Origin of the sequence: Corallococcus exercitus (genome assembly GCF_042231735.1) — a bacterium.
Classification (GTDB): Bacteria; Myxococcota; Myxococcia; order Myxococcales; family Myxococcaceae; genus Corallococcus; species Corallococcus exercitus_B.
Window position 1 is genome coordinate 5,378,910 of record NZ_CP102577.1, and the last position, 56,233, is coordinate 5,435,142.

The window sequence follows — 56,233 nt, forward strand, 5'->3', positions numbered from 1 at the left end:
AGGTGCTGGTGTTCGACCTCGCGGCGCTGGACACGCTGGACGCGCTGGGGGTGGAGGTGCAGGGCGTGGCGGGTGAGTACTTCCCCGGCCCGCTGGCGAAGTACGCGGACGTGAAGAAGTACCCGCGCTTCGGGACGCTCTTCGAGCCCGACTACGAGGCCGTCCACGCCGCGCGGCCCGACCTCATCATCACCGGCGGCCGGACCAGCGCCCGGTACGCGAAGCTCGCCGCCATGGCGCCCACCATCGACCAGACGACGGACGACGCGCACTTCCTGGACACCGTGGTGGGCAACACCGAGCGGCTGGCGACCGTCTTCGGCAAGGAGGACCAGGCGCGCGCCCTGATTGGAGGGCTGCGCCAGTCCATCGAGACGCTGAAGGGCACCACCACCACCCGGGGCAGGGGGCTCATCATCCTGACGTCCGGCGGGCGGATGAGCGCCTACGGCCCGGGCTCGCGCTTCGGCGTGCTGCACGAGTCCTTCGGCATCCCGCCCGCGGCCCCGTCGCTCAAGGCGTCGCTGCACGGGGAGGCCGTCGGCTCGGAGTTCATCCTGGAGACCAACCCGGACTGGCTGTTCGTCATCGACCGGGACGCGGCCATTGGCGAGGGCGGCGGCGCGCAGCGGCTCTTGGACAACGAACTGGTGCGCCAGACGACGGCCTGGAAGCAGGGCCAGGTCGTGTACCTGGACCCCGCCAACACCTACCTCATCGGCGGCGGCATCCAGTCCATGCGGCGCCTGCTGGAGCAGATCTCCGATGCCTACGCGAAGCCCCGACAGCCCCCTGCTCCCTGAGCCGGCCTTTGCCCGCCGTGAGCCCGTGGCCTCCCCGCTGCCCGCGCCACGGCCCGCGAGCGACGTGAAGGGCGGCCCGCTGCCCCTGCTCGCCCTGGCCGGCCTGGGGGTGCTGGGGCTCGCGGGCGTCAGCCTGTTGATTGGCGTGAGCCACGTGTCGTGGGACGCGCTCCTGGCGCCCGCGGAGAACCAGCGCGCCGTGCAGGTGCTGGTCATCAGCCGCGTGCCGCGCACGCTGGCCCTGGTGCTGGCGGGCATGTCCCTGGGCGTGGCGGGCCTCATCATGCAGATGCTCGCGCGCAACCGCTTCGTGGAGCCCTTCACCGCGGGCACGGCGGAGTCCGCGAGCCTGGGGCTGCTGGTCGTCACCCTGCTCGCCCCCGGCATCCCCATCCTCGCGAGGACCGCCGTCGCCGCGGGCTTCTCCATGGCGGGCACGGCGCTGTTCCTGCTCATCCTCCGGCGGATTCCGCTGCGCTCGGCGCTCGTGGTGCCCGTCGTGGGGCTGGTGCTGGGCGCCATCTTCGACGCGGCGACGACGTTCTTCGCCTACCGCTTCTCCCTGCTGCAATCGCTGATGGCCTGGACCACGGGTGACTTCTCCAGCGTGCTGCGCGGCCGGTATGAGCTGCTCTGGGGCGCCTTCGTCCTGACGGTCCTCGCCTACGTCGTCGCGGACCGCTTCACCGTCGCCGGCATGGGCGAGGCCTTCACCACCAACCTGGGCTTGAGCCACCCGCGCATCGTGGCGCTGGGGCTGGCCATCGTCGCCATGGTCACCGCGGTGGTGGTGGCCACCGTGGGGATGATTCCCTTCATCGGGCTCGTGGTGCCCAACGTGGTCAGCCTCATCGTGGGCGACAACGCGCGCCGCTCCATCCCGTGGGTGGCCGTGCTGGGCGCGGGCTTCGTGCTCCTGTGCGACCTCGTCGGGCGGGTGGTGCGCCAGCCCTATGAGATTCCCGTGGGTACGGTGGCGGGCGTGGTGGGCAGCCTCGTCTTCCTCCACCTGCTCTTCCGGAGGGACGGCCGTGTCGGCTAGCGCCTTGCGCCTGGAGGGCCACGAGCGGCGGCTGCTCCTCTTGGGGGGCCTGGCCGCCTTCTGCGTCCTGGTGTTCATGACCGTGGACGCGGGGGGCCGGTGGGACTTCGTGCTGCCGTTCCGCGCGCGCAAGGTCGCCACCGTGCTGCTGGTGGGCTACGCCATCGCCGTCTCCACGGTGCTGTTCCAGACCGTGACGGAGAACCGCGTGCTGACGCCCGCCATCATGGGCTTCGACACGCTCTACGTGCTGCTCCAGACGTGCCTGCTCTTCTTCCTGGGCTCGCGCACGGTGGCGGCCCTGGACATCCGGCTGCTGTTCGCGGTGGAGGTCACCGTCATGGTGCTCTTCTCCGCCGTGCTGCACCGCTGGCTGTTCGAGGGAGGCGGGCGGAGCATCCACCTGCTGCTGCTCACGGGCGTGGTGCTGGGTGTGCTGTTCCGCAGCCTGTCCACCTTCCTCCAGCGCGTCATCGCGCCGGGCGAGTTCGCCTTCCTGGAGGACCGCTTCTTCGCCAGCTTCAACAACCCGGACCCGGACCTGCTCGTGGTCTCCGCGCTGATGACCGCGGGCGCGTCCGTCCTGGGCCTGCGCCTGCTGCACGCCTGCGACGTGCTGGGCCTGGGCCGCGACGTGGCCATCAACCTGGGCGTGGACCACCGCCGCACGGTGTCGCTGCTGCTGGCGGTGGTGGCGGTGCTGGTGTCGGTGTCCACGGCGCTGGTGGGGCCGGTGACCTTCTTCGGCCTGCTGGTGGCGAACCTGGCGCACGGCCTGGTGCGCTCGCACCGGCACGTCCACGTGCTGCCCGCCGCCGTGTTCCTCGCGGTGATTGGCCTCCTGGGAGGTCAGCTCGTGCTGGAGCGCCTCTTCTCCTTTGGCGCCAACCTGCGCGTCATCATCGAGTTCCTGGGCGGCCTCATGTTCATCACCCTGCTCATGCGAGGCGCGCTGCGATGATTGAAGCCCGGAACGTCTCCCGCCGCTACGGCGACACCCTGGTGGTGGACGACGTCACGCTGAAGCTCCCGGAAAGCGGCGTGACGTCCATCATCGGGCCCAACGGCGCGGGCAAGTCCACCCTGCTGTCCATGGTGAGCCGCCTGCTGCCGCTCTCCTCCGGCACGGTGCTGGTGGACGGCATGGACGTGGCCCACACGCCCGGCGACGCGCTGGCGCGCAGGCTCGCCATCCTGCGGCAGGACAACGCGGTCACCTCGCGGCTCACCGTGCGCGACCTGGTGACGTTCGGCCGCTACCCGCACTCCAAGGGCCGCCCGACGGTGGAGGACCGCGCCTTCGTGGAGGGCGCCCTCCACCACCTGGGCCTGGAGCCCATCGCCCACCGCTTCCTGGATGAGCTGTCCGGCGGCCAGCGCCAGCGCGCCTTCGTGGCCATGGTGCTCTGCCAGGACACGCACTACGTCCTGCTGGACGAGCCCCTCAACAGCCTGGACATGAAGCACGCCGTGTCCATGATGAAGGAGCTGCGGCGCGCGGCGGACACGCTGGGCAAGTGCGTGGTGCTGGTGCTGCACGACCTCAACTACGCCTCCTGCTACTCCGACCACGTCATCGCCATGCGCGGCGGGAAGGTGGCCTTCCAGGGGACGCCGGAGGAGCTCATGCGCCCGGACGTGCTGCGCGACATCTATGACATGGACATCGACATCCATGTGCTCGAGGGCAAGCGCATCGCGGTCCACTACCGCTGACCCATGGGGCCGTGACACACGTGTCGCGGTTGGAGTTGACGGCGGGTGCGTCCCGCGAGTGTCTCCCTCTGTGAAGTCGTGGCATCGGGATTGCTCAGTCCGCGGCCACCATGCCCCACCACCGTGAAACCGCTCCCCACTCCCGCCTGCGTCACTGGGCCTCCCGTCTGGCCCTCCTCGTCGCCAGTGTCAGCGTCGTCGCGACGTCACAGGCCATCTCCGACGACGTGTTCTCGGAGCCCTACACGGGCAAGCCGGTGTCCCTCACGACCGAGGCGCCCAAGGCCTCGATTCCGCTCGTCATGGTCGCCACGGCCTCGAAGTCACCGGACAAACTCGTCGAGGCGGAGATGAAGGCGCTGGTGACGGCCCGGTGGACGCCCGCGGACCCCAGCCAGACGGTGAGCCCCGTGTTCCGCGCCGTCCTGCGCGAAGGCGGGAATGACTTCTCCGGGCCGGAAGGCTCCAGCCCCCTGGTGGCGGGAGACTCGGTGACGATGGAGATCCACACGTACCTCTCCCGCGACTGCACGATGGGGACGAGCTGTCAGTGGACCACGAACCTGGACCTCGAGCTGCAGCCCAACGGCGCCGCCGGGACGGTGGAGGTCGTGTGGACGGCGACGGGCTCCGCGCACGTGGTGGACACCTCCAGCACGCCCAAGGGCTTCACCGTCATCGTCTCGGAGCCGTGAGCCCCTGGCGTCCCGGCTGTCTGGGGTTGCTCCCCGGTCACGGAGAGTGGAAGCCTGGAGCCTCCTCATTGCCTGAAGGGCAGACAGCCGATGCGCGAGAAGAACCTGGAGTACATGTTGGATTGGATTGCCGTGCAGGAGCTGGTGGCCGAGTACGGGCAGGCCATCGACCACGGCAAGGACACGGGCGACTGGACCCGCTGGGAGCGGGTCTTCGCCCCCGAGGTGACGTCGGACTACTCCCGCTTCATGGGGGTGCCGCCCTCCACCGCGCCGCGCGCCGTGCTGGCGCAGTTCGGCAACAAGGCGCTGGAGTGCTTCACCCGTGTGCAGCACTCCACGGCGAACACGGTGCGCACGGAGTTCTCCAGCCCCACGCACGCCACGGTGCACGCCTACGCGGAGGTCTCCCACTTCTTCACCATGGACGGCTTCCCCCAGGAGTGGACCCTGGTGGGGCGCTATACCCATGAGGTGGTGAAGACCGCCGCGGAGGGCTGGCGCATCCAGAAGGTCACGTTGGATCCCATCCACCACCGGGGCAACCTGCTGGGCCTGGAGTACGCCCGGGGCAAGCGGCTCGGCACGCCGTGAGTCCGCGGCGCGCGCACCCGCACGTTGTGGGCCAGGTCCTTGCCCAGGACAAGCCCTTCGACTTCGCGCCTGCCCAGGCGAAGTGACGCTTCAGCGCGAGTCGCGGCGCTTCTGCTGCCGGGCGAACTCCGCCCGCAGCGCCCCGCCGATGCGCTTGCCCGTCACCTTGGTGGACTTGCGGATCTTCTCGTAGTCCTTCGTCTGCTGGATGTAGCCACCCCGGTGCTTCTTCGAGGTGGTGTCCTTCGGCGGCTGGAACATCGGCAGGACTCCTGGCCGGGTGGGCTCACGGGTGTCTCCTGAAGATGCATCACGTCCCGGAGGGTTGCCATCCCTCCAGGACGGAGCACGGCCGGGCAGGCAGGCGCGTCAGACCTGGATGCCCACCACCAGGCTGGCTGCGTAGCCGTCCGTGGTGTTGCCCGTCACGGTCGCCAGCTGGGTGGACGCGCCGTCGCGGAACACGTTGTCGCTGGAGAGGGAGACCTGCCCGAGGTTGCGGACGCTCTGCGAATAGCCGGACGTCGCGTAGACCGCGTCGCAGACGTCCTCCGGCAGGGCCAGCTGGGACGTGGCCACCTTGTTGCGGGAGGAGGCGGTCGCCTCCAGCGAGGGATAGATTTCGAAGTGGATGTGCGGCCAGCGTCCGCTGTAGCAGGCGGGGAAGATGCTGGTGAAGGTCACCTTGCCCTCTTCATCCGTCACCTGCACCCCGCGCAGGTAGTTCTCGCTGGTGACGCCCGACGAGTACATGGAGTACCGCCCCACCTGGTCGCAGTGCCACAGGTAGATGGCGTAGCCGCGCAGCGGCGTGCAGCTGTCGTCGCTGGCGACCAGCGTGAGGGTGACGGTGAGCGGGATGCCCTCCGCGACGCCGCTCGCGCCCGCGATGCTGGAGCGGATGTCGCCGCGGACGATGCCCGACAGCACCAGGGCATTGGCCCCGTTGGAGCCGTCACCGGGATAGGGGCCGGCCGTCTCCTCCGGAATCCTCGCGCAGCCGGACGTGTCACCGCCGCCGCTGCTGGAGTCCGGGCCCCCGCAGCCGATGATGGGAATGAGGCTGGTGAAGGCCATCCAGCGCAGCAGCTCCCGCCGGTCCGTGCGCTTCGCCAGGACCCGCAGGTCCTGCTGGAGTCCGTGGTGGTGATTGCGTTCGTCGTCGCTCATGCGCATGCCCCCTTTGGAGTGAGCACGACGGTAGGGCAAAGGTCTTAAGCGAGTCCTAAGGCCCCGGGGCTGACGCGTTTTTGCAATCCAGGGGCGGTCTCCTGGCGTATGTGTCCGCCCATCCAGCAAGGGAGCAGGCACCCATGACGAAGCGCGCGAATGGCCCTTTCGACGTCAAGCTCACCCCCATGGCCCCGGAGGCGGGAGCGGTGGAGGCAGCCCCGGGAAGGATGGCGCTCGACAAGCGCTATCACGGCGCGCTGGAGGCCACGAGCCAGGGACAGATGCTCGCGGTGCGGACGGCCGTGGAGGGGTCCGCGGGGTACGTCGCGATGGAGCGCGTCAGCGGGACGCTGGACGGCCATAGCGGCACCTTCGCGCTCCAGCACTTCGGGGTGATGACGCGCGGCGCGCCCCACCTCGTCATCTCCGTGGTGCCGGACTCCGGAACCGGCGAGCTGACAGGGCTCGCCGGCTCCATGACCATCGACATCGCCCCGGGCGGGAAGCACTCCTACGACTTCCAGTACACCCTGCCCGACAGGCCGTGACGCAGGGAGCGAGGCTCGCAAGTCATGCGCCGCCCTTCACCCGGAGCCATGACAGGGCTTGAAGGGCCGCGAACCACGCCCCCGCCGCGAGCGCATGGCGCAGGTGGTTCATCCGCGCCCACCGCATCGCGGTCTCCACGGCCGCCGGGGAGTCCGCGGACTGCATCAGCCGGACCATCGTGGGGATGAAGTACGCGAAGGTCAGGAGCCGGTCCGCGAGCGCCACCAGCGCGGCCCCCAGCCACCAGGCGCGCAGCGGCCCCGTGGCCCGCGTGGCGAAATAGAGGCTCGCCAGGGTGAGCAGCGTCAGCGGTCCCGTATTCACGAGCCCCCAGAAGCGCCGCCCCACGTCATCCTGCCGCGCCGCCTCCGCGGACCAGTGCGCGCCCGTGGCGTCGAGCCAGCGGGGAAGCGAGACGCGGTGCTCATAGAGCCCCGCGCCGAACGCGATGCCCAGGTTGAGCACGAAGAGCCACAACAGGATTTCCGCCGCGGAGGGCTTCAGGTTCATCATGGGGACAGCATGCGTTCCCAAGCGCGTGAGCGTCTTTCGTGCCCTTGTGCTGTTTTTCTCGTTCCTGCGGTGTTTCCCCATGACTCCCCGGCACGCCCTCCTCGCCCAGATTGGCGCCGACATCGTCCGCTTCCAGGATGCCTCCGCGGAGTTCGACGCGGCCGTGGGAGCGGTGCTCGCGCTCGGCCGCGCGGAGCTGACGTGCCTGACGCAGCTGCACTTCGGAGGCCCCGCGCCCCTGAGCGCGGTCGCGCGAGGCGCCGACGTGGCGCGGCTGGAGCTCGCCGGCTACGTCCAGCGGGAAGGCGCCGGGAATGGCAGACGGCTCGCGCTCACCGGGCATGCGCGGGAATGGATTGAAACCCTCTGGGGCCCCCTCCAGACGGATGGCCTCCAGCTGATGTCGCCCCTGCCGGACGCGGAGCTGAAGGTCATCGCCCGCTTCCTGGGCGAGGCGCGGGCGGTGCAGGACCGCCACGCCGCCCGCATGGCGAAGCTGCTCCAGGAGCCAGGAGGCCCCCGGGCCGCGCGGCGGCGAGGTGGCCTCTCCGCCGCCGCGCTCCATCGCGTGCGGCTCTTCATCGAAGCGCACCTCGCGCGGAGGATCCGCGTGGGGGAGCTGGCCCAGCGCTCGGGCCTGAGCGTGTTCTACTTCACCCGCGCCTTCCGCCAGTCCATGGGCATGACGCCGCATGCCTACGTGCAACAGCGAAGGGTGGAGCGGGCGCGCGGCCTGTTGAGCCACACGACCCGCTCCCTCGGAGACATCGCGCTGGAGGTCGGCTTCAGCTCACAGAGTCACTTCACCACGGTGTTCCGCCGGGTGACGGGCCTCACGCCCGCCGTCGTGCGGCGCGCGGGACGCTGACGCCCATCCTGCCCGCAAGTCTTTGCAACAGCGGCTGAATCAAGTGGCGCTTCTGTAAATCCTGACATGCATCCCCTGTCATGAAGCACCGCACCCCAGGCTTTCGACATGACCTGGGTTGACAGGGATTACAACGTCCGGCCAACTTCGCTCCGGGTGAACACAAACGGGAGGGAGGGCCCGTGCCGTTTCGCTCCAAATCCATTGCACTCGTGTGCCTGGGAGGCGCCTGCCTCGCGGTGTTCTTCATGCTCGGGAACCGCGCCCCGGAGCCCCCGGCCCGGGCGCCGTCACCGGTGCGCGCCGCGCCCGTCACGGCCCGGCCCGAGCCGGCGAGCGCCCCGGAAGCCAGCGCGTCCGTCACGCCCGCGCCACCGCCAGACGCGCCTGTGACAGCGGCGCAGGCCGAGGCGGAGGCCGCGCTGCGCCGCAGGCTGGAGGCCGCCCAGCAGGTCGTGGCCGTTCCCCCCGCGGGTCAGGCGCCCCCGGCGATGGGGACGCAACCCCTGCCACCCCAGGTCGAGGCCCAGCGGCAGGTGGCGCTCCAGGACTGGAAGCACGCCGCGCAGCAGTTGATGGACACCTGCGCGGCACGCCCGAAGGAGTCCCGTCAGCCGGTGGCGCTGGAGGTGGGCTTCGCCCCGAGGCCCAGGGGCACGGGGGCCTCCACCTGGACGTTCACGCCGGACTGGATCTCCGTCCCGCCGCCGGAGCTCCAGCGGCTGTGGAAGGACACGGACCCCGAAAAGCTCCAGGCCTGCCTGGACCGCGCACGGAACCTGCCCCTGGAGGTGCCTGTCCCTGGCGGCACCCCTGCCCATGACGCCCCGCTCTTCGCGGAGAGCGTGCTCGTCCAGCTCTGACGGGCGCGAGTTCAGCAAGCCGTACGAAAGGAGAGGAATGAAGTGATGCGGATTCCAAGCCGAAGGCTCTCGTTGTGTCTTGCCGCGCTCGTGGCGGTGGTGTCGGGGCTGGCCGTCGCGGACGTGGTCATCCTCAACCCCGCGGAGATGAAGGGCCAGGTCTCGTTCGGAAGCGAGACGCTCACCCAGTTCAAGGTGCGCGCCTACTCCCAGGACGGCTTCCAGGCGGAGAAGCTGTTCACGGCGAATCCGTACTCGCTGACCGTGGAGAGCGGCCACGCCTATCGGCCCACCGTCCAGGCCTTCTTCAGCAACGCGACCGCGGCGGAGACCTACCTGGAGGTGACCCAGAACAACGCCGTCATGGTGGACAACCAGAGCGGCCCGACCACGGTGAACTTCAACCATGCCAACGCGAGCCGCGTGAACTTCTCGCTCAACGTGGTCGGAGGAACCGTCTCCTACTACTACGTCTACGCGTCCGCGGGCACTCCCACGGAGAGCACCTACGCCAGGACCTACAAGAGCTTCAGCACCCCGCAGCCCGCGTCCGCGTCCAGCTGGGTGTCCGCGCTCCCCGACGACGCGGTGACGGTGTACGGCAATGTCTATCTGACCACCCCGGGCGGAACCCAGGTGCAGCGCTCCCTCACCCAACAGACGGTCAACCTGCTCCAGGGCCCCGCGAGCGTGAGCTGGCAGATTGACCTCACCAACACGGGGCAGCTCTCCGGACAGGTGGGCATCAGCCCCGGGACCGCGGTCACCTACCACTACGTCTACTTCCAGGGCGTGAGCAGCACGCCCACCAGCGGCATCAGCGGCAGCAAGTACATCACCGCCAACTCGCCCTACTCCATCGACCTGCCACCGGGCACGTACGACGTCTTCCTGCGCACGTACTTCCAGCAGGGAACCCAGTACACCGTCACGAAGTCCTCTCGCGTCACCATTGCCGCGGGCGCCACGAGCACCCTGGACTTCATCGAGACCCAGGGCGCCGGGCAGGTCCCGTTGACCGTGAGCGGCTTCTACTCCAACGCGGACATCAGCTCCTTCCAGCTGGGGGTCATGCGGAAGGACCCCAGCCCGGGGCTCACGAACTACGGCTATGACTACCGCCTGCAGAACGGGCGGTTCGAGCCCCTGCTCTCACCGGGCACCTGGCAGCGCTCCAACCTCTACCTGAGCCTCTACAATGCCTCCAACCCGGCGGTCCCGCTCAATGCCTCGGTCCAGCGCACCTACTACGCCGACAGCAGCGTTCCGGTGGTCGCGGTCGCTCCGGGCGCGACGGTGAGCCTGGGCGCGGAGAACGTGACGCTCGTCAAGACCACGGCCTACTTCGACGTGCAGGAGTCCTCGCCGGAGGCCGCGGAAATCCCTCTCAGCAGCCCCTACGCCCGGCTGAGCCGGTTCGCGTTCAACAGCGACAATTCCTACAAGTCCTACCACTACGCCTACGGCGCGGGTTCCAACGAGAGCCGGGCCCTGTCCGCCCTCACCCTGGTCGCCGAGCCGGGCACGTACAGCATGCAGGCGTTCGCCACCGTCAACGGCAGCGTCACGCAGTTCTCCAACCAGAACATCACCTTCGCGGCCCCGGCCCAGACGCCGGAAGGGGTGGACGTGACCGTCACGCCCGTGGAGACCGAAGAGCTCAAGGTGAACGTGACGTTCCCGCTGGTGACCGACCCGGGCGTCACCACGGTGGTCGAAACGCCGCTCGCGCCCGAGCCGCCCAAGGGCATCCAGCTGTTCTGCGCGGACGGCGCGAGCGCGGAGGGCATCGAGTGCAGCCCGCTCTACTACGACATCGAGACCACCGCGGAGTTCGAGAGCGCGACGGTGTGCGTGCGCAGGAAGTTCAAGGGCGCGAACGGGCTGGCGTTCTTCCTGCGCCTCTTCCACTTCAACAAGAACACCCCGCCCACCGGCGCGTGGGAGGAGTTGCCCGCGCCCCCGGACATGGAGCCGGCCATCGACTGTGCGGACAACCTGGCCGCCTGTGGCTGCACGAGCCTGGAGGACTGCGGCATCGACTACAGCTCGGATCCGCCGGTGAGCGTCATCCAGGTCTGCGGCGTGACGACCGGCTTCTCCCCCTTCGCGGTGGGCGCGGTGAAGGAGGAGTTCACGAACACGGTGAACGGCGTGGAATACACCGGGCCCACCGGGCCGCCGTCGCTCCAGACCTGGACCGTGCCCGAGACGGGCACGTACAAGCTCACCGCCATCGGCGCGAGCGGTGCGAGCGCCACGCAGGCCCAGGCGCAGCAGATCCAGCCCGGCTGCGGGGCGGAACTCCGCGGCACCTTCGACCTCCAGCAGGGTGACACGCTGCAGATCCTGGTGGGCCAAAAGGGAACCGCGGCCACGTACAGCGGTGGCGGCGGTGGCGGAACCTTCGTGCTCCGCAATGGCTCGCCGCTGCTCATCGCGGGCGGCGGCGGCGGCGTCCGCGCGGGCGCGACGGTGCCGGGGCGCCATGGCAGCACGGGCGCGGATGGTGTGGCGGGCTCTGTGAGCGCCAACTACACCTCCGGGTTCGTCGCGGGCGGAACGGGAGGCCTGGGGGGCTCGCGGTCGGCGTCCTACGGCGCGGGCGGCGGTGGCTGGACCGGCAACGGCGCGGTGGACGGCGCCTACGGCGAGGGCGGCACCGCGCTGCGTGACGGTGGCAAGGGCGGCACCGCGAAGACCTGCGGCGGTCTGGCGCACGGTGGGTACGGCGGTGGCGGCGCGGGCAACGGCTGCTACGGCGGTGGCGGCGGCGGTGGCTACTCCGGCGGTGGCGGAGGCCGCGTCGGCGGTGGCGGCGGCTCGCTGAACACCAGCCTGAAGCCCGAGTCCCTTGAAGGCACGTGCACGCCGAACGGCCACGGACGCGTCACCGTCTCCATCGTGACCGGGTAGTGCCCCCAGGGCGGCCGTCCCCGCGAACCCCGGGGATGGCCGCCCTGTCTTTTGAAGAGGCGTGGGTGCGGTGACACCTCCGGGAAGCACCGGTGTTCCATCCCGCGGCCGGCGGCGCCGGTCCTTCCCTCACAGGAGATGGAACATGGCTGTCCTGCACCGCGGACTGCGGGTTGGTATGGCATTGCTCGCGAGCGTCATGACTCCCGCCTGCGGGCCGGAGACACCGCTCGGCCCCGGGCTGGAGGTGGGCGAGCTGGGGCTGGAGGTGGATCACGCGCCCCTGCCGCCCCTGAACCGCGAGGCGCTGCGGCAGGCCATCGCGGGGCTGCCGAACGCGGAGGTGTCCGGTGCCCTGGTCCGGGTGAGCGGCGCGGACGGCCGCTGGCTGGGGACCTCCGGGGTGGCCGACCTCCGCACCGGCGCCCCGGTGTCCGCGGACGCGCACTTCCGCATTGGCAGCATGACGAAGACGTTCACGGCGACCGTCGTGCTGCAGCTCGCCGCCGAGGGCCGCGTGGACCTGGACCGGCCCGTCCAGGACTACCTGCCGCGCCTGCTGCCCACGGGCGTCTACGCGCCCATCACCGTGCGCCAGCTGCTCAACCACACCCACGGCCTGCCCGGCGTGCCGGTGCCGCAGAAGGACCCGGAGTGGTTCTTCGAGAACCGGTTCCGGCGCTTCAGCCCCCGCGAGCTCGTCTCGCTGGCCCTCCCGCCGGGCCCGCGCTTCGCCCCGGGCACGAAGCAGGAGTACGGCAACATCGGCTACATCGTCGCGGGCCTGCTCATCGAACAGGTGACGGGGCGCCCCTACGGGGACGCGGTGCGCGAGCGCATCCTCCGGCCGCTGCACCTGCGGGACACCTTCGTGCCCGGCCACGCCGTGACGATTCCCGGGCGGCATGCGCATGGCTATGAGGAGGTCTCACCCGAGGACGGCCAGTGCCCGGCGGGCGCCATCCCCTACGGCACGCGGTGCCTGGTGGACGTCACCGAGGCCAGCCAGTCCGTCCCCTGGGCCGCCGGAGACATGATCTCCACCGCCGAGGACCTGGACCGCTTCCTCGTCGCGCTCTTCCAGGGCCGGCTCCTGCCGCGCAAGCAGCTGGAGGAGCTGTTCACCGTCCCGGACCTGCCCGGCGCCAGCTACAGCGCGGGCCTCAGCCGCTATGAAATCAACGGCGTCGTCTTCTGGGGCAAGAGCGGCGACCGGCACGGCTACAACAACGGGATGGGCGCCACGCGCGACCTGCGCCGGCGCCTCGTCTACTCGGTCAACACGCTCCACATGGGAGGGGACCAGCCGGCCATCGCCGCGCGCATCATCGCGGCGGCCCTGCAGGGGCCCTCCCAGCCTTGAGAGGGCCCTGAAGGCGCCTACTTCTTCGCGGCGGGCTTCGCCTGCTCCGCCTGCTTCTTCAGGGCGAGCAGCGTCCCGCGGGCCCGCTGCGTGGACTTGCGGCGCAGGCCGGGGTCGTACTCGATGGCCTTGCCCAGGTCCTTCAGCCCTTCCGGCACCTTGCCGCGCCGCAGGAGGATTTCTCCGCGGCCCACCAGGGCGTCCACGTTGGAGCTGTTGAAGCGCAGGGCCTGGTCATACGCCTCGAAGGCGTCGTCCACCCGGTCCACCGTCATGTACGCGGCGCCCAGCTGCGCGCGGAACACCGTGTCGTGCGGCGCGGCGGCCACCAGGCCCTCGAAAATCTGGAGCGCGACCTTCGTGCGGCCCGCCTGGAGCATCTGGTGGCCCGTGGCGGCGTACTTGTAGAGCCGCTCGTTCGACAGCCCGAGGAACTGCCCCAGCGTGACCTCTCCCCGGATGAGCTCCTCCGTCAGCGGCGGCGCGTCCTTCGGCCCGTCCTTGGGAGACTCGGTCTTGCTGCTTGTGGCCTTGCTGCTTGCGGCCTTGCTGCTCACGGGCACCTCACGCCGGGGGGCCTCTTGCAAGCGCCCCCCGAACACAGCGGGTTACTGTCAGACGAACAGGTTCCGCTTGACGATATCATTCAAGCGGCCGACGTCGTCGAGCGCGCCGAACATGCTCTTCACGCTGTCGAAGGCCTTCTGGATGCCCTCGCGGTGCTCGTCCTTGTTGTACTTGCCCAGGTCGTCATTGCCCGTGAACGGGTTGAAGCCCAGCGCCTGGGTGTTGCCCAGCGCGTTGAAGGTCTTGGTGACGGCCTCGGTGGCCTTGCTCAGCGCGTTGTCGCGGGTCGCGTCGAAGGTCGCCTTGGTGAACGTGGCGGAGCTCGTCTTGCCGTCCGAGCTGGAGATGGCCTTCTCGCTCAGCGTCATGAAGTCGCCGGTCTTGAACTTGTCCACCGTGCCGTCGTTGCCCGTCACCTCGCGGCCGCCGTAGGACCAGGAGGCCGTGGAGTCGCCCATGTTCAGGCGGTCGCTGAAGTTCTTGGTGGTGAAGTCCGCGGAGGTCTCCCAGCCGTCCTTCGTGATGGGGCCGACCTTGCCCTTGCCCTTGTCCACGTCCGTGACCTGCACGTGGTCGTCACCGCAGGTGATGTCGAGCTTGCCCGTCACCGTCATGCCGTTGCCGTACGGGACGCAGCCCACGTGGATCTGCGTGCCGTCCCCCAGCACGAAGGTCGTGTCGCGCTTGAAGTCGAACTTGCCGCCGTCGCTCTCGTCGACGTGCGGGTCGCCCCAGATGCGGGTGCTCTTGCCGTCCGGGCCGGAGATCTTCCACTCCTGCGTGCCCAGCTGCTCGATCTTGTAGCCGCCCGGCGTGGTGATGACGCCGTTGCTGTCCACCTTGAGCTTGTCCGCGGGGCGCATCAGCGCCTCCCACTTCGGCGCCTCCGAGGGGAAGGCCCCGTTCGTCGCGGTCTGCTGCGCGTCCGCCGAGGGCTGCTGGCTGGTCACGAACGCGCTGCCATCCCCGCCGGTCTTCGTGGGGGCCGGCTGCGCGGCGGCCTGCTTGAGCTGCGCGTCGATGAGCGACAGCGCCTCGTTGGCGGTCGCCTGGATGAGCTTGAGGTTCTTCGCCAGCTCCGCCTCGCTCAGGCCGGGAGCGTTGGTGGTCGGGAGGGCGCGCGCGCTGCCGCCGGTGGAGGTGATGCCAGCCATGTTTTCCCCTCGGTGATGGCCGCGCCCCTGGGAGACGCGGGTGTCTGAAACGGGATTATCCAGCGGCGCCGATCAGAAGTTGTGCCTACATGGCGAATTCCAGCAGGACGGGAAGCGCGGCGCCAGTCCCCCCCGCGGACTGGCGCCAAGCCCTTGGAACTACTGGTTATCCAGGGCAGTGCGCAGGCCGGTGATGAAGGCGTACTTGATGGCGGTGGCGCTCTGCTTGTCCTTCACCATCTCCTTGGCCTTCTTCATCCAGGCGTCGATCTCCACCTGGCTGGGGGCCCGGCCGTTGGGTCCCAGGACCTCGCGGAAGGCATCCTTCAGCAGGCGGGTCAGCGTGGCGTCGTCCGTCTTGTCCATGCCGTCACGGGCATCGCGCATCATGGACGGCAGCGTGTTCTTCACGCCGACGGCGTTCATCTTCTGGTCGTCCACCAGCTTCTTGGCCTCCTTCTCCCAGTGGGCCAGCTCGTGGGGCTTGGGCTCCCAGCCGAAGGTGGCCTTGAAGGCCTCCTTCGCCAGCCGCTTCAGGGTGGCGGCGTCCGTCTTGTCCAGGCCGTCGCGCACCTCGCGCATCATGGCGGGCAGCGTGTTCTTCACGCCGACGGCGTTCATCTTGTTCTCGTCCACCAGCTTCTTGGCTTCCTTCTCCCAGCGGACCAGCTGGTCCCCTTCGGGGGGCTCGCCGAAGATGGTCGTGTAGGCTTCCGTCGCCAGCTTCTTCAAGGTGGCGGCGTCCGTCTTGTCCAGGCCGTCACGCACGTCGCGCATCATGGAGGGCAGCGTGGTCTTCACGCCGGTGGCGCTCAGCTTGTGGTCGTCCACCAGCTTCTTGGCCTCCTTCTCCCAGCGGGCCAGCTCCGTGTCGTCGGGCCAGCGGTCGAAGACGGACCTGAAGGTGTCCTTCGCCAGCTTGCTCAGCGCGGCGGGGTCGGTCTTGTCCAGGCCGTCGCGCACCTCGCGCATCATGGAGGGCAGGTTGTACTTGATGGAGATGGCGTCCATCCCCTTGTCCGCCAGCTTCTGGGCCTCCGCTGCCCAACGGGTGAGCTCATCCTTACCGGGGGCCCGGTTGAAGATGGTCTGGAAGGTCTGACTCGCCAGGTTGCTCAGCTCGGCCGCGCTGGGCTTCACGTGGGTGCCGGCCTGGATTTCGCGGAGCTTCGCGATGACGGCGTACTTGATCTCCGTCGCGTTCTTGCCCTTCCCGGCGAGCTCGTTCGCGAGGGCGAGCATCTCCCTGCGCTCGGTGGTGGTGGGAAGGCGGCCGATCTGATTGTAGGCCTCCGACACCTTTTCGTCGATGGCCCTCGCGCTGGGTCGGCTGTCAGGCAGCAGCGGGCCCGTGGGCACGGGGGCCGACTGTGCCGTGACGTAGCTGGTGCGGGCCACGTCCGTCGTCGGCGCCGTCGTGGGGGTCGCCGCCACCGCCTGCGTGGCGGTCAGCTGCTGCAAGCCCTGTAGGAATTGGAGTTCCGCTGCCTGTCCAGACTTCGCGGTCGTCTGGGGCTGGGAATTGGAAGGAACAGCATTGAGCGCGCGCTCGGTAATCTTCACGGAATCTCCTTGGGACAGCGGGAGTCCTCCCCCGTCTTCGATTATCCAAGGATACCCTGGAAAGTTTCCGTAAGCACCAGAACCAGAAATTTCTACAGGAAATGCAAAGGAAATCAGTGTCTGGCATCTCCCATTTGGGAGCCTGCGTCATCGGTCCGTGGCGCGATAGCCTTCGACGCCTCTTCGACCGGAGGGCCCCTGGATGCCCGTGCTCGACAAACCCGTCATCATCGGCCGTTCAAGCTCGCACTTCACACGCATTGCCCGGCTCTTCGCCGCGGAGCTGCGCGTCGAGCATTCCTTCCAGGTGCTGAGCAACCTGCTGTCCACCGACCCGGCGGATTACGGCGGCAACCCCGCGCTCCGGATTCCCGTCCTGAAGACGGCCCGGGGCGCCTGGTTTGGCGCGCTCAATGCCTCCCGGGAGCTGTGGCGCCAGTCCAATCCCAGGCCCCGCGTGGTGTGGCCGGAGGACCTGGACGTGCCGCTCCTCGCGAACGTGCAGGAGCTCACCCTGCAAGCCATGGCGACGGAGGTGACGCTGGTCATGGAGAAGATGGCCGGCGGCGGTGAGGGGACGACCCATGCCCTCAAGCTGCGCAAGTCCTTGCTCAACATGATGGCGTGGCTGGAGGAGAACGCGAGCGCCGCGCTCGCCGCCCTCCCACCCGAGCGGGACCTGAGCTACCTGGAGGTCACCCTCTTCTGTCTCGTGACCCACCTGGAGTTCCGGGACGTGTTGCCCACCGCGCCCTATGCGGCGCTGAACCGCTTCTGTCAGCAATTCGCGCAGCGGCCCTCCGCCCGGGACACCGCCTTTCACTTCGACACCTGACACGACCGGCCGTTGCCGGTCTGTCTACGCCCTCCGCAGGGGCTTCTTCCTTCGCGTGCCCAGCGCGCCTGACGCGGCGCCCCGCAGGAGCCGGCGGAAGGTGGGGCATTCCAGGTGGCTCGCCGCGGGACAGGCCGCGGCGTGCCGGAGGCCGTCGCGCATCGCGCTCAGCTCGCGGATCGTCTTGTCCAGCTGCTCCGCCTTCGCGGAGAGCATCCGCCGGTCGATGCGCGGCTGCCCGTCCGGCGCGAACATGAGCGCGATCTCCTCGAGCGAGAAGCCGGCGGCGCGCCCCATCGCGATCAACGCCAGCCGCTCCAGCACGCCAGCGTCGAACAGGCGGCGCAGGCCCCGCCTGCCGACCGAAGCAATCAGCCCCTTCTCTTCATAGAACCGCAGCGTCGAGGCCGGAACGCCGGAGCGCCGCGCCACCTCCGTGATGTCCAGTTCGCTCACCCTCTTGACCTCAAGTCGACTTGAACTGGCACAGTGCGGCCTTCGGTTCTTGAAGGCAAGCAAGCGGAGACGACCATGGATGAGACTCACCAGACCGGGAATGAGCAGACGGCGCTTTGGAACGGGACCGCCGGACGCGCCTGGGTCGACACGCAGGAGGTGCTCGACTCGATGTTCAAGCCGATGGAGGACCTGCTCGTCGAAGCGCTCGCCGCCAGCTCCGCGAGCCAGGTGCTCGACGTGGGCTGCGGCACGGGCAGCACGACGCTCGCCTTCGCGCGGCGGCTTGGCGGGGAGGGCCGCTGCACCGGCATCGACATCTCGGAGCCGATGCTCGCCGCCGCCCGGGCCCGCGCTGAACGGGAAGGCACTCCGGCAAGCTTCATCCGCGCGGACGCGCAGCTCCACGCCTTCGAGCCCGCGAGCTTCGACCTCATCCTCTCACGCTTCGGCGTCATGTTCTTCGAGGACCCCGTCCAGGCCTTCGCGAACCTGCGGCGTGCCGCGAAGGCTGACGCCCGGCTCCGGTTCATCGCCTGGCGGAGTCCTTCGGACAATCCATTCATGACGACAGCCGAGCGCGCCGCGGCACCGTTCCTGAAGCTCCCCGCCCGCCGGCCGGACGCACCGGGGCAGTTCGCCTTCGCGGACCCGCGCCGGGTCCACCGCATCCTGGAGGAGAGCGGCTGGGCGGGCATCGACCTCCAGCCTGTCGACTTCGCGTGCACCCTGCCCGAGCAGGAGCTGGTCCGTTACCTGACCCGGCTCGGGCCGCTCGGCCGGTTCCTTCACGAGATGGACGACCGGACCCGCGCCCAGGTCATCGAGACGGTCCGCGCCGCCTTCGAGCCCTTCGTGCACGGGACGGAGGTCCGCTTCACGGCCGCCTGCTGGACGGTCGGTGCCCGGGTGTAAGAACGCAGATACCCAGGATTGGCGGTCACCCGCGAGGCCAGAATCACGCCCAGTGATTCATGGATGATACGGGACGTCCGGCCACTGCTCCCTATTCCTTTTGTGTCACGGCGTGCCGTGCTGCCTGCTCTGCGACCAGCGAACGCCCCGCTCAAGGCAGGCCATGTCCGATTGCATAGCTTCATGGGCAGTCGTGCAACGGCACACATGAGCCAAACCACGCCAGAGGAGGTTGCGACATGGGGAGCATCATCGAGGGAGAAGGCCTGAGGAATCCCGGCTTCTACAATGACAGTCAGGCATCGTCCGAAGGTACTAGCGAGAGGGTCGGCCTCAAGCAGGAGGGCAAGGAACAGGTGAAGCGCATCGGCGGCCTCACGCGCCAGCGCGCCTTCTCCCAGGTCGATTCCCGCAAGGGCGTCCTGGTGGAGAGCCTGAACGGCTTCGCGAAGCAGCTCGAGTCCATCTCGGGCCAGGGGGACACGCAGCTGCCCCAGCAGCTGATTGGCAGCGCGGTGGGCTTCGTTCGCAAGGCGTCCGACACCCTGGAGCAGAACTCCACCGAGGAGCTGCTGCGGCAGGCGCAGACGCGGATGCGTGAGCGGCCGGGCGTGGCGCTGGCGGGGTGTGCACTGCTCGGCTTCGTCGCCGCGCGATTCCTCAAGGCGTGAGGGGGCTGACCATGGACCCCTATTCCTCACGAACACGCGGCCAGTACATGGGACTGGACGCGGACGAAACCACGACCCGTCCCCAGGCTGAGGGCTTCAGGACGGATGGAGGGCTGGGCGAGCAGTCGCTCGGCACCCTGGTCTCCGAGTTCATCGAGCAGGGCCGGCACCTGCTCCGGGCGGAGCTCACCCTGGCGCGCACGGAGATGCGCGCCGAAGCCAAGAAGGCAGCGGCCGGTGGCGGCCTGGTCGCCGCGGGAGGCGTGGTGCTCTTCCTGGGCGCCATGGCGCTGGTGGCCTTCCTGGTCATCGCGCTCGCGGAGCTGATGCCCCTGTGGGCCAGCGCGCTGCTGGTGACCGTGCTGCTCATCGCCGCGGGGGCGGGTATGGCCGCCGTGGGCGCGAAACGACTCAAGACGGTGCATGCACCGCGCAAGACCATCCAGACCCTCAAGGAGGACAGCCAATGGGCGAGCACGACGATGCGCTCCGCGAAATCGCAGATGCACGGGCACGCATGAGCGTGCTGGCGGACGAGCTGGGCCGCCGCGCGAATCCCGAGTTGTTGAAGGCCCGCGCGAAGGAGTTCGCGCTCGAGAAGAAGGAAGAGGTGACGGAGCACGCGAAGCAGCTCGCCGCGGAGAAGCGCGAGGAGCTGAAACAGCAGGCCCGGGACAAGGTGCTCGACTGGAAATCGCAGGCAAAGGAGACGGCGATGCGCAAGACGTATGAATGGACGGATGAGGCCACCCACACCCCACGTGGACTGGGGCTGCTGGGCGCGCTCCTGGGGGCCGGTGTCGGCTCCATGTTGATGAAGCGGGCCTTCCGCTCCCGCATCGAGGAGCGCGAGTACCGCGAGCGCGACTACCGCGTCCGGGGCTACGAGCGGGTCCCGGTGGGCTACCGCGAGCGCATCCCCCTCCACGAGTCCGAGCGTGAGTACTACGGCGCCTACGGTTCGGGCCGGGACATCCCCTACCCTGAATACAACACGCGCGCTGAATACGGCGCGGACGTGGGTGAGGGCGGCCACGAGGGCTCGCACCTCAAGGACCGCGCCAGCGAAGCGCTGCACACGGCGAAGGAGTCCGTGGGGGCCACCGCGGAGAACATGAAGGAACGGGTGAGCGGCGCCGCGGACACCGTGCGCGGCCGCGTCCACGACGCGGCGGACACCGTGCGCGGCCGCGTCCACGACGCGGCGGACACCGTGCGCAGCCAGGCCTCGCACCTGCGTGAGCGCGTGCCGTCGGCCCAGGCGCTCCGTGGCCGCACCTCGCAGTGGTACGACCGGGCCCTCGAGGAACAGCCCCTGGCGCTCGCGCTCGGCGCGGTGGCGCTGGGCATGCTCACCGCGAGCCTGCTGCCGGTCACCGACAAGGAGCGCCAGCTCCTGGAGCCCGCCAAGCGTCGCGCGCAGGAGGGACTGTCCCAGCTGGGAGACCAGGTGAGCCAGAAGCTCGAGGGCAGTGAAATGGAGCAGGACAGCGAGACGGCCCTCGCCGGCCCGACCTCGATGGGCGCGAGCGGCGGAATCCCACCGCTGCCGCCGTTGGATCAGATCGCCCCGAAGGTGCACTGAGCGATTGAAGCGCGGGGCCTTCCCGGGCCCGGGTTGTCTGGCCCGGGAGCCCCCTCCAGCAGAAGCCATTCCGCGCCCGCGCCGCCGGTCACTCCCGGTAGAGCGTGCGCCGCAGGAAGCCGAGCGCCCGGCCCCAGGCGTCGTTCCAGTCCTGCTCACGCATGGTGTGGTCCGACTCCGGGTACTCGTAGTGCCCGACGTGCGAGCCCAGCCAGGGGAACTCGCCCCAGAGCCGGTGCGCGAAGTCCCGGGCCTGATGCGCGGGGACCAGCTGATCCCTCCCCGCGTTCAGCAGGAGCAGCGGGTGGCGCGCGCAGTCCCAGGGACGGTGGACGGGCGCGTGCTGCATCAGCTCGCGCAGCGCGTCCGTGACGTGGCCATCCCGGGGCGTCCAGTCCGGCGAGCCGAGAAGGGACACGGTTGCCTGGACGCGGGAGTCCTGGGCCGCCACGGCCAGCGCGGTGTAGGCCCCGAACGAAACGCCCGCGAGCCCGATGGGCCAGTGCCCCTCCCCCACCACGTGGTCGATGACCCGGGAGACCTCGGGGACGGCCTCGCGGATGAAGGAGAGAAAGCGCGCGTGGGAGTCGGCCGGGCCGAGCGAGGGCATCCCGTCGAGCCAGCCGTCGCGCCGGGCGCCGTGATGCGGGGCATCCACGCCGACGGCGGCCATGCCCCACTTCGCGAGCGCCTCCAGCTCCCCGCGCTGGTCGTCTGCCTTCGAGAACAGGCCATGCAGCACGACGACGGCGGGGCCGGGCCGGGGCTCGTCGTGCACCTTGAGGACGGGGATATGGCCATCCACGCGGAAGCGGTACTCAGCGGACATGCGCGGAGTCTGCGCGTTCCCGGTGCTGTCTGGCGAGCCCCCCGCGCTTCTGCTCCCGGCGGCCGGGGCCTCAGGGGCCGAAGCGCAGCATGAGCAGGTCCTCGTCTCCAAGGCTCCAGTATTGGGGCTGGTCGCCGTCCAGCGCGTACCAGCCCTGGATGCTGCCCAGCAGCAGCACGCCGCCGCCTGGCCAGGCCTGGAGGCTGCTGCCTGCGTACCCGAACTCCCGGCGCAGGCTGCGCGACCACAGGTGGGTGCCGTCCGGAGCGAAGCGCGCCAGCACGTTGCCTCCGGCGAGACTCCCCCCACCCAGGTCCCCTTCGGAGCTCCAGCCGAAGAGCGCGATGCCACCGGAGGCATCGGACACGAGCCGGAAGAGCGAACCGGAGCCACCTCCCGGCTGATCCCTCACCCACAGCAGCTCGCCCTGTGCGCTCAGGGCCCCGAACAGCACATCCTCCCCCTGCACGCTCGCGACGCGGCGCCCGGCGAGGGTGCGGCTCCCCCGGAAACTCGCGCCGAAGAGCACCGCGCCCCTAGCCCCGCGCGCCACGCTCACCACCTCCCCATCCAGCCCGGTGAAGCGGTACGTCCACAGGGGTGTGCCGTCGGGCGCGACGCGGGAGACGAAGGGCGTGCGCGTCCACGTGCGCTCGGCCATGTCGCCCTCGCCCAACAGGCCTCCGACGAGGACGTGGCCCGAGTCCTCCAGGGCGAGCGTGCTCGCGGTGGTGGCCGCGGCGTCATCGTCGAACACGCGGGACCAGAGGTGCGCCCCGGAGGGATCCAGCTTCAGCAGGAAGGCCTCCGTGTAGTCACTGCGGCTGCCGGAGAAGGGGCCGCCCACGAGCACGCCCCCGCCGAAGTCCGCCGTGAGGGAGAGCGCGCCCAGCAGCACGGCGTTGCCCGCCGCATCCAGCGCCACGTCCGTCACGCCGGTGTAGCCCTGCACGCGGAAGCCGCGGCTCCAGCGCGCGTCTCCCGTGGGGCCGAGCCGCGCGACGAAGAGGCCGCGCGACACGGAGGGAAGCGGCCCCGCGCCCAGGTCCGGCGCGCCTGCGTAACCGCCTGCCACGACGATGCCACCCGCGTCGTCCACGGCGACGGCATTCAGTGCCACCCAGCTGCTCTCGGAGGGGGCAAAGGTCCGGCTCCACAGCAGGGCGCCGTCGGCCGCGTGGCGGGCAATCACCGCGTGCCCTTCGGAGCCGGGGCCAGGGCCCCCGATGTCGCCCGAGCCGACCATCACGAAGCCGCCGTCGGGCAGGGCCGCGAGGTCGCTGTGCCGATCCCTCCCGTCACCGCCACGCTGGCGGCTCCAGGTGAGCGCCGGCACGGGGCCGCGCGCGCGGCAGTCCTCTCCGTAGGTGACGAGGAGCTGTGGGCGCAGCGCGACGTCGGGCGACTCGCGCGAGTGGAAGCGCAGCAGGTCCTGTGAAGCGGGCACGAGCGCGAAGCTCGAGGCGTTGCGCTCCCACACCCGCTGCGTCACGTCGTACTCCACCCAGGTGCCAACAGTGGCCTGCCCCTCGCCAGGCTCCGTGAGCGCGGAGGCCGGCGCGGAGCCGTGCCAGGTGCGGCGCGCCTCGTCCACCTGCGTCTCCGGGAGGCGGTGCAGCGACGGCGCCGGGCCACGGCCTGCCTTCACGTGCAGCCGCAAGCGCGCGCGCACGAGGCCCGGCCCTGAGCGCTGTGGGAGGAAGAAGCGCAGGAGGGCCTGATTGCCAGCGGATCCGCCCACCACCAGGTCGGGCTCACTGCCCCGCGGCTCGGAGGCGCCCGAGGCGAGCGTGGCATCGTCGGTGGGCGGCATCACCACGCTCGTCCACTGCGCCGCGCAGCCGCTCGAAGGGCCCACGGGGGCACCCACCGACGCATCCACCCGGATGCTCAGCCGGGGACGCAGCGCCGCGTCCGGGTGCTCGCGCGAAGCAAAGGCCGTGTTTCCGCTCGAGTACCCGAGCAGCCCGAAGTTGAGTGCTTCCCCACTCCGCACCACCGCCGTGACGTCATAGCCGAACCACGCCCCCGCCGTGACGGGACGCCCCTCGAGCCGCACCTGCGCGATGTTGAAGGCGCGCCCATCCCACGTCGCCGTCTGCTCGTCCCAGCGCTGGACGTTGAGGTAGAGCCCGGGCGCCGCGTCCCCCTCCAGGACATGGAGCCACAGCACCGCGCGCGCCGCCGCGCCCTGGAACGCGGGCACGTCGAACTGCACCTGGCTGTACGCGTCCGAGCCACCGTTCACGCGCAGGGTGGGCTGGGTCCCCAGGGGCGTGGACGGCGACGTTGACGCCACCGTTATGTCCGCGCTGGGAAGCACCAGCAGGTGCCTGGTTCCGGGGCCCGTCGCCTCCGCGTCCCACGGCGCCCCGCTCCCGGCATCCTGCGGCCCTGGAGCAGGCCCTGCGTCCGGCGTGCCTTCCAGCTCCTCGGGAGTGCCCGCATCCGGAACGAGCGGCCCGGGCCCGGGGTCCGGGACGGGTGCCACCGGTTGCTCCGGGGCTTCAGCCTCCGGTGGGCCCGGCAACGCCTCCGGTTCCGGGGCCGAAGGTTCCCCGCAGCGAGTGAGCAGCAACGCCAACCCCACCGTTCCCAGCACTCGCACCACGCCACCGCGCTGCATAGCCCCTCCGCTCCGGCCTCCAACGTCCGCGCGATGCACGGCGTGCGCCAGGAAGGCTTCGTGCGCTGGTGAACGCAGGGCCCGTCCAGAGGGGAAACCTCGTGCCCACCGGACGAAGTCCTTTGCCCAACGTGCGTGGAAGGCCACTCCATGCGGCAGTGCGCAGGCTGAAACAAACGACCCATACATGAAGCAAGCCGCGAACATGCTCTGCGTGAAATCACGAGCCCTCGCGGTAGGGAGTGCTGAGACATTGTCGCGTGTCGACGGGTGTTTCCGCACTCGCGCGCTAAGTTCGCCTGACGATATTTTCTTGTTTTATTGGATTTTACGGATGGGGCCCTCTAAAACATGGGCAGTTCCTCCCGGCGCTCCCGTGCCGGGACCAGGAGCTGGGCTGATCCACATCCAGAGGGGCAACGAACATGTTCAAGAAGGCGGCTGTCCTCGTGGTGAGCTGTGGCGCGTTGCTGACGGCCTGCGGTGGCGATGCGCAGAGCGAGAACGAAGAGATCGTCTCCAACCTGATCGAGGCGGGCTTCCCCGCCAATGACATCATGGTTGTCGACAACGCGGTGTACGTGGGCCGCGACGCCCACGTGAGCCTGGAGACCTCCCGGGAGATGCTCCAGACCGACGCTGAGACGGCGGAGCAGTACCGGACGACCAACCTCGTCGGCACCAGTGTGACGAAGATCTGCGTCGTCCCCACCGCGCAGTTCAACAGCTACAGCCGCCTCAGCGCGGGGCTCGACCTGGCCATCGAGAACTACAACAGCCAGGGCCTCCGCCTCACCTTCGCGCGCGGCTCCGCGTCCGACTGCACCGCGACCATCTCCGCGAGGACCACCAGCGGTGTCGGCGGCTCGGCTGGCTTCCCCAAGGGCGGCAAGCCCTACGGCACCATCAACATCGGCGTCGGCCTGCAGGACTACAGCGTGGACGTGAACGAGCACGTCATCACCCACGAGATTGGCCACACCCTCGGCTTCCGCCACTCGGACTACTACGACCGGTCCATCAGCTGCGGCAGCGGCGGTAACGAAGGCGCGTCCAACGTGGGGGCCATCCACATCCCCGGGACGCCGACCACGGCCACGCGGGGCGGCTCGGTGATGAACTCCTGCTTCAGCTCGAACGAAAGCGGCGAGTGGACCAGCTCTGACCGCACGGCGTTGAACTACCTCTACTAAGCGCTGGCCTGACAGCCCCCCGGGTCGGAGCAAGACCCGGCGGGGCTCCGCGGTTCCCTCGCTGACGGGACTTCACCCCGCGCGCGAGTGCATTGCAGCGCCAATCCAGGGATGCTCCCGCACGTCCTGCCCCCGGCTGGGACGGACGCCTGGAATGGTGCCGCGTTGAGTGAAGAGATCGTCTACCGCCATGCCATCGAGGGGCTCTTCCTTCGCTCCGTGGGCAAGCGCCTCACGCCGGAGCTCAAGGACCGGCTGCGCGCCATTGGCCTGGACCTGGACGTGAAGCTGCCGCACCACACACCCCGCGGCGTCTTCGCCGAGGCCCTGGGCATCACCGCGCGCTACCTCTATCCGGAGGTGGATGCGCAGGAGGGCTACCGGCGGCTGGGGGTGGGCATCATCACCGGCATGGAGCACACGCTGCTGGGCAAGGCGCTCGTGTCCCTGTGGCCCATCTTCGGGCCGGACCGGGTGCTCTCCCGCATGCAGGAGAGCTTCGCCACGGTGAACAACTACCTGAAGACCGAGCTCATCACCCACGGCCGCGCGGACCACACCATCAAGGTCAGCGAGTGCAATGGCAACCCCGGCTACCTGATGGGCATCATCGAAGCGGGGCTGACCCGGGCCGGCGCGAAACACGTTCGCGTCGAGCCCTTCGACTTCAACGGCCACGCCTGCTCCTACCGCGTGCGCTGGGACCCATAGGGGCGCGAGCAATGACAGTCACCCAATCCCTGCTGGCTTTCGTCGTGGCAGCGAGCATCCTCGCCATCACCCCCGGGATCGTGTTCATCGCGTTCGGCGCGAAGCTCGCGCTGTCGCGGCGCTGAGCAAGGGGACGCCCGGCCTGACGCACAGACCGGGCCGTCCCATCACGGCCTTCCGTTACGTGGCAGCGTCGGGCTGGGCCCGCGGCTCCGGGAGCGCCACGGCTTCGCTGGCGGCCCCGGTGCGCGTCTTGGCGATGAGCAGGTAGATGGCCGGCACGAAGTAGAGGGTGAAGAGCGTGCCCAGCGCCATGCCCGTCACCAGCACCAGCCCGATGCTGTTGCGCGCCGCCGCGCCCGGGCCCGACACCAGCACGAGCGGGAAGTGGCCCGCGACCGTGGCCACGGTCGTCATCAGGATGGGACGGAGCCGCTCGGCGGCCGCTTCCTTCACCGCCTCCAGCTTCGTCCTGCCCTCTTCCTGGAGGCGGTTGGCGAAGTCCACGATGAGGATGCCGTTCTTCGCGATGAGCCCCACCAGCGTCACCAGCCCCACCTGCGAGTAGATGTTGAGCGTGGTGGTGAAGCTGTCCGTGAAGTACGGCATCATCGGGTTCGGCATCCGCAGGAACGTGGTCACCAGCGCGCCGAAGAGCGCCAGCGGCACCGACCCCGCGAGGATGATGAGCGGATCCCGGAAGCTGTTGAACTGGGCCGCGAGCACCAGGAAGATGAGCACCACCGCCAGCCCGAACGCCGGGGCGAACGAGTCCCCTTCCGTGCGCAGCTGCCGGGACTCGCCCGTGTAGTCGATGCGGTAGCCCGCCGGCAGGATGCGCGCGGCCTCCGTCTCCAGGTAGGTGAGCGCCTCATCCAGCGGGCGGATGGCCACGCCGCTGAGCTTCACGGCATTGAGCTGCTGGAAGCGGTTGAGCGACCGGGGCGCCACCTTGTCCTTGAGGGACGCGATGGCCGACAGCGCCACGAGCTTGCCGTCCGGGCCGGTGACGTGGATGTCCTTGAGCTGCTCCGGGGTGAGGCGGGACGAGCGCAGGACCTGCGGGATGACCTTGTAGCTGCGGCCGGCGATGTTGAACCGGTTGACGAAGTTGCCGCCCACGGCGGACCCCAGGTCCATTCCCACGGTCCCCAGGTTCAGCCCCAGCTGCGCGACCTTCTCCCGGTCGACCTCGAGCTCCGACTGGGGCTGGTCCAGCTTCACGTCGATGATGGGCGGGAAGGCGAACAACCCGCTCTGCGTCGCCTTCTCCTGGAGCTGCTGCGCGAAGCCCAGGAGCTCGTCCGCCTCCGCCGTGGAGGCGATGACGAACTCCACCGGGAAGTTGCCACCGCCCGGCAGCGCGGGAGGCTGGAGCGTGAACGTCTGGACCGCCGGGATGGTGTTCACCCGCTCCTGCGCCTCCGCCATCACCTGCGCCGTGGTCCGCTGGCGCTCCTTGAACGGCTTCAGCACCAGGCCCCAGAAGCCGTTGCTCGGCTGGACGATCTGGAAGTTGAAGCTGGACTCCGGCATCTCCATCAGCAGCTCGCTCGTCCTGGTCACGGACGGCTTCAGCTGATCCAGGGTGGAGTTGGACGGCGTGCTGACGATGCCGATGACGAAGTCCTGGTCCTCCACGGGCGCCAGCTCCCGGGCCGACTGGTTGAACATCACCAGCGCGAGCACGCTCAGGAAGATCCACGCCGCGTAGACGGGCCCGCGGACGAGCAGCGAGCTGTCCAGGGAGCGGGCGTACGCGGCCCGCAGGCGCGCGAAGCCGCGGTTGATGACGCCCGCGAGCCCCTTGTCCTCGTGGCCCGCCTTCAGGAGCACGGAGGACATCATCGGGGAGAGCGTCAGCGCCACCACGCCCGACAGGGTCACCGCTCCGGCCAGCGTGAGCGCGAACTCGCGGAACAGCGAGCCCGTGAGCCCGCCCTGGAAGGCGATGGGCGCGTACACCGCGGCGAGCGTGAGCGTCATCGCGATGATGGGCCCCACCAGCTCGCGCGCGCTCTTGAGGGCGGCGTCCACCGGGCGCAGGCCGTCACGCAGGTGGCGCTCCACGTTCTCCACCACGACGATGGCGTCATCCACGACCAGGCCCACCGACAGCACCACCGCGAGCAGGGTGAGCAGGTTCACCGTGAAGCCGAACACCTGCATCAGGAACACCGTGCCGATGAGCGACACCGGGATGGCCACCACCGGCACCAGGATGGAGCGCACGGAGCCCAGGAACAGGAAGATGACGATGACGACGATGATGAGCGTCTCGATGAGCGTGCTCACCACCTCGTCGATGGCGTTCTGGATGTAGTCCGTGCCGTCGAAGGCGACGCCGCCGTGGATCTGCTCCGGCAGGTCCTTCTTGAGCGAGTCCATCTCCTGGCGGATGCGCTGCATGACGTCCAGCGAGTTGGCGTTGGGCAGCGACCAGATGCCGACAAAGACGGCCGTCTTCCCGTTGAGCGTCACGTCGGTGTCGTAGTCCTCGGCGCCGAGCACCACGTCCGCGATGTCCGACAGCCGCACCACCGCGCCGCCATCCTTGCGGACGATGAGCTGCTTGAACTCCTCCACGGAACGCAGGCCCGTGTTCGCCGTGAGGTTCACCTGGACGAGCGAGCCCTTCGTCTGGCCCACGGCGGCGAGCGCGTTGTTGGCGGAGAGCGCCTGACGGACCTGGATGGGGCTGACGTTGAGCGCGGCCATCCGGTCCGGCTTCATCCACACCCGCATGGCGAACGTGCGCGCCCCGAGGATGTCCGCGCGCTGCACGCCCTCCACCGAGGACAGCCGGGGCTGCACCACGCGCACCAGGTAGTCGGACAGCTCGTTCTGCTCGAGGAAGTCGGAGGTGAAGTTGAGGTACGCGATGGCGAACTGGCTGTCCGCGGACTCGATGCCCATCACGGGCACCTGGGATTCAGGCGGAAGGTCGCCGCGCACCTGGTCGACCTTGGCGCTGATTTCGCTCAGGGCGCGGTTGGCGTCGTAGTTGAGCTTGAGCCGGGCGCGGATGATGGAGACGTTCTGCGAGCTCGTGGACTCGACGTAGTCAATGCCGTCCGCCGCGGCGATGACGCGCTCCAGCGGCGTGGTGATGAAGCCACGGACGAGCTCCGCGTTGGCGCCGACGTAGACCGTGGTGACGGTGATGTCGGCGTTCTCGCTGCGCGGGTACTGCCGCACGTTGAGGGAGCGCAGGGCCTGCAGGCCGGCGATGATGATGATGAGGTTGACGACCAGCGCCACGACCGGACGCCGGATGAACAGGTCGGTGAAGTTCATGGGTTCGCCTTCCGCGTCCCTACGGGTTCACCGGCTGGGGAGCGGCCTCGACGGGCGGCGCCAGCGCGTTGTTCACGACGACGGCCATGCCGTTCTTCAGCTTGAAGACGCCGCTGCTGACCACGGTCTGCCCGGGCTTCAGGCCGGACGTCACCGCGACGTAGTCGCCCCGGCGCTCGCCCAGCCTCACGAACTGCTGCCGCGCCAGCAGGGCCGCCTTCCCGGCGGCGTCCTTGCCCTCGGCGAGCGTGAACACCGAGTCCCCATAGGGAGCGAAGAGCACCGCGGTGGCGGGAATGGCCACCACCTGCTCACTGGCTTCGGAGAGCACCTCCACGCTGGCGAACATGCCCGGCAAGAGCCGGCCGTCCGCGTTGGGCACGGTGGCGCGCATGCGCACGTTGCGCGAGGACAGCTCCACCTCCGGGTTGACGGTGGTGAGCTCCCCCTCCCAGGACTCCCCCGGGAAGACGTCGACGCGCAGGCGCACCTTCTGCCCCTGCTTCACCTGGGCCAGCGCCTGCTGGGGGAGCTGGAACTCCACGAGCGCGGGGGTGGTGGACTGCAGGGAGGCGATGGGGTTGCCCGGGGAGACGAGCTGCCCCAGCTCCACCTGCCGGATGCCGACGCGGCCCTCGAAGGGCGCGCGGATGGTCTTCTTCGCGATGAGGGTCTTCAGGTGGGCCACCGTGGCCTCGGCCTGCGTGGCCCGGGCCCGGACGGCATCCAGGTCCGACTGGGTGTTGGCCCCCTGGGCGTGGAGCTTCTCCGCGCGGTCCCGGTTCAGCCGCGCGAGCTCCGCCTCGGCCTCGGCGCCGGTCAGCTGGGCCGCCTCGCTGGAGGTGTCGAGCTGGACGAGCACCTGGCCCTTCTTCACCGAAGCGCCGTTCTCGAAGCGGATGTCGTTGACGACGCCCGGCAGCTCCGCGCTCAGGGTCACGCCCCGGAGCGCAATCACGGTGCCGACAGCGCTCCGGGTCCCCTGCCAGCCGAAGGCCTCCGCCTGCGCGGACGTGACGGTCTCCGGCGGCGGAACGAAGGTTTCACCGGCGCTGATCATCGCGACGATCTGGCCCGCCTTGACGGCGGCGAGCCCCGCGAAGACCGCGAGCAGCAGCAGCACGCCGATGACCCACCGTTTGACGCGGCTGGCACGGCGCGGTGAGGAGAGAGGCACTTCAGGAGCAGGAGCATGCATCGTGGGCACTCGAACCGGCTGACGGGTGCAGCCGTGTCAGGGAATGCGCCGCCCTGTAGCCGAACCGTTCCGCGTTTGCGCCCTTGAAAATCCGTTCAGGTTGTGACCTCTTCGGTTGGCAACCCGGCAGGGCGATTTCCAAGCGAAGAGGTCACAAGCCCGTTACGGGCCCCTGCTTGCGGAGGTCTTCCGGATTGCCGCCCCTGATGGCGCTCAGTCCGGCCAGTTGCCTTCGATGGGATGGGGGCCGTCGGTGAAGGCGCGCACCAGGTGGGTGCCGCCAACGAACGCGCCCGCCCACGAGCCACCCCTGCCGCCGAAGGACTCCTCGCGGTCCCCGCGCGAGCGCAGCGCGTTGATGCCGACCTTGAAGGCGTGAAGCCGCGCGGCGATGCGCCGTGCGAGCTCGGGGTCGTCCGTCGCCACCGAGGCCACGAGCGCGCCGTTGGAGACGTTGGCCTCCCGCACCAGCTCCTCCTCGGAGTCCACCGACACCAGGACATCGACGGGACCGAAGGGTTCTCGCAAGTAGAGCTCGCTGTCTGTCGGAACGCCGAAGAGCAGGACGGGCGGAAGATACGCGCCCCGCTCCTGTCGCGCGGTGAAGGCGTCCTCCGCGAGTTCCCCGTGATGCAGCACCGCCGTGCCCCGCTCCCGCGCCTCGGCGATGAGGGAGCGCAGCTCCTCGGCCTTGCTGGGGGAGATGAGGGGCCCGAAGTCCACGTGCGCGCCCAGGACCGGATTGCCGACGCGCAACGTTGAGACGGTGTCGACATACGTCCGCACGAACCTGGGGACGAGCGACTGTTCGACGACCCAGCGGGTGTACGCGGTGCAGCGCTGCTTGCCGAAGTCGAAGCCCGCGCGAATCTGCGCGCCGAGCGCGTCCCAGTCCGTGAAGTGCGTGATGGCGTAGGCGTTCACGCCCTCCATCTCCAGCGCGTAGCGCTTGTCCGTGTCGCGCAGGCGGCGGTGGACCTCGGCGCCGTTGGCGCGGCCGCCAATGAAGGCGACGCCCGCGATGCACGGGTGGCCGACGAGCGCCTCGGAGAGGTCCCTGCCCCGCCCGCCGACGAGCGAGACGGGGAGGCCCGCGCGGCGCAGCAGCGCGAAGGCGAGCGTGAGGGAGACACCACCCCCCTGGGTGGGAATCTTCGCGATGACCGAGTTGCCCGCGAGCGCCTGCACGAGCACGTTGAGCAGCAGCACGGAGAAGGGATAGTTCCAGGAGGCGATGTTCGACACGAGGCCGAGCGGCTTCCGGCCGTCGAGCATCGGGCCCATCCGCTCCAGGTACCACGCGATGCCCGCGAGGCACCGGTCCACGTCGTTGGAGGCCGTGGGCAGCGTCTTGCCGATGTCCCAGGCGAGGACCCGGACGAGCAGGTCCCGGTGTGCATGGAGCAGCACCACGGCCTCCGCGACGTTCCGGGCGCGGTCCTCGAGCGGACGGGCAGCCCAGGGAGCGAACTCCGCCGCGGCCTGCTCGACGCCGGAGGCGACCTGCCCAGCGCCCAGCAGCGGCAGCTCCGCGAGGACGCTGCAGTCGATGGGCGAGACCGCGTTGAACCAGGCGGGGGGATGCGCCCACCGTCCAGCGATGGGCGAGAGCAGCCGGCCTTGAGCGTCGAAGGCTTCCGGGACGGCCCTCCGGGCTTCGGCAAGCAGGCGGCGGCTTTCAAGATGCGGAAGGGGCTCGCCAACAGGTTCGGTATCCAGCACGGTTGCACCTCCTCGCGCGTCGGGTTCGCGCCGAATCAGTCCATGCCGCGGCTCATGACAAGCCGCGGCATGGGCTGAATATCGACATGCGCGCGCCGTGCGTCTGGGGAGGCAGACAAGGGCATGGCGGGCGGGAACCGAACGCTCCCGGCCGCCCCCCGGGGCTCAACAGTCGAGCGAGTACGTCTGGGTGTCATCCCCCGGCGAAGTCACCTCGAGGGTGTTGGAGCCGTTGAATGACGAGGAGAACGTCCCTTCGCTCGTCTGTGTCGTCACCGTCCCCGCCGAGGGGCACTGGTTGGCGCAGCGCTGGTAGCCCGAGACGGTCGTGGTCGCGTTGCGATCGCCCCGTGTGGACCGCGACTGGCCGTCCAAGGTGAAGCACCCGCTGCCCGAGACCCACGTGATGGTGCTCTCGGAGGATCGCGAGTCGAAGCGATCCGGCGAGTAGCTGTTGGAGGTGATGGTCACCTTGCGCTGGTCCCCCTCGGGAGAGGAGCTCGCGACCTGCATGGAGAGGTTGTACGGCGCTCCGTTGATGGTGAGGTTGGAGGACGTGGCATTGATGGAGAGCTGCCCCTGGTTGTCCGCGAGCACCACCTGCACGTCGCCGGAGATCTGCTGGAGCGCGACCTGCGCCGCGCAGTTGTCGAGGGTGTAGTTCACCGTCGCGCCCGACGCGGTGGCGGTGGCGCAGCCGGCGGGAGTGAAGGTGGATGAGGCGTTCGCCGCGAGCTGGGCGGCCGCGGCGTTCACGTCGACGGGAGCCTGAGGCAGCCCGCTGACGGTGGACTGCGGCAGCACCCCGCCGATGCTGTAGTACCAATAGCCGTAGACGGGATCGACCCAATAGTAGCTCCACGCCGCGTCGTACGCCCCGTAATACGGGTCGTAATAGGCGGTGTCGTAGTAGTACCCGTCGTAGACGTCGTCGGAGCAGCCAGTGATTGCGAGCAGCGACAAGAACCCCAGCGCCCATTTCAGCTTCTTCATCCCGTTCCCCATCCTGTTTGTCTTCTGACCGCGTTCTCACCAGACGGTGGGCGCGCAGCGCCGACCGATGCCCCGAGTCCTCTCGGGGGTCGGAACCGGGACGAAGGTGGAAACCGGTGGCCAGCGGAAGAACTGGACCGAGGAGCAGCCCAAGTGCGGGCTGGCGGTCATCCGCTTCAAGTGCGGAAGGCGACCAGGACAGCAGGCGCCTGTCGTCAGCCGCCGGTGGTCATAAGCCCGGGAGGTGGTGGCGCGTGCAATCGCAGGCGCTCCCCTGACAGCGGGTGTGTGAAGGCGAGCGTCTCCGCATGGAGCAGGTAGCCGCCGTCTCCGGGGAGACCGGGCGAGTGCTCGTGGGGCAGCCCTCCCGCGGCGAACAGCGGATCTCCGACGAGCGGGTGGCCGATGAATGCCAGGTGGATGCGGATCTGCTCGGGACGGCCCGTGTGGATGTGCACCTCGAAGAGCGTGTGGCCGTCACGCCGCTCCAGCACCCGGGCGCTGCTGCTCGACGCCTTGCCCTGGGGGTTCGCCCCATGCACGGTTCCCAGCAGGGGATGGGGCACCAGCCCGATGGGCGCGCGGATCTCGTAATGCGCCTGCGCCGCGAGCCCATCCGACAGCGCGCGGTAGCGCTTCTCCACGCCGCCCTCGCGCCAGTCGCGCGAAAGGCGTGCGGCCGCCTCGCGCGTGCGGGAGAAGAGCACGAGCCCGGAGGTCGCCCGCCCCAGACGGTGCAGCGCCGAGGCCTCCGGCCAGCGCTTCCTCACGAACGAGAGCAGCGTGTTCTTGAGGAAGCCGCCCGAGGGAATCGTCGGCAATCCGCTCGGCTTGATGACCGCGAGCAGCGTCGCGTCCTCGTGCACCAGCTCGAAGCTGTCCGGCGTCTCCCCCTCCTGCCAGGGCGGACGGTGCCAGCAGAGCACCTGGCGGGCGCGCAGCAGCTCGTCGCCGGTCGCCGTGACGCCATCCAGCTGGACCTCGCCGCGCAGGAAGCGGTCGCGCCACTCCGCTTCGGAGGAGTGCCGGTACGTGTCCGTCAGGTAGGCAAGCGCGGTGCGCCCGGCGCCGGCTTCAATCTGCTCGCGGTACACGTAGCCGTCATTCAGGCCGGAGTTGGACGTCACCCGTCCATTCTATCCAGCAGGGCGGGGATCCTCCCCTGGATAAGGCTCGCGGCCTGAAGGACGAGCCCCTGCCCTCCAGCACCGTCCCTCATGGCAGACTGCGGCCATGATACGCTCTACTTCCTTCGCAGTCGTCGCGGCGCTGAGTCTGGTGTTGGTGTCCACGGCGTGCACGGCCCCGGATCACGCCCAGGACGAGCAGGACCTCCGTCAACTGGTGAAGGCGCAGACCGAGGCCTGGAACGCCCACGACGCGGCGGCCTGGACGAAGGACTTCACGGACGACGCCGACTTCATCAACATCGTCGGCACGGTGTTCCAGGGCCGCGCGGAGATTGAGACGCGCCACGCCGCCATCTTCGCGACCCTCTTCAAGACCAGCCACGCCGAGGTCACCGTGCGCAAGATCCGCTTCCCCAGCGAGGACATCGCCGTGGTGGACACGGTGCACGAGGTCACCGGCCACACGGGCCTCCCTCCGGGCGTGCAGAACACCGAGGAGGGGCTGCTGCGCACGCAGATGCGGTATGTGCTCAAGCGCACCCAGAAGCAGTGGCGCATCGTCGTGGGCCAGAACACCGACGTGAAGCCGGCGCCCAGGCCCGCGCCCTAGATGTGGATGAGCGCGGTGGCGCACGCCCCATTGGGAGAGCTGCCCGTCCACTCCCAGAAGGCCAGCTTGGAAGTCAGTACGAGACTGCGTTGCGCATACCGTATGGAAACCACCTGGAAGAGCAGGTCGGCGTTCCGGGCGGCGTGGCTTAGGGAGCCTCGTCCGGCTGGGGAACGGCAGTGGCCGGAGGCTCGATGAGGAACTCGATGCGGCTCGCGGCGGCGCAGGAGGTGTCGGGCCGCACCGTGGGCTTGCGCAGGAACTCCCGGGCGATGTCCGCCGCGCAGGTGTCGGTGTCGAGCACCGCGTGAGCACCTCCGGAGATGACCACGTGGTGGCCGCGCTCGAGGGTCCGCGCCGCGGCGCTCGCCAAGGCCGGCGGGGTCACGGGGTCGAAGTCTCCCGAGAGCAGCAGCGTGGGGACCCGGGACACCACCGGCTCATACCAGGACGGATCCGCGGCGCCCGAGGGCCACTGGGCGCAGGTGCTGAACATGCCGAGCTGCGTGGGCAGGAAGAAGCCCTGGAGCTCCGGCAGCGCTCCGGCCGCTCCCGCGATCACCGCCGCGGGGCTGGTGGCGGACACATCCTCGCGGCACAGGGTGGAGAGGTGCATTCCGTAGCTGAGGCGCATGAACGACGTCAGCATCGGCGAGGCGCCGAGGGCGTTGCCGAGCAGCCCGGTCCGCCCTTCCCTCGCACCGTGGAGCATGGCGGGAAGCGTCTTGAGGATCGCCGGGTCCTGGAGGAAGCCGGACAGGAACTGGATGAAGAGGGCCCCGTCCAACCGCAGGCGGCCGGGCCGACCTTCCGGAGTCTCGAAGCGCACATCGAGGGGGCTCGCACTCAGTGAGTACACCACCTCGGAGAAGACCTGCTCCAGCTCGGGATAGCGGGCATCACAGGCCGCATCCACGGCGCAGGCCTCGAACACCCCGCGCAGGGAGCGGTCGAAACCCGGCACCGCCTGGAGATAGAGGTTGTCCCGCGGTGGCAGCACCGAGTCGATGACGACACTGCGTACGCGCTCGGGCGCCCGGCGGAGCACCTCCAGCGCGAGCCGCGAGCCGTAGGCGGAGCCGCGAAGGTTGATGTGCTGGAATCCCAGCGCCAGCCGGATTGCCTCCACGTCCTCGGCGCTCTCCTGGGTGTTATAGGCAGTCACATCGATGCCCTGGCTCCGCAGGCGATCGCCGCACCGGAGCAGCGGGTCCGGATAGGGCATGCCGACCTCCCAGCACTCCAGCGCGGGCTGGGAACCCCCGACGCCGCGCGGGTCGAACACGACGAGTTGCCTCTCCGGAGCGAGGGCCTCCACCCGCTCCCGCGTCAGGGGCTTCTCCAGCTGGGCGAGGCGAAGTCCCGGGCCTCCCGTCAGGAGCACCACCGGATCCTTCGCCTTCGCCTCCCGGGGCGCTCCGAAGATGGCCACCGCGAGGCGGATCCACGGGCCGTCCGGCCGGGCATGGCGCTCCGGGACGGCGACGTAGCCGCACCGGACCGTCTCGCCTTCCACCTGATCTGGCGCCAACATGAACCAGCACGGTGCTGGCTCGAAGCCCGCCGGCGTGTGCTTCTCCGCCAGGGCCTGGCCGCCGCCCGCGAGCAGCAGCCCACTTCCCACCCGTACCAGCCAGCGTGTCAGCCCTCTCCTCGAGAAACGCATGTTTCCTCCTTGGCGTGTCCGGATGCGGTTACAGGAATTGTCGAAGACTTGAAAGAGCCTGTTGTCTCAGAGTCGGCGGTCTCGGCGGAGTTCACCCAAAGCCAGCCACGTGCAAGGACATGCGAGGTGGGAAAGGCTTTCATTGAAGCCTCCGTGATGGGTATGGCCGCTTCATCCCCGGCGCGGAACTGCTGACGCTGGATGTCAGACCGCATCTGTAGAAGGTCATCCCGACGATGACCGACAAACACACTTTTCCTGAACAAGAAGCATTTCAGGACCCAATCAAGACACCGGGGCGTCTTCGTCAATCCATGGGGTCCGCGAAAGGAACCGCCCTGCTCTGCGCGGAGCGGCTTTCCTTCGCCTTCGCCCAGGGGACGCCCGTGCTCCGCGATGCCACCCTTCACTTGAAGGGCGGGACGTCCGTGGGGCTGCTCGGGGCCAACGGCGCGGGCAAGACGACGCTGCTGGGGGCGCTCACCGGCACCGTGCGGGGTACAACGGGAGGCTCGGTGCGGCTGGACGTGGGCGGGCTGCCCGCGCGACGCGCCATCGGGTTCGCGACGCAGGCCATCGCGCTCTATCCCGTGCTCACGGTGGAGGAGAACGTCGGGCACCTGGCCCGGCTGTTGTTGACGCGCGCGGAGGCGAAGGCCGCCATCGCGAGGACCCTGGAGGAGTTCGCGCTGGGTCCCATTGCCCGCACGCGCGTGCACCACCTGTCAGGTGGACAGCGGCGCCTCGTGCACCTGGCGGCGAGCTTCGTCCATGCGCCGCCCATCCGGCTGTTGGATGAGCCCACCGTCGCGCTCGACTTCGAGGCCCGCCAGCTGGTGGTGCGCCGGGTGCGAGCCTGGCGCGAGGAGGGCGCCGCGGTGCTGGTCACCGCGCACTACCCCGAGGACATCGAGGAGCTGTCCACGGAGCTGGTGCTGCTGCGGGACGGAAAGACGCGCGACCTGGGAGCGCTGGGAGCCGTCCTGTCGAACCAGGCGCGCACGTTGTCGCTGCGGGGCGCGCGTCCCGACGCATCATGGGAACTCACGCTCGCCACCAGCAGCCTGGAGGAGGTCCGCTCGAAGCTGGGCGAGGTCCCTTCCGACGTCCACCTGTCCGAGCTGCGCCTGTCCGGCAACCGGCTCCGCGACATCCTGCTGAGGGACCCCTCCCTGAGCGCCTTCGCCCGGGAGTCGGAAGGGCCATGAATCAAGACATCGCTAGCAGTGACGCCTCCGCGCCCAGCGGCGTGGCGGGTTTTGTCAACGTCGTGCGTTGCTACGCGCTGACGGAGTGGCGGGTGCTCGCACGAGAGCGCACGGCCATGGTGTTCATCTTCATCCTGCCCGCGGTGCTCTCCGCCATCCTGGGCCCGGGTGTATCAGGGCTCGACGCGGCCCCGGGCGCCATGGGCCGGGCCACCATCGGCTTCGCGGTGATGTTCAGCTACATGGTGGTGACCTACTCCGGTCACGCGTTCTACCGGGACTTCTGGTACCACACCCACGGCAGGCAGGCGTTGATCCGCCCCGCCCGGCTCGCGTTCGCCATGGGCAAGGTGCTGCCCGCGTGCGCGATGTCGTTCGTGCAGCTGCTGCTCTTCACGGGCTTCGCGGCGGTGTTCCTGGGCCTGCCGTTGAACGGCCACGTCCTCCAGGTGGCCCTCACCGGCGCGGCGCTGGTGACCAGCGGTTCGGCGCTGGGCTTCCTCCTCTTCGCCATCACGCGCAGCACCGCGACGCTCTCCAACCTCTCCTACCTGGTGCTGGTGACGTTCAGCGCGGTGGGGGGCGCCATCGTCGCCACGGAAGCGCTGCCGGGTTGGTCGCGCACGCTCGGCTACGCCACGCCGCACTACTGGGCCCTGCGCGCGCTCAACGAAGCCACCTTCGGACAGGGCCGCTGGAGCGTCGTGCTCCAGAGCACCGCCGTCATCCTCACCTTCACCGCAGTCTGCGCGACCGCCGCGAGCCTGGCGTTCGACTTCAGAGACCAAAAACATGACACGACCTGAACAAGACACGGCGGGCCGCCCTCGGGCACCCGTCATCCAGCGGCTGCTCGGGGACCCGCGCGTGGCGCAGGCCCGGCTGGGCAAGCGCATTGGCCGCCTCCCCTACTTCACGCGGGTGGAGTCGGCCACCGGCCCCATCACCCGCATGGAGGGCCGGGACATCCTCAACTTCGGCTCCAACAACTACCTGGGGCTCGCGAACGACCCGCGCGTCATCGCCGCCGCGCAGGAGGCCTCGGCCCGCTGGGGCGCGGGCGTGACGGGCTCACGGTTGCTCAACGGCAACCTGGCGCTCCACGAGGAGCTGGAGGACGCCCTGCGGCGCTTCTATGGCCGCACCGGCGCCATGGTGTTCTCCACCGGCTATGGCGCCAACCTGGGCCTGATGAGCTCGCTGCTGGGCCGCAATGACCGCGCCTGGGTGGACGAGGAGATGCACGCCTCCGTCCTGGACGGAGTGTGGCTGGCGCGCGCGACCATGAAGCGCTTCGGCCACAACGACCCGGAGCACCTGCTGGCCCAGGCGAAGGACGACACCGCCTCCGGCCTCTGCGTCGTGGAGGGTGTCTATTCCATGCGTGGAGACCGGGCCCCGCTGCGCCGGTTCCTGGAGGTGTGCCGCGAGACGCGCCTGGCGCTCGTCGTGGATGAAGCGCACGGCCTGGGCACGGTGGGCGAGCGGGGGCTGGGCACCGTGGAGGAGGACGGCGTCGTCCAGGACGCGGACTTCATCACCATCACCTTCTCCAAGAGCCTGGGCTCCTGCGGCGGCGCCATCATCGGGGACAAGGAGCAGATTGAAGCGCTGCGCGTCCTCACGCGGCCCTTCCTCTTCACCGCCGCCAACACGCCGGCCTCCGTGGCCGCGGCGCTGGCCGCCCTGCGCATCCTCCAGGAGGACCCGGGGCTGGTGGCCCAGCTGAAGGAGCGGGTGCGCTCGCTGCGCGAGGCGCTGATGGCGCGCGGGCTGCGACCCCTTCCGTCGGACGGTCCCATCGTCAGCGTGGAGGTGGGCGCGGACTTCGACACGCTCCAGGCGTGGAGGCTGCTGTGGAACCGGGGCATCTACGCCAACCCGGTCATCCACCCGGCCGTCCCGGCGGGCCGCGGCCTGCTGCGCCTGAGCGTGATGCGGACGCATGAGGAGCAGATGGTGCGCACCGTCGCGGACGCGTGCGCGGACGTTTTCTCGGACCTGCAGCTGTCCCATGAGGGACGCGGGAAGGTGGCATCATGAAGCGCACGCATCAGCTCTCCAGTGGTCAACCGCTCACCACGCAGACGCTTCGCGCCCACGGCGTGGACGTCGAGCGCATCCTGTCGGAGCTGGTCAGCGACCCCGCCTCGTGCGGCGTGCTGCTGACGGGTTCGCTCGCGGCCGGCAATGGCACGCCCAGCTCGGACGTGGACCTGATGGTGCTGGTTCCGCACCGCACGTCGCTCATCTCCACGAAGGAGGGCGTGCGCTTCAAGAACAGCCGCTTCAGTGAAGCGCTCCAGTACTGCGACGGCGTCGAGGTCAACATCGAGCTGGCGGAGCGTGGCCGCGTCGCGGAGATCATGACGTGGATGACGGCCATCGCGCCGGCGCTCTACAAGCCGTCCGAGCTGAAGTTCATCCCCATCATCGACGGCCCGGAGCTGCGCTTCCTGCACCGGCTGCGCACGGGACTTCCGCTCCTGAACCCGAGCCTGGTGGCGAGCTGGCGGGACGAGTTCCTGGTGGAGCTGCTGCCCACGTACCTCACCGTGCGGCACTTCATGGAGGTCCACGAGTACCTGGAGGACGCCATCAGCCACCGCGCCGTCAGCGAGGAGTCCAGCCGGCACGTGGCGCGCATCGCGGTGGAGGAGGCGCTGGTCTCCATCCTCGCGACCCTGGGGGTGACGAGCGCGGCGCGCAAGTGGCTCCTCATCGAGTCGCGCAAGGCGATGGCCACCGCGGGCGAGGTGGACCGGAGCCTGCTGGCCGAAGGGCTCTCCATCCACGCGGACTGCGCGACGGGCCCGCTGGGCGGATGCCTCACGCGCATCGAAGCGCTCCACCGGCGCATGGCCCAGCGCATGGCAGCGGAGCCGGAGTTGGCGCGTGCGGTGGAGTTCCTCCAGGGCAGCATCACCTACGTCCTCGAGCACCAGGGATGAGCACGTCCGGGAACACGGCGACCCCACTCGCGCTGGCGCGGCTGGGGAGCGCGCTGGGCCCGCTCTACGGAGCGGAGCGCGCGGAGGCGCTCGTCCGGGAGCTGGCCCCGGCGGCGGAGGGCGTCCGTGCGCGCCTGAAGCCCGGGCGCGTGGCGGTGGACGCACGGCCCACGGTCATCGCCGTGTACCCGGACCACGTGCTCGACGGGGGCCTGGCTCCGCTCGCGGCGCTGCGGCGCTTCCTCGACGAGGAGGTGGGCGGCGTGGGACCGGCCCTGCTCCATGTGCTCCCGCCCTATGTGTCGGACGGGGATGACGGCTTCGCGGTGGTGGACCACCGGGCCGTGCATCCCCGCCTGGGGGGATGGGAGGACCTGGAGCGGCTGTCGGCGGTGAGCGGCGGGCTGATGCTCGACCTGGTGATGAACCACGTGTCCACGTCGCACCCGGCGTTCCGGGACGTGCTGCACGGGGAGGGCCGGCCCGGGGACTTCCACCTCTTCTCCGAGCCGCGCGCCATCGAGTGGGGCACGCGGGTGCGGACCTCCTCCATCCTCCAGCGCTTCGACACGGGGACCCGCGCAGTGTGGGCGTGGTGCACGTACGGGCGCGCGCAGGTGGACTTGAACCACGGCTCGCCGGACGTCTTCCTGTCCATGGCGGAGACCCTGCTGTGGCTGGTGGAGGCAGGCGCGCGGGTGGTGCGCCTGGATGCCATTCCCCACGTGTGGAAGCGCGTTCCCGGAGGGCCGCACCAGCCGGAGGCGAAGCTGCTGGTGCGCGCACTGCGTGCCGTGACGGATTGGGTGGACCCTTCGGTGCGCCTGCTCGCGGAGACGGACCACCGCACAGGAGAGCGGTGCTACCTGGGCGAGGAGCTGGCGCAGCACGACAACCACCTCGCGGTGCCGCTGCTCGTCTTCGCGGCGGCGCTCGCGGGCGAGGGCGGCCCGCTGGTGGACTGGGTGAACGCGTCCGCGGCGGATGCGCACGGCCGGGACGGCTACGCCTTCCTCCAGACGCATGACGGCGTGCACCTGCGTCCCATGGATCCGCCGCTCAATGCCCCCACGCTGCGGCGGGTGATGGAACGGATGGAGCGTGCCGGTGTCGCGGTGTCCCATGCGGACGTGGGGGGCGAAGCGCGGCCGTACGAGCTCAACAGCTCCCTGCATCGCATCTTCTCCACGGAGGCGGGGCTCGACGTCGAGCGCTACCTGGCCGCGCACGCGCTCCTCTTCGCGCTCCCCGCAACGCCGTGCCTCTACTTCCCCACGCTGTTCGGGCTGCCGGACGCGGTGGGCGTTGAACCGTCCAATCCCCGCGCCGCGAACCGGCACCGCTACGCGGATGGCGCCCTGCGCGCGTTGATCCGGCAGCCGGTGCACGCGCGCATCCTGAAGTCCCTGCTGGGCCTCATCCGCCTGCGCGACCGCACGCCCGCGCTGCGGGAGGACCGCGGCTGCGAAGCATGGCAACCCGCGCCCGGGGTCCTGCACCTGGCGCGAAGTCATGGCCGTCAGCCGCTGCACGTCCTGGTGAACTTCGGCGCGGCCCCTGTGTCCGTCCCCGTGCCGCTCCGGGAGTGGAAGGACCTGCTCGGCGGACGCCAGGGGCACGGTGACGTCCTGCTCGCGCCTTCCGAAGCGCTGTGGCTCGTGGAACCCGGGAGTGGAGACCTCACATGAGAAACGCTGCCAGTGTGTCCGGCCTCGTGGAGGCCTTCGGCTCGCGTCCGGGGAGCGAGGAGTTCGTCTTCACGTTCTTCGACCCGTACGCCATCGGCCTCGGGCTCGCGGAAGAGGCGCTCGCGTTCCTGGAACACGAGGGCTTCCGCGTCGTGGACCGGCGCTTCGTCCAGTACACGCAGAGCAGCATCGAGGCGGTGTACAGCCCCAACCGTCCCATCGCGCTCGACAAGACGTGGGCCGTGCCCAGCGAGGTGTACCTGCTGGAGTCCTCCTGCGCGCTCATCCTCCGCACCCCGGGCCGCTCCGCCTGCGCGGCGTTCAAGTCGTTCAAGGGGTCGGCGGATCCGCGCAAGCGCTCACCCCTCCACCTGCGCAGCCGGCTCCAGGCCCCGACGCGTGCGCTGAGCCTCATGCATTCCTCGGATGACACGCGCGCCATGATTGAAGAGGCCGCCACGGCCTTCGATCCCCGGGAGCTGCGCATGCTCCTGGAGTCGGAAGGACGTCCCACCCGGCGCGCGGGCTCCGCCATCCAGCAGCTGCCGGGGGCCGTCGTGGGGCGGGCGTGGCGGCCTTCGCCCACGGAGTTCCTGGTCCACCTCCGCCTGCGCCTCGCGGAGGAGGTGGAGCTCGTCGCGCCCCTGCCGGAGGCGCTGGTCTCACCGTGGCGCGAGGCCGCGGACGAGCTGGCGGGGCTCCGCTCCGACCCTTCGGCGTCCCGCGAGGTGTACCTGCGCGTCGTCGCCCGCGAGGCAGCACTGGTGGACGACGCGGTCCAGGCGGGGCTCTCACATCCACGCCGGCCCGGGATGTTCGACTACCGCGTGGAGCCTGCGCTCGCGGCCACGGTGCTGGAGCTGCTCCACCATCCGGCGCTGTACCGCGAGACGGACCTGACGCGGATCATCGGTCCACAGGGGGCGCTGGTCCGCAACGCCTACGAGCGCGTGCTCCTTCGCAGCGCGCTCCAGGAGTTCGAATGAACCCGTCACCCCGTCAGCGGCACGCGTTCGAGGACCCGGCTCTTGAGGATGAGGTCGTCGTGCGTGCGCAGGATGGAGAGCTCCGTCACGTCGAGCTCCACGATGGTCGTCTCCCGGAAGCGCTGCAGCACGCCGAAGAGCTCGTCCGCCTCGTGCACGTCCAGCTCGGAGTTGAAGCGCAGGTGGTCCATCAACTGGAGACAGCCGATGTAGAAGCCCGGGTGGAGCGAGTGGCCCAGGCGCGTCTGGACCTCGGTGAGGTGGTCCACGGGGTTCGGGCCGTCCGTCAGCTCCGGGTAGACGGGGAAGTAGATGCGGCCGTTCTTCTTGCCCCAGAACCAGCCGCCCTTCACCTGGATGCGGAAGCGGGGGAAGCCCTCCAGCCGCTGCTTCACGAACGGCACGATGTCCGCGATGGGCATCCGCTCATGCAGCCCGTTGCAGATGGTGAAGTGGTGTCTGTATTTGCGCCGCTCGACGGTCTCCCAGGAAATCTTCCGCGCCGCGGCGGTCATGGCCACGGCGTTCATGAAGCGGTTGAACTGGGGGCTCTGCGCGAAGGCGCCGAAGTCCACGAAGCCCACCAGCGAGACACGGGGCGCGCGGTAGGTGCCCAGCCAGTCGTAGCCGGCCTTGAGGTCGAACGGCACGACCTCCGGGTGGTCAGGCCGCACCAGCGGCAGCTGCATCAAGCGGTACTCGTAGGAGAGGACGTGGTCCTCGGACGGGCGGGGCTGAAGCTCATTGCCCGGGCGGCGATACGCCAGCCGTTCATCCGTGGCGAAGGTTCTCATGTATCGAATCCATCACACGTGGGCAGAGGCCACAATGCGATGCCGCGCACGCGCCATGCACCACGTCCGCTCGTGCGAGGTCTCCCGTGACAGCCCTGAACCGCGAAGCCGCGACGCTTCGCCCCACCCCTCCGGTTGGAATTGCTCCTGACTGCCGCATCCGTGGCGTAGGCCCCGTGCACGCCTCCATGTGGATCTGGGCCGAGCGCGTCCTGGACACGCTCGCCCGGACGTACGACGGCGTGCCGCTGACGCTCGTGTTCAAGGGAACGGTGCTCCCGCGTCCGCGCGCGCTTCGCGTGCGGCTCCAGGCGGCCTCCGCCGTCATCGCGACCTGGCGGGGGGAGTGCCGCTTCATCGTCGGAAGGACCCAGGCGGTGCGGGACGCGCTGGAGGGAGGGGACCTGGACGCGGTGGCGGACAGGCTGACCCGGACCGGAGACGTGGCCCGCTTCGAGCTGGAAGCGACCGAGGCCTCGAGCGAGCCCCTGGCCCCCGTGGGCCGGCTCGTCCTGGGGGACAAGGCACGCACGCTCGACATCCTGTCGGAGCTGCACGGACCGTGGCGCATCTCCTCGCCGCACATCGTGCGGGGCGAGGACTGGACCCGGAACCGGGACGCCGTGCTCCAGCGTGTGCGGGAGCGCTTCGGGGACGAGCGCGTCGTGGTGCGCTCCTCCTGCTCCGCGGAGGATGCCTGGACCGAGTCGAACGCGGGACGCTTCCTCTCGGTGCTCGACGTGGACGCGGGGGATGCCGTGGCCGTGGGCGGCGCCATCTCGGACGTCTTCGAGTCGTACGGTCCGGGGGCCGCGGAGGAGAAGGTCTTCCTCCAGTCCTACGTCCACCCCGTGAGCGAGAGCGGCGTGCTGATGGCGCGGCACCCGGAGACGCTGGCCTCGTACTGGGTGGTGGCGTCGGACGTCTCCAGCGGGCGCACGGATCAGATCACCTCCGGCGCCCTGGAGAAGCCCTCCTCCGCGTACGTGGAGCACGGCGTGCCCCGGGGCCTGTTGCCGGACTCGCTCCGTCGCGTCGTCACCGTGGGGCGTGAGCTGGTGAAGCTCATGGGTGTGGATGCGCTGGACATCGAGTTCGCGCTGGCGGGCGGTGACTTCCACCTCTTCCAGGTGCGCCCCATCGCCAAGGGTTCATCGCAGCCGGAGGGAAGCGAGGTCCGCCGGGCGCTGCTGCTGGCGGATGCGTGCACGGCGCACCAGGCGCTGCTGAAGCCCCAGTCCCCCGTCGTCGGAGACGGGCCCGTCTACAGCACGATGACAGACTGGAACCCGGCGGAGATGATTGGCCGGCGCCCGCTGCCGCTCGCGCGGACGCTCTACGGCAGGCTCATCACGGACCGGACCTGGGCGGAGCAGCGCGCGGCCTACGGGTACCGCGACCTGCGAGGCATTCCCCTGCTGCGCGACTTCGCGGGGCACGCCTACGTGGACGTCCGCGCCTCGCTCAACTCCTTCATCCCGGCCGTCACCCCGGCGCGCGTGGCGGAGGTCCTGGTCTCCCGGCAGCTGGCCCGGCTGGCCCACGCCCCGGAGCTGCATGACAAGGTGGAGTTCGAGATCGCGGACACCTGCGCGAGCCTCGGCCTGCGCGAGCGGCTTCGGAGGCTCTACGCGTCCTCGTTGGATGCAGGGGAGCTGGACGCCCTGGCCACCGCGCTGCGGGACATCACGCTCCACGGCCTCTCCGACCTGCCCGCGCAGGTGGAGCAGGTGGAGCGGCTGCGGTCCCATCCGTTCGCGCCGGGCTTCGAGGGCGGGCTCGGCCCCCTCCTCGCGCGCCTGCGGGAGCTGGGCACCCTGCCCTTCGCGCACCTGGCCCGGACGGCGTTCGTGGTGACCGCGCTGCTCAAGAGCTTCGTGCGTGAAGGCGTGATGGATTCGAGCGAGCAGCGCGAAGTGCTCCAGCGCATCCGGACGGTGGCGGGGCAGCTGCAAGCGGATGCCTTCCGCGTGCGGCGGGGCGAGCTGGGCCTGGAGGCGCTGGTCGCGGAGTTCGGGCACCTGCGCCCGGGGACCTATGACATCCGGATGCCCCGCTATGACGCGGACCCGGAGCGCTACTTCGGCCCGCTCATCTCCGGAGCGGAGGAACCGTTCCGGCACGAGGCCCCCCTGTCCCGGAGCCTCCACGAGCGGCTGAGCGCGGGCCTCCGGAGTGCCGGACTGTCGATGACCAGCGAGGTGTTTCTCAATCACCTGGGCGCGGGCATCGCGGGGCGCGAGTACGGCAAGCACGTCTTCACGAAGACGCTGAGTGGCGTCCTCGAATACCTCGCGCAGTGGGGCGAGCCGCTGGGGCTGAGCCGGGATGACCTCGCGCACCTGTCGCTGGAGCAGGTGGAGACCGCGCTGTCGCTTCCGCCGCGCGAAGCCCGGTCGTGGTGCCGCGACGCCGTGGAGGAGGCCCGCGAGCATGCCGCCGCCGTCAACCTCATCGAACTGCCGGACATCCTGGTGCGCACGTCGCACCTGCTCTTCCACGTGAGCAGTGGAGAGCAGCCGCTGTTCGTCACCAAGGCGTGCGTCCGCGCGCCGGTGCTGGTCGCGGACGGGCTGCCAGACCCGGAGCGCGTGCGAGGCAACATCGTGCTGCTGGAGCGCGCCGACCCCGGCTACGACGGGCTGCTCGCGCTGGGCGTCGCCGGCATCGTCACGGCGTACGGGGGCGCGAACTCGCACATGGCGGTGCGCTGCACCGAGCTGCAGCTGCCCGCCGCCATCGGCGTGGGCCGGGAGCAGTTCCGGCGGCTGTCAGGCGGGCGGGTGATGACGCTGGACTGTGGCGGGCGCAGGCTCGTCCATGAGTGAGCGCCGCGTGGCCCTCATCACCCAGCGCAGCGACCGTGTCCCGGGACGTCCGGAGGTGCGGGATGCGCTCGAGGACTCCTGGTCCTCGGGCCTGTGGGAGGCCGGCTGGGTGCCCTTCCCCGCGGTGAACGTGGCCGCCGCGGCCGTGGCCCAGTTCGAAGCCCTGCGTCCGGGGCTGGTCATCCTGAGTGGAGGCAACGACGCGCCGGGAACGGGGCCGGCTGCGGTCCCCGCGCGCGACGAGACGGAGTCGGTCCTGCTGTCGCTCGCCACCCGGACGCGGACGCCGGTGCTGGGCGTGTGCCGCGGCGCGCAGATGCTCGCGCTCTTCGCGGGGATGCGGCTCGTGCCTGTCGAAGGCCACGTGCGCGTGCGCCACGCGTTGACGGGTCCACTCGCCAAGGAATGGCGGGGTCCGGCGGAGGTGGCGAGCTTCCACCACTGGGGCGTGGCGGAGGACTCCCTGCCTGACGGATGGGACGTCCTCGCGCGTTCGGAGGACGGCGCGGTGGAGTCCTTCGCGAGCAGGGAGCGGCGCTCACTGGGCGTCCTCTGGCACCCCGAGCGTGCGCCCCATCACCTTCCCGCAGTCCTTGAAGTCATGGAGGCATACGAACCATGAAAGCCATCATCCTGGCCGCGGGCCTGGGCACCCGCATGGGGCCGCTCGCGGCGACCCGGCCGAAGTGCCTGGTGGAGCTGGCGGGAGCTCCGCTGCTCGACCATCAGCTGGCCGTCTACGAGCACTTCGGCGTGGACGTCACGGTGATGGCCGGCGCGTATCCCGACCTGACGCAGGCGGGCCGCAACGTGCGCGTCGTGGTGAACCCGGCCTACACCACCGGCAACATGGTCTCCACGCTGCGCTTCAGCCTGCCGGTGGTGTCGCGCACGGAGCCGGTCCTCGTCTCGTATGGGGACATCGTCTTCTCATACGAGGTGTTGGCGCGGATGCTCGCCGCGTCCCGGGACGTGGAGGTCGCCATCGACACGCAATGGCGCCGGCTCTGGGAGCTGCGAATGGAGGACCCCACGACGGACTGCGAGTCGTTGCGACTGGAAGGCGAGCGCATCGTGGAGATTGGCTCGCGGGTGCGTTCGGTGGAGGAGGTGCAGGGGCAATACATCGGGCTGCTGCGCTTCGGGCCCGGCGTCCTGCACGCGCTCCTGGAGCGCTTCGACCAGCGTGTGGCGAAGGATCCGCGTTACTGGAACATCTCCATGACGGCCTTCCTCCAGGACCTCATCACCGACGGAGTGGCGGTCCACGCCGTGCCCATCGCGTCTGGCTGGTTGGAGGCGGACAACGCGGAGGACCTGCGCCGCTACACCGAGGCTCACGCCTCGGGAGCACTGGCGGGCTTCTGGTCCCCCACGGCTGCCCGGTGAGGGTTGCAGGGAGCCGCATGGCTCCCTGCGTTGATGACATCCTTAGAGCGGCTCCCAGCCGTTCTCGGTGCAGTAACCGACGAACTCGTCGGTTGCGTATTGGGTGTACGTCCCCACGAGATGGTATTGGACGTAGCGCCAACCGCACTCGGGATAGATGTGCCCGACCACCGTGGTGTGGGAGGCATCGCTGTAGAGCGTCGTCACGTAGGCGGCTTCCCGGTAGCCGGCGCTGGCCGGGCTGGCGCTGAGGAAGACGGACGCGACAGCGAGAGAGGTCAAGATGCGCGTTGCCATTGGTTTCTCCATGGGGGGACTGGATACCTGCGTGTTGGTACAGGAGGGCTTACGGCCCACCTGCACGAGTCGTGAGTAAAGCCGTGCAGGACGCGGATTTCCAGGACATCGGAGAAATCAGGACCCTGCTTGTCGAGCAGTACCCGGGGCTGGAGCGGCTGTGCCGCGATGGGGCTCGTGGCGCCCCAGACAGCTGCCAGCACGGAGCCGATGAAGGAAAAGACCGGAGTTGGTGATCCGATAGCAGTAGCGGTCAAGACGAGGAAATTGCTTCATCCGCACGGCCTTGAGAGGCCGCCGCGCTCACCACTTCAGCAGGTAGCGGCCCACCCGGCCGTTCTCGGAGACCTGCACCGGCGTGACAGTGCCCTGCTCCCGGGTGAGCTCGAAGGCGAACTGGAACACGCCCTCCCACGCGACGAAGACGAGGCGCGGGGCGGGCTCCACGAGTCGCACCACCAGTTCCCCGGAGCGGGGAGAGAGCACGGTGTAGCTGTACTCGGTGCCGTGCTCGTACATGCCACCAATGGCGCCGAAGCGGCTGAAGAGGGTGGACGGTGAGGCGCCCATCAGGCCCAGCAGCGTCTCCGCGAACTGGCGCACCATGGGCCCATAGCCGTCCCGGGTCACCTCCAGGCTGAACCGGCGGACGGCGTCCTCGCCGCCGTCCATCGCCACCGCCGCGTAGATGTCGTCCAGCACCGAGCGATGCACCCACGACGTGCGCAGGATGAGCTTGTCGAAATAGACGGCCGTCGCGGGGCTCACCCGCTGGCGCATGGTGGCGCGCACGCCCTTCTTGTCGAAGTACTTCAGGAAGTTGAGGATCGAGGTCCCGCTCACCTCGTGCCGGGCGGCAGGAGCCTTGTCCTGGGAGGACTGGGATGGGGCGCTGCTCGGGTTCATGGGTGCTCCCCCTCGGCGGTGCCCACGCCGTCCATCAACTGGCGCTCCAGGCATTGTGCCGTGAATGCGAAATCATCTGATTTCACTGAACTCAAGAAGAAGGCACTCGCAGTGAAAACAGACCCTCCGGGCCCACAAGGCACCCGGCCGACGGGGAGGGCCAAGGTCGAGTCTAATGGCCACCCATGTCTTCGCTGCCCCTGTCCGACCCACCTCCCGAGAGCAACCGGGCTGCCTTCGCGGATGTGCTGACCGACGACCTCGAGCGGGCGCGTGCCCTGCTCGCGGGCGTCCCGAGAGCGCCGCGCGTGCCCTCGAAGGAGGCCCGGCGACTGGTGCTCGCCTTCGCGGGCCCCCAGCGCGTCACGCTCTCCGTCAGCCTCCTCGCCCTGCTCGCCGGAGGGCTCGTTTGCGCCTTGTTCCAGTCCCCTCGCGCCGTGGGGGACCTGCTGCTGGACCTGCGCTCCTTCGAAGTCCCCGGCGTCGTCGACTCGGTCGAGGTGGGGATGCGCAAGCGCAGTCCTCGTCCGCACGTGTACTGCGCGCGCTTCCACTCGGAGGACGGCGCGCTGGTGGGGCGCAGTTGCGAGCCGGGCGGTCACTTTCAGCCGGGCCAGCGCGTGGTCCTCGAGTCGCGCGGAAGCCAGGCCCGTATCCGTGGCACCACCCTCACCCCCATGGGGCGCATGGGAGGGCTGGTGCTGCTGTTCCCCCTCGTGGGCCTCGTGGGCCTGTTACACGTCGTGTGGACCAACCACCGTGAGTCACGCGCGGCCCGCGTGGGCATCCCGATTCTCGCGCGGGTGACCTACTTCGGCGACGGCAAGCCGGTGCGTAAAAAGGGGCCGCCGCCCACGGAGCTGCGCTGGAGCTTCATCGCGCGCGGCGAGCGGTATGAGGGCAGTCTCTCCCTGGACAGCGCGTCCGAGTTCGACTTCCTCCCCAGCCGCGACGTCATCGTCGTGCTCTACGACCCGGCGGCTCCGGGCATCAACACCGTCTACGTGCCCTGACCCAGGGTTCGTTTGACGCGATCGTAGAGGCTTGATCTTCTCTGACTCGGCGCGCACCTTCTTCGGCGGACACACTTCGGCGGGTTCGAAGGGGAGCTGGCGGCTGAAGCCCACGGCGCATGCGAGAAGATGAAAGCGCATGCCGCGTGGCGGACGCGCCCTTCACGGCGGGATACCGCGAAGGGCGCTGCCCGGAATGTCTGTCGAATCAGAAGCGGGCGAGGAAGGCGTCGTAGCCGCCTGCGTGGGGGTTGCCGGCGAGGCCTCCGTAGGTCTGTCCGACGACGTAGGTGGCGCCGGAGGCGTCCACGGCCACGCCGCGGGCGATGTCCGGGACCGGGGTGCCCAGGAGGCGGGTGCCCTGCCGGGTGCCGGACGCGTCGTAGCGGGTGAGGAAGGCATCGGAGAGGCCCGCGGGCGTGTTGCCGTCGAGCGCGGCGGAGGTGTAGCCAACCACCTGCACGACGTTGTCCGGGGTGACGGCGACGCCGAACGCGTAATCAGGCTGCGTGCCTCCGAGCATGCGGCTCCAGTCGCGGTTGCCGGCGCTGTCGTAGCGGGCGAGCAGCACGTCGATGGTGCCGTTGTTGGTGTTGCCGTCCAGGCTGCCGAACGTGTCGCCAGCGAGGTAGACGGCGCCGTCGGGGCCCACGGCAACGCTCTTGGCGTCATCAAGCTCGCCCGCGTCGATCTGCCGGACCCACTGCTGGACACCGACGATGTTGAGCTTGAGCAGGAAGAAGTCGCTGTTCAACGACGGGGTGGTGCCGTCGAGGCTGCCAGACGTGTTGCCGACGACGTAGACCTCATGGGCGGGCGTGACGGCGATGCCGCGCGCCACGTCGCTCGCGGAGGTGCCGTACTGCTGGAGCCAGTACGGGTTGCCCCCCGTGTCGTAGAGCGCGACGACGATGTCGTAGTTGTTGGGATTGCCGCCGTGGGTGAAGCTTCCGCCGGTGTAGCCGGTGAAGTAGAGGGTGTCGTCCGCGCCGACGGCGATGCCGGTGGCGAAGTCATCCATCTGCGTGCCCCGCTGGCGCAGCCACAAGCGATTCCCGGCCGCGTCGTACTTGGCGATGAAGAAGTCGACCCCGCCCGCATTGGAATAGAAGTCGAAGCCGCCGAAGGTGATGCCAGCGACGTATGCGTTGCCATCCGCGTCGGTGGCCACGGCGGTGGCGCGGTCCGCCCCCGAAGTGCCGAGCTGGTGGACCCACTGGAGACTGCCGGCGGTGTCGTACCGGGCAATGAACGCGTCCTGACCGCCGGCCTTCGGCTCGACGCCGAGCTGGCTGGTCGTCTGGCCCACCACGTAGACGCCCGAGCCCGAGACGGCGACGGCGTTGGCCTGCTCGTCCAGGTTGGCACCGAGCTGGCGCACCCAGGACGGGGGCGGGACCTGGGCCTCGGCGACGGAGGGGACGCTCGCGGCGCAAACGGCGCTGGCGAGCCCGAACATGCTCAAGAGAGGGTGTTTCATCGCGCACTCCATTTCTCAGCGGGGGGAACCGAGCCGTGGCACCGGGAAAAATCTGTTTCCACGGCATCCTTGCAAGACCACGAGAAACAGGCGTGCGGAAGATGGGTAGAGAAAGACACGCAAGCGGCGATGCCCGACCCAGGTCCGAGTGGATCCAGACCCAGATGCGAGGGCCTTGCACGGCGCCTCCAGGAGCCACGCCGCGTGGGCCCGTGGTCCCAGGCGTCCCGGATGTATGGCCCCGGCAGTGGGTTCACCGCCAGCCAGGGTGAAGACGGCCGCATCGATGTGTTTGGCGGCACGAGCGCCAATCCCGAGGAGCACCGGAACGCGCGGGTCTGTTCCCGCCAGCGTTTGACGCCGTGAGCTTACGGGCTTCGGGTCCGCACCGCGGTCAGATGAGGCGCACCCGAGGGTCCCCCGCGTCCTGGAGCAGCGAGAAGCCAGCGCGGTAGCGCTCCTGGATGTCGGGGACGGAGGTCAGCGCGCGGACGGCCGCGTCCCAGTCCGGCCAGGTGAGCTGCTCCGAGCGGACGGCGTCGCTGAAGGGCGTGTCGTCCGTGAGGTGGAAGTGCACCTGCCCCACGTCCTGCCGGGGACCCGCGTTGACGAGCACCGACGCGGGGGCCCGCTGCCGTGCGGCGGCGATGAGCGCGAAGAGGCCCGCACGAAGCCCCGCGTGCCGAGGGTGCGCCAGGGCGAAGACGTCCGGCACGCCCCGCAGGGGGACGGCGATGTGGTGGAAGGTGCCGTAGACGGGACGCGGGTGGCGGTAGACGGCGGCATGCTCCGAGCGGTCCACCGAGGTGAGGGGAAGGAGCCGGTCCGCGTGCGCGAAGCCGAAGCGCACCAGGGAGCCGGAGGCGGGGGTCCGCGCCATCCGGAACGCCAGCTGTTTCAGGGTTGCCATGTACGTCCTTCGCTCGGGTGTCCGTCGAAGGAAGCATGCCCTCGCGGTCTGACAGCCTGCGCCGCCGGTTCTACTCCGGATGGGAGGCCCCGGGGCGGGCCCGCGCGTCAGCTCTATCTGCTATATCCGCTTTAGCCAGATTTACTGGCACTCACCTGCCATTGCTCGCGTCGGCGAGGCGGGTCCATGACAAAGGAGTCTCCATGTTCTCAAGAAAGCTCGTACTTGCGGCAGGGTGCATCGCGATGGGACTCGGGTGTGGCGAGCCCGCGGATGAGACGCAGGAGATCGTCGGCAACCTGGTGCAGGCCGGGTTCCCGTCCAACGACATCATGGTCGTCGAGGGGAAGGTCTATGTCGGGCGGGACGCCGAGGTGTCCCTGGACGCCTCTCGCGAGCTGCTCGCGGCCGGCGCGACCACCGAGGAGCAGTACCGCACGAACAACGTCGTCAGCCCGTCCCTGACGAAGATCTGCATCAACGGCTCGGCGTTCACGGGGGTGTTCAGCACCGCGCTGGACATGGCCATCCAGAATTACGCCGAGATGGGGCTCTCCTTCACCATGGCGCGCACGCCGAGCACCGGCTGCGGCTTCACCATCAATGGCATCATCGACCCGAACATGAATGGCGGCGTGGCCGGGTTCCCGGCGAACGGCAACCCGTTCGGGCAGATCACCATCGGCGGCCTGCTCAGCCAGTACGGCGTTGACGTCATCGAGCACGTCATCACGCATGAGATTGGCCACACCATCGGCTTCCGCCACTCGGACTACTACAACCGCGCCATCAGCTGCGGCTCCGGCGGCAACGAGGGTGACGCCGGTGTCGGTGCGATCCACATCCCGGGCACGCCGACCACGGCGAGCGTCGGTGCGTCCATCATGAACTCCTGCTTCCGCGCGGTCGAGACGGGCGAGTTCACCGCCAGCGACCGCACCGCGCTGGCCGCGATGTACACGCCCATCGTCCCCGCCCCCAGCCTCGTCAGCGCCCTGGACCCGAATCGCTGCCTGGACGTGACGGGCGGCAACTCGGCGCAGGGCACGCCCACCCAGCTCTGGGAGTGCAACGGAACCCTCGCGCAGCAGTGGCGCCTGACCCCGCAGGGCGAGCTGCGAAGCAACCTGGGGGGCAATCTCTGCCTGGACGTCGCCGGCGGCAATCCGGCGCAGGGCACGCGCGTCCAGATCTACGGGTGCAATGGCACGGCCGCCCAGCAGTGGACGGTGGTCGGAGGCACGATTCGCAGCGCCCTGGCCGCCAACCTCTGCCTGGATGTCGACAGCGCCAACACGGCCCCAGGCACCAAGATTCAAGTCTGGGAGTGCAACGGCACGAACGCCCAGAACTGGTACACGCGCTGAGTCTGAGCTCGGGGGCTGCCTTTCGGTACGTACCGCATCGCCACCACCCCCGAGCCCAACTCCAACCGGTCCACGCGCCTCAAGTCGACACACTCCGATAGCCCCGCGAACAAGGTCGGTCCGCGCCCCACGAGCCTGGGGTGCGCCGCGCATCGCATGCCACCTGGGCGTCAGCGACAAGACGGTACGTCGGCTCCTGAAGGGCCGGCGCATGCAGGGATCGCCGTGCCTCCCTTGGGGCAACACCTCTTCCACCTCTGAACACAGCGCCCCTCCGCGCCGGGCCGCTTCTGTTCCTCCGCGTATCATTGGCCTCATGGCCTCTGCGCACCTCGTCGCCGCTCTCGCGCTGGCCTTCGCCGTGCTGACGGCTGGCGGGGTGTCCTGGCTGTGGCACCGGCGCAAGGTGCGCAGGCAGCAGCGTCAGGACAGTTGGCGCGAGCTGTGCCTGCGTCTCGAGTTGGTGCCCCAGCCAGGAGCCGCCCGGATCGCCACGGGCGAGCTTCCGGAGACGCTCTTCCTCCTGCACGACACCGGCGCTCAATGGCTGGTGGAGCTGCCCCTGGCCCAGCCACTGCTGCCGCCTGGCATGCGCCTCCTCTCCTCCGACGCTCCCAGTCTCCCGCCCCACGTCAGAATGCTCCCGCTCGCGTGGGCATCCGCCTCCACGCCTCCGGGGCTGTGGGCCTGGCGCGTGGAGGGTGAGGGGGAGGCGCCCTCCGACAGGGTGGATGCCCCGCATGCATTCCTCGTGGAGGCCGCGCGTGCCATGCAGGCTCACGCCCCCCTTCGGGTGGAGCCACGGCGGATGATTCAGACCCTTCGCACGGGCGCCGTGCTCTCCGTCAAGGAGGTGCGGGAAGCGGTGCGTGCCCTGGATGCCACCGCGCGCGGCTGGCTCGAGGTGGCGGAGCACCACGGGCTTCCACGCGTACAACCCCCACCCGAGCCCGAGCCCGAAGCCCCGCGAGCACAAGCCCCGCAGCCCGAGCCGGCGCGGCCCGACGCCTCAGCCGAATTCGTCGTGGACTTCAACGCGCTGCCTCGCGCGACGCGCGAGCGCCTCGTCGCCGGCACCAGCCCCCGGGGTGAGGTGTCCCCCATCCTGGCCGACCGCAGCTTTCGCGGCGGTCCCTGGTGGACCTGCGCCGTGGTTGGGATTGGCGCCTTCTGCCTCTACCTCCTCTACCACCAGGTCGTGACGGGAGAACTCAACCGTCCGTGGCGGGACGAGCCTTGGCTGAACCTCCTCAACTGCGCCCTCACCGTGTTCAGCCTCCTCGCCGCCGTGCTCGTCCTGCTCTTCCAGGACACATGGCGTAAGGCGCTGCCCTTCCACCCCGGGCGCTACGTATTCCCCTTCGACTTCGTCGATGCCACCACCCGGCGGCTGCGCATCACCCCCATGACCGCGCTGGCCGAAACCCGGCGGGAGGACCACTACGCCAGGCGCCATCACACCCAGCCCTGCTACAGCCACACCACCCTCACCCTGCGCTTCAGTGGCCGCCGGCGCGTCGAGGAGTTCGAGATCGACGACCAGGCGCGGGCGTATGCCGCGGTCCGTCGCCTACCGGCTGGAAGCATGGCCCATCTCTCA

The 56,233-nt window shown here is 69.6% G+C and carries 52 protein-coding genes (2 of these 52 only partly in view); 31 read left to right on the forward strand and 21 right to left on the reverse strand.

What is annotated here, in order from left to right:
* From NR792_RS20975 to NR792_RS21000, 6 genes are all read left to right on the forward strand, one after another.
* A protein-coding gene (locus tag NR792_RS20975; protein WP_375754446.1) for a siderophore ABC transporter substrate-binding protein crosses the window boundary here: on the forward strand, positions 1-803 show its 3' portion. The gene continues 202 nt to the left of window position 1, outside the view; 803 of the gene's 1,005 nt are visible here — the last part of the coding sequence; the start codon falls outside the window, past its left edge; the stop codon is at positions 801-803.
* Positions 766-1,845, forward strand: a complete 1,080-nt coding sequence (locus tag NR792_RS20980) for an ABC transporter permease (RefSeq protein ID WP_375754447.1) — start codon at positions 766-768, stop codon at positions 1,843-1,845. Before NR792_RS20975 ends, NR792_RS20980 begins: the two co-directional genes overlap by 38 nt.
* The gene (locus NR792_RS20985) at positions 1,835-2,806 is read left to right on the forward strand and encodes an iron chelate uptake ABC transporter family permease subunit (RefSeq protein ID WP_375754448.1); all 972 of its coding nucleotides are present in this window, start codon (positions 1,835-1,837) and stop codon (positions 2,804-2,806) included. The genes NR792_RS20980 and NR792_RS20985 overlap by 11 nt, the downstream gene beginning before the upstream one ends.
* The gene (locus NR792_RS20990; protein WP_375754449.1) at positions 2,803-3,561 is read left to right on the forward strand and encodes an ABC transporter ATP-binding protein; all 759 of its coding nucleotides are present in this window, start codon (positions 2,803-2,805) and stop codon (positions 3,559-3,561) included. The genes NR792_RS20985 and NR792_RS20990 overlap by 4 nt, the downstream gene beginning before the upstream one ends.
* Positions 3,562-3,671: 110 nt before the next feature.
* Positions 3,672-4,256, forward strand: a complete 585-nt coding sequence (locus tag NR792_RS20995) for a hypothetical protein (protein WP_375754450.1) — start codon at positions 3,672-3,674, stop codon at positions 4,254-4,256.
* A 90-nt stretch (positions 4,257-4,346) separates the two neighbouring features.
* On the forward strand, positions 4,347-4,850 hold the full coding sequence (locus NR792_RS21000; RefSeq protein WP_375754451.1) for a nuclear transport factor 2 family protein: 504 nt from the start codon (positions 4,347-4,349) through the stop codon (positions 4,848-4,850).
* Between the two features lie 90 nt (positions 4,851-4,940).
* Here NR792_RS21000 and NR792_RS21005 read toward each other — a convergent pair whose 3' ends face one another.
* Both NR792_RS21005 and NR792_RS21010 read right to left on the reverse strand, forming a co-directional pair.
* The gene (locus NR792_RS21005; RefSeq protein ID WP_158616851.1) at positions 4,941-5,111 is read right to left on the reverse strand and encodes a hypothetical protein; all 171 of its coding nucleotides are present in this window, start codon (positions 5,109-5,111) and stop codon (positions 4,941-4,943) included.
* A gap of 108 nt (positions 5,112-5,219) precedes the next feature.
* Complete coding sequence (locus tag NR792_RS21010) at positions 5,220-6,020, reverse strand: intradiol ring-cleavage dioxygenase (RefSeq protein ID WP_375754452.1); 801 nt, start codon at positions 6,018-6,020, stop codon at positions 5,220-5,222.
* Positions 6,021-6,163: 143 nt separating this feature from the next.
* Between NR792_RS21010 and NR792_RS21015 the strand changes: the two genes are divergently transcribed.
* Entirely contained in the window at positions 6,164-6,571 is a 408-nt protein-coding gene (locus NR792_RS21015; protein WP_375754453.1) for a DUF3224 domain-containing protein, read from the forward strand.
* A gap of 22 nt (positions 6,572-6,593) precedes the next feature.
* Here the strand turns inward: NR792_RS21015 and NR792_RS21020 are convergent, their stop codons facing one another.
* Positions 6,594-7,085: a DUF1772 domain-containing protein gene (locus tag NR792_RS21020; RefSeq protein WP_375754454.1), complete on the reverse strand. Its 492-nt coding sequence runs from the start codon at positions 7,083-7,085 to the stop codon at positions 6,594-6,596.
* Positions 7,086-7,164: 79 nt separating this feature from the next.
* Between NR792_RS21020 and NR792_RS21025 the strand changes: the two genes are divergently transcribed.
* The 4 genes from NR792_RS21025 (at position 7,165) to NR792_RS21040 (ending at position 13,095) form a co-directional block, all read left to right on the forward strand.
* Entirely contained in the window at positions 7,165-7,953 is a 789-nt protein-coding gene (locus tag NR792_RS21025; protein ID WP_375754455.1) for a helix-turn-helix domain-containing protein, read from the forward strand.
* 182 nt (positions 7,954-8,135) lie between these two features.
* Positions 8,136-8,816: a hypothetical protein gene (locus tag NR792_RS21030; RefSeq protein WP_375754456.1), complete on the forward strand. Its 681-nt coding sequence runs from the start codon at positions 8,136-8,138 to the stop codon at positions 8,814-8,816.
* A gap of 45 nt (positions 8,817-8,861) precedes the next feature.
* Positions 8,862-11,732: an endo-1,C4-beta-glucanase gene (locus tag NR792_RS21035; RefSeq protein WP_375754457.1), complete on the forward strand. Its 2,871-nt coding sequence runs from the start codon at positions 8,862-8,864 to the stop codon at positions 11,730-11,732.
* 199 nt (positions 11,733-11,931) lie between these two features.
* Complete coding sequence (locus tag NR792_RS21040) at positions 11,932-13,095, forward strand: serine hydrolase domain-containing protein (protein WP_375754458.1); 1,164 nt, start codon at positions 11,932-11,934, stop codon at positions 13,093-13,095.
* 17 nt (positions 13,096-13,112) lie between these two features.
* On the opposite strand, the gene NR792_RS21045 is transcribed toward NR792_RS21040, so the two are convergent.
* The 3 genes from NR792_RS21045 to NR792_RS21055 form a co-directional block, all read right to left on the reverse strand.
* Positions 13,113-13,652: a tetratricopeptide repeat protein gene (locus NR792_RS21045; RefSeq protein ID WP_375754459.1), complete on the reverse strand. Its 540-nt coding sequence runs from the start codon at positions 13,650-13,652 to the stop codon at positions 13,113-13,115.
* 57 nt (positions 13,653-13,709) lie between these two features.
* On the reverse strand, positions 13,710-14,816 hold the full coding sequence (locus NR792_RS21050) for a DUF1521 domain-containing protein (RefSeq protein ID WP_375754460.1): 1,107 nt from the start codon (positions 14,814-14,816) through the stop codon (positions 13,710-13,712).
* 159 nt (positions 14,817-14,975) lie between these two features.
* A complete protein-coding gene (locus NR792_RS21055) occupies positions 14,976-16,277 on the reverse strand; it encodes a hypothetical protein (protein ID WP_375754461.1) in 1,302 nt (433 codons plus the stop codon).
* A gap of 304 nt (positions 16,278-16,581) precedes the next feature.
* On the opposite strand from NR792_RS21055, the gene NR792_RS21060 reads away from it, so the two are divergent.
* Positions 16,582-17,214, forward strand: a complete 633-nt coding sequence (locus NR792_RS21060) for a glutathione S-transferase N-terminal domain-containing protein (protein WP_375754462.1) — start codon at positions 16,582-16,584, stop codon at positions 17,212-17,214.
* Between the two features lie 24 nt (positions 17,215-17,238).
* On the opposite strand, the gene NR792_RS21065 is transcribed toward NR792_RS21060, so the two are convergent.
* Positions 17,239-17,670 carry a helix-turn-helix domain-containing protein gene (locus NR792_RS21065; protein WP_375754463.1) on the reverse strand — a complete coding sequence of 144 codons (432 nt, stop codon included), beginning with the start codon at positions 17,668-17,670 and terminating at the stop codon, positions 17,239-17,241.
* 75 nt (positions 17,671-17,745) lie between these two features.
* Here NR792_RS21065 and NR792_RS21070 point away from each other — a divergent pair, with 75 nt between their 5' ends.
* From NR792_RS21070 to NR792_RS21085, 4 genes are all read left to right on the forward strand, one after another.
* Positions 17,746-18,585 carry a class I SAM-dependent methyltransferase gene (locus NR792_RS21070; RefSeq protein WP_375754464.1) on the forward strand — a complete coding sequence of 280 codons (840 nt, stop codon included), beginning with the start codon at positions 17,746-17,748 and terminating at the stop codon, positions 18,583-18,585.
* A 356-nt stretch (positions 18,586-18,941) separates the two neighbouring features.
* A complete protein-coding gene (locus tag NR792_RS21075) occupies positions 18,942-19,256 on the forward strand; it encodes a hypothetical protein (protein ID WP_375754465.1) in 315 nt (104 codons plus the stop codon).
* A gap of 11 nt (positions 19,257-19,267) precedes the next feature.
* Entirely contained in the window at positions 19,268-19,777 is a 510-nt protein-coding gene (locus NR792_RS21080; RefSeq protein ID WP_375754466.1) for a phage holin family protein, read from the forward strand.
* The gene (locus tag NR792_RS21085) at positions 19,723-20,841 is read left to right on the forward strand and encodes a hypothetical protein (RefSeq protein WP_375754467.1); all 1,119 of its coding nucleotides are present in this window, start codon (positions 19,723-19,725) and stop codon (positions 20,839-20,841) included. The genes NR792_RS21080 and NR792_RS21085 overlap by 55 nt, the downstream gene beginning before the upstream one ends.
* An 88-nt stretch (positions 20,842-20,929) precedes the next feature.
* On the opposite strand, the gene NR792_RS21090 is transcribed toward NR792_RS21085, so the two are convergent.
* Both NR792_RS21090 and NR792_RS21095 read right to left on the reverse strand, forming a co-directional pair.
* Positions 20,930-21,670 (reverse strand): dienelactone hydrolase family protein, encoded by a 741-nt coding sequence (locus tag NR792_RS21090; protein WP_375754468.1) that lies wholly within the window; start codon positions 21,668-21,670, stop codon positions 20,930-20,932.
* Between the two features lie 70 nt (positions 21,671-21,740).
* Entirely contained in the window at positions 21,741-23,969 is a 2,229-nt protein-coding gene (locus NR792_RS21095; RefSeq protein ID WP_375754469.1) for a DNRLRE domain-containing protein, read from the reverse strand.
* A 752-nt stretch (positions 23,970-24,721) separates the two neighbouring features.
* Between NR792_RS21095 and NR792_RS21100 the strand changes: the two genes are divergently transcribed.
* Positions 24,722-25,489 carry a zinc-dependent metalloprotease gene (locus tag NR792_RS21100; protein WP_375754470.1) on the forward strand — a complete coding sequence of 256 codons (768 nt, stop codon included), beginning with the start codon at positions 24,722-24,724 and terminating at the stop codon, positions 25,487-25,489.
* 165 nt (positions 25,490-25,654) lie between these two features.
* On the forward strand, positions 25,655-26,200 hold the full coding sequence (locus NR792_RS21105) for a DUF2378 family protein (protein WP_375754471.1): 546 nt from the start codon (positions 25,655-25,657) through the stop codon (positions 26,198-26,200).
* A 180-nt stretch (positions 26,201-26,380) separates the two neighbouring features.
* On the opposite strand, the gene NR792_RS21110 is transcribed toward NR792_RS21105, so the two are convergent.
* From NR792_RS21110 to NR792_RS21130, 5 genes are all read right to left on the reverse strand, one after another.
* Positions 26,381-29,497 (reverse strand): efflux RND transporter permease subunit, encoded by a 3,117-nt coding sequence (locus NR792_RS21110; protein ID WP_375754472.1) that lies wholly within the window; start codon positions 29,495-29,497, stop codon positions 26,381-26,383.
* Positions 29,498-29,516: 19 nt separating this feature from the next.
* Positions 29,517-30,695: an efflux RND transporter periplasmic adaptor subunit gene (locus tag NR792_RS21115; RefSeq protein ID WP_375754473.1), complete on the reverse strand. Its 1,179-nt coding sequence runs from the start codon at positions 30,693-30,695 to the stop codon at positions 29,517-29,519.
* Between the two features lie 213 nt (positions 30,696-30,908).
* Positions 30,909-32,417, reverse strand: coding sequence for an aldehyde dehydrogenase family protein (locus NR792_RS21120; protein ID WP_375754474.1), 1,509 nt, complete (start codon positions 32,415-32,417; stop codon positions 30,909-30,911).
* A 165-nt stretch (positions 32,418-32,582) separates the two neighbouring features.
* Positions 32,583-33,410 (reverse strand): hypothetical protein, encoded by an 828-nt coding sequence (locus tag NR792_RS21125; protein ID WP_375754475.1) that lies wholly within the window; start codon positions 33,408-33,410, stop codon positions 32,583-32,585.
* 215 nt (positions 33,411-33,625) lie between these two features.
* On the reverse strand, positions 33,626-34,537 hold the full coding sequence (locus NR792_RS21130) for an RluA family pseudouridine synthase (RefSeq protein WP_375754476.1): 912 nt from the start codon (positions 34,535-34,537) through the stop codon (positions 33,626-33,628).
* A gap of 106 nt (positions 34,538-34,643) precedes the next feature.
* Here NR792_RS21130 and NR792_RS21135 point away from each other — a divergent pair, with 106 nt between their 5' ends.
* The gene (locus NR792_RS21135; RefSeq protein ID WP_375754477.1) at positions 34,644-35,150 is read left to right on the forward strand and encodes an SgcJ/EcaC family oxidoreductase; all 507 of its coding nucleotides are present in this window, start codon (positions 34,644-34,646) and stop codon (positions 35,148-35,150) included.
* On the opposite strand, the gene NR792_RS21140 is transcribed toward NR792_RS21135, so the two are convergent.
* Complete coding sequence (locus NR792_RS21140) at positions 35,147-35,377, reverse strand: ATP-binding protein (RefSeq protein WP_375761657.1); 231 nt, start codon at positions 35,375-35,377, stop codon at positions 35,147-35,149. The two genes, NR792_RS21135 and NR792_RS21140, sit on opposite strands and share 4 nt — an antisense overlap.
* Positions 35,299-36,816, reverse strand: a complete 1,518-nt coding sequence (locus NR792_RS21145) for an alpha/beta hydrolase (RefSeq protein ID WP_375754478.1) — start codon at positions 36,814-36,816, stop codon at positions 35,299-35,301. The genes NR792_RS21140 and NR792_RS21145 overlap by 79 nt, the downstream gene beginning before the upstream one ends.
* 314 nt (positions 36,817-37,130) lie before the next feature.
* On the opposite strand from NR792_RS21145, the gene NR792_RS21150 reads away from it, so the two are divergent.
* The 6 genes from NR792_RS21150 to NR792_RS21175 are packed head-to-tail and all read left to right on the forward strand — an operon-like array spanning position 37,131 to position 43,649.
* Complete coding sequence (locus NR792_RS21150; protein ID WP_375754479.1) at positions 37,131-38,024, forward strand: ATP-binding cassette domain-containing protein; 894 nt, start codon at positions 37,131-37,133, stop codon at positions 38,022-38,024.
* Positions 38,021-38,830 carry an ABC transporter permease gene (locus NR792_RS21155; RefSeq protein ID WP_375754480.1) on the forward strand — a complete coding sequence of 270 codons (810 nt, stop codon included), beginning with the start codon at positions 38,021-38,023 and terminating at the stop codon, positions 38,828-38,830. Before NR792_RS21150 ends, NR792_RS21155 begins: the two co-directional genes overlap by 4 nt.
* Positions 38,817-40,067 carry an aminotransferase class I/II-fold pyridoxal phosphate-dependent enzyme gene (locus tag NR792_RS21160; protein WP_375754481.1) on the forward strand — a complete coding sequence of 417 codons (1,251 nt, stop codon included), beginning with the start codon at positions 38,817-38,819 and terminating at the stop codon, positions 40,065-40,067. The genes NR792_RS21155 and NR792_RS21160 overlap by 14 nt, the downstream gene beginning before the upstream one ends.
* The gene (locus NR792_RS21165; RefSeq protein WP_375754482.1) at positions 40,064-40,975 is read left to right on the forward strand and encodes a nucleotidyltransferase domain-containing protein; all 912 of its coding nucleotides are present in this window, start codon (positions 40,064-40,066) and stop codon (positions 40,973-40,975) included. Before NR792_RS21160 ends, NR792_RS21165 begins: the two co-directional genes overlap by 4 nt.
* Positions 40,972-42,663 carry an alpha-amylase family glycosyl hydrolase gene (locus NR792_RS21170; protein ID WP_375754483.1) on the forward strand — a complete coding sequence of 564 codons (1,692 nt, stop codon included), beginning with the start codon at positions 40,972-40,974 and terminating at the stop codon, positions 42,661-42,663. The genes NR792_RS21165 and NR792_RS21170 overlap by 4 nt, the downstream gene beginning before the upstream one ends.
* Positions 42,660-43,649, forward strand: a complete 990-nt coding sequence (locus NR792_RS21175) for a nucleoside-diphosphate kinase (protein WP_375754484.1) — start codon at positions 42,660-42,662, stop codon at positions 43,647-43,649. The genes NR792_RS21170 and NR792_RS21175 overlap by 4 nt, the downstream gene beginning before the upstream one ends.
* A gap of 5 nt (positions 43,650-43,654) precedes the next feature.
* On the opposite strand, the gene NR792_RS21180 is transcribed toward NR792_RS21175, so the two are convergent.
* Positions 43,655-44,443 (reverse strand): hypothetical protein, encoded by a 789-nt coding sequence (locus NR792_RS21180; RefSeq protein ID WP_375754485.1) that lies wholly within the window; start codon positions 44,441-44,443, stop codon positions 43,655-43,657.
* Between the two features lie 176 nt (positions 44,444-44,619).
* On the opposite strand from NR792_RS21180, the gene NR792_RS21185 reads away from it, so the two are divergent.
* From NR792_RS21185 to NR792_RS21195, 3 genes are read left to right on the forward strand one after another with little or no spacing between them, the layout of a single operon-like run.
* Complete coding sequence (locus tag NR792_RS21185) at positions 44,620-47,271, forward strand: PEP-utilizing enzyme (protein ID WP_375754486.1); 2,652 nt, start codon at positions 44,620-44,622, stop codon at positions 47,269-47,271.
* On the forward strand, positions 47,264-47,893 hold the full coding sequence (locus NR792_RS21190; RefSeq protein ID WP_375754487.1) for a gamma-glutamyl-gamma-aminobutyrate hydrolase family protein: 630 nt from the start codon (positions 47,264-47,266) through the stop codon (positions 47,891-47,893). The genes NR792_RS21185 and NR792_RS21190 overlap by 8 nt, the downstream gene beginning before the upstream one ends.
* A complete protein-coding gene (locus tag NR792_RS21195; protein ID WP_375754488.1) occupies positions 47,890-48,660 on the forward strand; it encodes an NTP transferase domain-containing protein in 771 nt (256 codons plus the stop codon). Before NR792_RS21190 ends, NR792_RS21195 begins: the two co-directional genes overlap by 4 nt.
* Positions 48,661-48,702: 42 nt before the next feature.
* Here the strand turns inward: NR792_RS21195 and NR792_RS21200 are convergent, their stop codons facing one another.
* Positions 48,703-48,942: a hypothetical protein gene (locus NR792_RS21200; RefSeq protein ID WP_375754489.1), complete on the reverse strand. Its 240-nt coding sequence runs from the start codon at positions 48,940-48,942 to the stop codon at positions 48,703-48,705.
* A gap of 318 nt (positions 48,943-49,260) precedes the next feature.
* Positions 49,261-49,863 (reverse strand): hypothetical protein, encoded by a 603-nt coding sequence (locus NR792_RS21205; protein WP_375754490.1) that lies wholly within the window; start codon positions 49,861-49,863, stop codon positions 49,261-49,263.
* Positions 49,864-50,048: 185 nt separating this feature from the next.
* On the opposite strand from NR792_RS21205, the gene NR792_RS21210 reads away from it, so the two are divergent.
* Positions 50,049-50,876: a hypothetical protein gene (locus NR792_RS21210; protein WP_375754491.1), complete on the forward strand. Its 828-nt coding sequence runs from the start codon at positions 50,049-50,051 to the stop codon at positions 50,874-50,876.
* 208 nt (positions 50,877-51,084) lie between these two features.
* Here the strand turns inward: NR792_RS21210 and NR792_RS21215 are convergent, their stop codons facing one another.
* The gene (locus NR792_RS21215) at positions 51,085-52,356 is read right to left on the reverse strand and encodes an SBBP repeat-containing protein (RefSeq protein ID WP_375754492.1); all 1,272 of its coding nucleotides are present in this window, start codon (positions 52,354-52,356) and stop codon (positions 51,085-51,087) included.
* A 394-nt stretch (positions 52,357-52,750) separates the two neighbouring features.
* Positions 52,751-53,266 carry a hypothetical protein gene (locus NR792_RS21220; RefSeq protein WP_375754493.1) on the reverse strand — a complete coding sequence of 172 codons (516 nt, stop codon included), beginning with the start codon at positions 53,264-53,266 and terminating at the stop codon, positions 52,751-52,753.
* A 245-nt stretch (positions 53,267-53,511) separates the two neighbouring features.
* Here NR792_RS21220 and NR792_RS21225 point away from each other — a divergent pair, with 245 nt between their 5' ends.
* Both NR792_RS21225 and NR792_RS21230 read left to right on the forward strand, forming a co-directional pair.
* Positions 53,512-54,633, forward strand: a complete 1,122-nt coding sequence (locus NR792_RS21225; RefSeq protein ID WP_375754494.1) for a M57 family metalloprotease — start codon at positions 53,512-53,514, stop codon at positions 54,631-54,633.
* Positions 54,634-54,949: 316 nt separating this feature from the next.
* Positions 54,950-56,233: the beginning of a hypothetical protein gene (locus NR792_RS21230; RefSeq protein WP_375754495.1), read on the forward strand. 1,362 nt of this gene lie beyond the right edge of the window; the window shows 1,284 of its 2,646 coding nt (coding positions 1-1,284); it begins with the start codon at positions 54,950-54,952; its stop codon lies off the right edge, out of view.

Coding starts and splice junctions, on each gene's coding strand:
- NR792_RS21195 (WP_375754488.1), top strand. CDS start 47,890: ATGAAAGCCATCATCCTGGCCGCGGGCCTGGGCACCCGCATGGGGCCG.
- NR792_RS21145 (WP_375754478.1), bottom strand. CDS start 36,816: ATGCGTTTCTCGAGGAGAGGGCTGACACGCTGGCTGGTACGGGTGGGA.
- NR792_RS21005 (WP_158616851.1), bottom strand. CDS start 5,111: ATGTTCCAGCCGCCGAAGGACACCACCTCGAAGAAGCACCGGGGTGGC.
- NR792_RS21155 (WP_375754480.1), top strand. CDS start 38,021: ATGAATCAAGACATCGCTAGCAGTGACGCCTCCGCGCCCAGCGGCGTG.
- NR792_RS21035 (WP_375754457.1), top strand. CDS start 8,862: ATGCGGATTCCAAGCCGAAGGCTCTCGTTGTGTCTTGCCGCGCTCGTG.
- NR792_RS21115 (WP_375754473.1), bottom strand. CDS start 30,695: ATGCATGCTCCTGCTCCTGAAGTGCCTCTCTCCTCACCGCGCCGTGCC.
- NR792_RS20995 (WP_375754450.1), top strand. CDS start 3,672: ATGCCCCACCACCGTGAAACCGCTCCCCACTCCCGCCTGCGTCACTGG.
- NR792_RS21025 (WP_375754455.1), top strand. CDS start 7,165: ATGACTCCCCGGCACGCCCTCCTCGCCCAGATTGGCGCCGACATCGTC.
- NR792_RS21060 (WP_375754462.1), top strand. CDS start 16,582: ATGCCCGTGCTCGACAAACCCGTCATCATCGGCCGTTCAAGCTCGCAC.
- NR792_RS21170 (WP_375754483.1), top strand. CDS start 40,972: ATGAGCACGTCCGGGAACACGGCGACCCCACTCGCGCTGGCGCGGCTG.
- NR792_RS20990 (WP_375754449.1), top strand. CDS start 2,803: ATGATTGAAGCCCGGAACGTCTCCCGCCGCTACGGCGACACCCTGGTG.
- NR792_RS21090 (WP_375754468.1), bottom strand. CDS start 21,670: ATGTCCGCTGAGTACCGCTTCCGCGTGGATGGCCATATCCCCGTCCTC.
- NR792_RS21180 (WP_375754485.1), bottom strand. CDS start 44,443: ATGAGAACCTTCGCCACGGATGAACGGCTGGCGTATCGCCGCCCGGGC.
- NR792_RS21210 (WP_375754491.1), top strand. CDS start 50,049: ATGTCTTCGCTGCCCCTGTCCGACCCACCTCCCGAGAGCAACCGGGCT.
- NR792_RS21040 (WP_375754458.1), top strand. CDS start 11,932: ATGACTCCCGCCTGCGGGCCGGAGACACCGCTCGGCCCCGGGCTGGAG.
- NR792_RS21220 (WP_375754493.1), bottom strand. CDS start 53,266: ATGGCAACCCTGAAACAGCTGGCGTTCCGGATGGCGCGGACCCCCGCC.
- NR792_RS20980 (WP_375754447.1), top strand. CDS start 766: ATGCCTACGCGAAGCCCCGACAGCCCCCTGCTCCCTGAGCCGGCCTTT.
- NR792_RS21175 (WP_375754484.1), top strand. CDS start 42,660: ATGAGAAACGCTGCCAGTGTGTCCGGCCTCGTGGAGGCCTTCGGCTCG.
- NR792_RS21225 (WP_375754494.1), top strand. CDS start 53,512: ATGGGACTCGGGTGTGGCGAGCCCGCGGATGAGACGCAGGAGATCGTC.
- NR792_RS21160 (WP_375754481.1), top strand. CDS start 38,817: ATGACACGACCTGAACAAGACACGGCGGGCCGCCCTCGGGCACCCGTC.
- NR792_RS21010 (WP_375754452.1), bottom strand. CDS start 6,020: ATGAGCGACGACGAACGCAATCACCACCACGGACTCCAGCAGGACCTG.
- NR792_RS21100 (WP_375754470.1), top strand. CDS start 24,722: ATGTTCAAGAAGGCGGCTGTCCTCGTGGTGAGCTGTGGCGCGTTGCTG.
- NR792_RS21085 (WP_375754467.1), top strand. CDS start 19,723: ATGGGCGAGCACGACGATGCGCTCCGCGAAATCGCAGATGCACGGGCA.
- NR792_RS21215 (WP_375754492.1), bottom strand. CDS start 52,356: ATGAAACACCCTCTCTTGAGCATGTTCGGGCTCGCCAGCGCCGTTTGC.
- NR792_RS21015 (WP_375754453.1), top strand. CDS start 6,164: ATGACGAAGCGCGCGAATGGCCCTTTCGACGTCAAGCTCACCCCCATG.
- NR792_RS21080 (WP_375754466.1), top strand. CDS start 19,268: ATGGACCCCTATTCCTCACGAACACGCGGCCAGTACATGGGACTGGAC.
- NR792_RS21150 (WP_375754479.1), top strand. CDS start 37,131: ATGGGGTCCGCGAAAGGAACCGCCCTGCTCTGCGCGGAGCGGCTTTCC.
- NR792_RS21050 (WP_375754460.1), bottom strand. CDS start 14,816: ATGGCTGGCATCACCTCCACCGGCGGCAGCGCGCGCGCCCTCCCGACC.
- NR792_RS21190 (WP_375754487.1), top strand. CDS start 47,264: ATGAGTGAGCGCCGCGTGGCCCTCATCACCCAGCGCAGCGACCGTGTC.
- NR792_RS21020 (WP_375754454.1), bottom strand. CDS start 7,085: ATGATGAACCTGAAGCCCTCCGCGGCGGAAATCCTGTTGTGGCTCTTC.
- NR792_RS21070 (WP_375754464.1), top strand. CDS start 17,746: ATGGATGAGACTCACCAGACCGGGAATGAGCAGACGGCGCTTTGGAAC.
- NR792_RS21125 (WP_375754475.1), bottom strand. CDS start 33,410: ATGAAGAAGCTGAAATGGGCGCTGGGGTTCTTGTCGCTGCTCGCAATC.
- NR792_RS21165 (WP_375754482.1), top strand. CDS start 40,064: ATGAAGCGCACGCATCAGCTCTCCAGTGGTCAACCGCTCACCACGCAG.
- NR792_RS21135 (WP_375754477.1), top strand. CDS start 34,644: ATGATACGCTCTACTTCCTTCGCAGTCGTCGCGGCGCTGAGTCTGGTG.
- NR792_RS21205 (WP_375754490.1), bottom strand. CDS start 49,863: ATGAACCCGAGCAGCGCCCCATCCCAGTCCTCCCAGGACAAGGCTCCT.
- NR792_RS21110 (WP_375754472.1), bottom strand. CDS start 29,497: ATGAACTTCACCGACCTGTTCATCCGGCGTCCGGTCGTGGCGCTGGTC.
- NR792_RS21000 (WP_375754451.1), top strand. CDS start 4,347: ATGCGCGAGAAGAACCTGGAGTACATGTTGGATTGGATTGCCGTGCAG.